We start from the raw sequence: 57,671 nt of genomic DNA, 5'->3' as shown, positions 1-57,671 counted from the left end.
CAGCGACTTGCCGGCAAGCGTGTTGTGCGCAATCTGGCGGAATGTTGCGCCCGCGAAGTCCGGCGTTCGCGAATTGCTTTGGGCAAAGGGTGCATTCGCCCAGCTCCCCACCCAGTGGCCGTTTGCTGGCGTTTCAGCGATAACCGGCAACGGAGCAAGCATCGCCAGCAGACATACGGCTGCAAGATGGATGCCCCTGCGTAGACGCTGCTGATTACCAGCCCGCCATACTTTTGCACACATAGAATTATTTCTCCTTACCAACAAGTTACGGTTTCAAGTCATCCGGCGCAGCCTGCGATAGCACTAGCGACGCATGAAGCGGCAGGTTTGCGGACGAGGTGCCTACCTCCACCACATACTCACCGGCGAGACGATGCCACGCGTTGTCTTCCACGGAAAATATAGAAAGATAGAGCGGGTTAAGAGGGATATCGACGCGTTGGCTCTCTCCCGGAGCAAGGCTAACCCGTCTCCACCCGGCCAGCCTGCGAAAGGGCTCTCCGGATTTCGCGGGCAGCGTTACGTAGACCTGCGCAACTTCATCCCCCTGGCGATCGCCACCGTTGCGGAGATCGAAGCTCACCGACTTTGCCGCAGGATCCACCTGAAGCCCGGAATAGAGGAAGCGCGTGTAAGAGAGTCCGAAGCCAAACGGAAACAGAGGCTGCTTGTTCTTCACTTGAAACCAGCGATACCCAGGGGTTAGACCTTCTCCGTTGTAATCGAGGGTGAAGCCTTCCGGCACAATGGATGCTTTTTTACCATCGACGCCCTGGTTCTTTTTCAGACCGGCCAGACCCGTGACTTGCGGGTACGGGAGGTCAGCTTCCGTAGCAGGAAATGTAACCGGGAGTCTTCCCGATGGATTTGTGCGGCCAAAGAGCACATTAGCGATAGCCTGGCCGCCCCCGATTCCCGGATACCATGCTTCGAGAATTCCTTTTACCTGGAGAGCCCACGGCATTTTGACCGGGCCTCCAGTCTCCAGCACGACAATCGTGTTGGGATTGGCGGCTGCTACGGCGGTGACAAGATCATCCTGCCGATTGGGCAAGCTCAGAGTCTCTGCATCGTGACCTTCGGCCATCCATTGGTCTACAAAGACGAGAGCCACCTGGGCGGCGGCGGCGATCCTGGCCGACTTCGCCAGATCAGCTCCGCTGTCATAGGTGATCGTGGTCTCCGGTTGCGCCAACTCGCGCACGCAGCGCAGCGGCGAGGATGGGAAATAGACAGGCGTATCGGTCCAGAGCGGAGTGCTGTGTGCCGGATCGATCGCATTGCCTCCGGGCGGGTCCACCTGGGCCGAGCCGCCGCCGGATAGAACCCCAACGTCTGCATGCCCACCGATCACAGCAATACTGCGAATGCGTTCGCGGGAGAGCGGAAGAATGCTGCCCTCGTTCCGCAGCAGGACGATGCTCTCTTCTTCGATCTTCTGCGCCTCATCACGACCGCGGAAGGGATCGACAACACGGCGAACGGGTGGGTCATCCACGATGCCGTTCGCGAACATGCTGCGAACGATGCGATGCACCATGTCATCCAGGCGGCTCTGCGGAACTTGCCCCTTAAGCACGGCTTCCTTGAGCGGAGCACCGAAGTACCAGCCGCCTGCCTGCTCCTGGTCGAGTCCGGCCAATGCAGCCTTGACCGTGCTGTGCGTGCCCCCCCAATCCGATAGAACCCACCCCTTGAAGCCAAAATCATGCTTGAGGACATGGTTCAGGTTGGAATCATTCTCGCAGGCATAATCTCCATTGACGCGGTTGTAGGAGCACATGATGCCAGCCGGCTGGCCGATGCCGATCGCAATCTGAAACGCAAGCAGATCCGTCTCGCGAAGAGCGCGTGGATTGAGAACCGCGTTGAGAGACTCGCGACCGGTCTCCTGATCGTTCAGCACGTAGTGCTTGAGATCTCCCATGACATGGTTGGATTGGAGGCCACGGGCCAGCTCGCCGACCATAACGCCGGAGAGAATGGGATCCTCACTTGCGTACTCAAAATTGCGGCCGTTACGCGGCTCGCGAATCAGGTTGACGCCCCCTCCGATCGACATGTTGAATCCCTGGTCGCGCAGCTCGCGGCCAATGACAGAGCCGTACAAATAGGCAGCCGTCGTATCCCAGCTAGCAGCCATGCCAAGGACGGAGGGAAGCAGGGTTGCATATCGACTCTGCAAAGCGCCCATGCGCACACCGACGGCAGAATCCGCGAGATTGATGTCTGGAAGGCGCAGCCGGGGAATGCCGGGGACGTAGCCAGCACCAAGATTGTGGCCCTTCGGGAGAGTTGCCCCGGAGAGAAGATACCCTACGCCGCCCTCTCCATGAACCAACTGAATCTTCTCGTCGAGCGTCATCTCATGAATCACCAGATCCGCTCGAGTGTCGGGGTCAAGCACGGGATTCATCCAGGGAAGCTGCTGCTTCAGCGGAGCAGTTGCAGCCTTCGTTTGAGCCATGCCGTGCAAGCAGCCAGAAGCGAAACCGGCGAGCACAAGCAAAGCGATTGGGGCGATCCTCATGAAGCATCCTTCCTTTGAAACGAAAGATGGAACATTGCAGTGTTGAATCTTGTATACGCAGCCAGCTACACGTACGGAAGCTAGCTGGTTGCCACCAGTTGCAGGTCAGCAATCTTCTTCAGCAATTCTGCTGGAACGGAACCGCGCTGCAGCGAACCGAGGAAACGAAGAATATCCTCTAACGTAGGAAGCGCATCCCAGCCTCTTTGCCGGCCTCCCGCGGCAGACGCTTTGATGGCAGCCGCGGCGGATGCAAATGTTATCGCCTCCCACGGAGAAAAGCCCCGGGCGATGCCAAGCGCGAACGCCCCGTGAAACGTATCTCCGCAGCCATTCGTGTCAAACGCCTGCACAGGAAATGCCGGAACATGCGTAATCGTCGCATCGGATCCGAGGCTGTAATAGCATCCCTCCGCTCCGGAGGTTACAACCGTGGCCAGGCGCCCGGTTCGCGACAAGCCGGCGCAGGCTTCGCGAGGATTCGTCGTACTGCTTGCCCAGCAGGCAAACTCCTCCGGCACGATCAGATAATCCGCAAGATTCGCCATGCGGAGCGCGTCTTCCGTCTGCCCTTCAATATCGCCGAGGATGGGCACATGCAGATTCCTGACCTTTTCTGCAACCTGGATCAATGCGGGATCCGCTACGTGATCGAGAAGAACGATCTCTGCGGATTGTATGAGTGATTCTGGAATATCCTCGCCCGCTATCGGCTTAAACATGGAAGCGTCAAAGAACACATTGCGGCTTCCCACACGATCGACGACGATGAAGCTATGGTAGGGCGCCGAATCTGCGTCGTGAATGATGTGCGCAGTATCAACGCCACGCCTGAGCAGTCCTGACTTGATGTAAGTCGAAAGCTCGTCGTCGCCAAAGCGCGCAATGTATGCGGACCGGCCCTGGAGCGTCCCCACGGCGGCAACCGCGGTGCACGCCGGGCCGCCGCCATGCCGCTCCACCGCGGTGAGCGGCGTTTTTACATTGGGCCGCGGGTAGTCGGAGACATAGAGCATGTCATCCACCGCTGCGACGCCGACCGAAAGTACATCGTAACGCTTTGCCATCCGGGTCCTTTTTACGCGCTGCAGTTCAGACTCATCGACTCAGCTGGCGCTTCCGTAATTCAGAATTGCGGTCGTGAGCTGTAAGTCCAACTCCAGCGGACGATGGGGAGCGATGCCGGCCTTCTTGAGCTCGGAGTGATAAGCCTTCACCGCCTCCGCGGGCAGGATCTCGCCGTCGGCAACATGACGAAGATACTCGACAAACAACAGCTGATCCTCGGCGACATTAATTTTTCTGCCGAAAAGAGCAACTCGGGCGCCATGCTGCTTGGCGCTATGCAGAAGCGCAAACGCGTCATGCGTGGTTCCCGCCGATCCCCCCAGCACACCCACAATCATCGATGGATCGTAGGTGCATATTTCCTCCATCGCCGCAGCGCCATAGTACGGAATCTTCAAAAAGCGTGGCCGCGCCTTTGAAGGTACTCCGGCGAGGAGCCGAACAATATGATCGTTCAGAAATGACGGAATCATCTCATCGGAAAGCCCATGCACTTCAGCGGGGACATTCGGCCCGAAGACTTCGAGGAAGTGATGGAATCCACTCTTCTCCGCATCGATGCGAAACGCCTTATACGCTTCCATCGTCGCCAGATCGCGCTCGGGATCGTTATTAAACGTTACCGAATACAAACCGAGATTCGCGCCGGCATTTCTCTCTTCTGCATTCGGAGAAAGCTTTCCATGCTGAATATGTTCTATGGTTGCTGACGCGAAGGGCCGGGAGGGAGCAGTAGGATACTGCGCCCCACGAATGACGTGAACATCGGTCGTGTCATTGGCTCTCACCGCTGGCGTCACAGCAGAGCGATCGAAGATGCGCTCCTGAATCGTAAGCAGCTCGGAGGTACTGGCAGACATCAGCGTAATGTCAACCAGTCCCTGGGCAACGATTTCGCGAATCTTATCGCGGTACTCCGCCAGAGATCGAGGCCGCCCATCATTTCGCTTCCCCGGAGCAGCGATACCAAAGGCCATGTCTGCATCCTTGGCATCGGCCAGAATAAAGGTATCGCTGTGTGGCTTCGCGCGCAGAAGCGCCAGCTTGGCTTCAAGAGTTTTTTCCATTGGTCTCCTGGGAATTGGTAACGCGCTGAGAAGCTAACTGCTGCGGAACCGGGTATTCGGTACAGAGGAGGCGAAGCGGAGCCTCGTCCTCCACAACTTCAGGATATCGAGGGATAGGCTCGAAGAAGTGATTATCGTTGCTATCCGAATTCAACGTTGACACTTCGCCGATCAAGCCCGGTCCGCCTACCGCGTGGAAGGTGTGATAGAGCCGGGGAGTAATTGTGATCGATTCTCCATGGCGAAGGAAGATCGTTCCGCCAGCCTTGCAATGCCGGCGAAACCCGTCGCAGGTTACGACAACCGGAGTATCGGCAAGACCACCGTCAGCAGTGGAGTTATATAGCTGCACCGCCAGGTCTCCCGTCCCCTTGCCGCCTCGATTAATAATGTCTTCCGTCTTCCTATAGTGGAAATGCAGCGGCGTCACCTGCCGCTCGCGTACATGCATGATCTTTTCCGAATACATGCATTGATTTCCCTTGGACGGAATGCCATTTCTGAGTGCAAAAAGAGTCAATCCAATAGACTCGAAATTTCCTGAATTGAAATCCGTGACATCCCAACCGAGTTCGCGGCTGGCAAATTCACTCACCTCATCCAGTTCTGCCCATGTCTCGCGAGTCCAGCTTGCAAAAGGAGGAAGAGCAAACTGATGTCTCGCAAAAAATTCGATGGCAGAAGCAATTGCAATATTGATTTCAGATCTCTTCACTGACCCCTTCCACTTGGACCGCATATCGACACCCGGAATCATAGGCACCGTGTACAGCGGTCGGCTACAGTGAAAGCGGATGAGGTTGTACGTTTTACCTGACAAAACGTTATTGTCGGAAGTCCGAAGAAAAAGAGTGAATTGATACAGGGTTCTTCCCAATTTGGGGGATGGCGACGCCCCAATTGAGAAGTGATAGACTGTTTTGCTGTATGGAACACGACGACGCACAGTACCCCGAGCGCAAACGCTCCTATACGATCCAATCCATAGTTCGCGCGGTTTCGGTTTTGAACGCCTTCGCGTCTACCTCCGAAGTTCTCGATCTGCGGAACGTCACCGAAAAGGTCCACCTGAACAAAGGCACAACCTTCAGAATCCTCGAGACGCTTGTAGAGACAGGGATACTGGAACGGGCAGGCAAACAGGGATACCGCTCGCGCATCCGTACCACGCGCGTGAAGCGCTTTCGCATTGGTTATGCGTCACAGAGCCATCTTCTGCCCTTCACCGCCGCGGTTACGGATGGCTTGATATCGGCAGCCAGCGCCGCCAACATGGACCTGCTGGTCCTGAACAATAAATTCAGCGCGACGGCAGCCTTGCAGAATGCGGATCGATTCATTGCGGAACGGGTCGACCTGGTAATTGATTCGCAGATCAATGTGAGCGTAGCAGCCCAGATTGCGGCAAAATTTTCGGATGCGGGTATACCCTTCATCGCCATCGATATTCCACATCCCGGCGCGGTCTATTTCGGTGCGGATAATTACAAGGCAGGGCGCATGGCCGGCCGCTACCTTGCGCGGTGGACGACAAAGAATTGGAATGGGCATGCCGAGCAACTGATTCTTCTCGGTGTCGACGCGGCCGGATCCCTGCTGAATACGCGCCTCAGCGGAGTGGTCGACGGTCTTTGCGAACTCCTGCCTATAGCGCAAACGATCCCCAACCAGCATTACGATACGAAGGGCGGAAGGTTTGAAGCTACGCTGAATGTGATGAGGAAACACCTTCGCCGATGCAAGCCTCGCCGTACGCTTATTGGAGCGGTGAATGACACCACCGCATTGGCTGCGTTGCAGGCTTTTCGGGAGGTCGGCCTCGAACAGCAGTGTGCGATCGTCGGTCAGGATGCCAGCTTTCAGGCCAGGGAAACGATGCGAAGCGCATCAACGCGGCTGGTCTGCACCGTCGCCTACTTTCCTGAGACCTACGGGGCGCGCCTGATTGAAGTTGCCAACGACATCCTCAACCATAGGCCCGTAGCTCCAGCCATCTTCACGCAACACCAGTTGGTGACTCCGGAAAATGTAGACAAGGTCTATCCGAATGATGCCTGGATGAAAGATGGTCCAAAGAGTCGCGTGTAGAAATTGTGATTTGCCGCGAACGTACCGCTGTGTTGAAGGGGGGAACCGGCACGGGAATTCCCGAGCCGGCTTGCCTCGGAATCTGGTATTTTCAGTGTGAATTGCGTGGCCATCCAAACTTGCAACCGGATTGCATCCTATCTCCTAAAGAGTTTACGGTAGGTATCCATGCCAGTACTTCGTGTATGCCAGAGTTGTAAGCAGAAGAATCGAATCCCCTCCAGCCATCTTGCAGACACAGGCCGCTGTGGCGCATGCAAGGTTCCCCTACCTCCGCTCGCGGAGCCTCTACAGGTCGACAACGAACTCTTCGATGAGATTGTTAGAGATTCCCGCGTGCCGGTGCTGGTGGATTTCTGGGCCGCGTGGTGCGGACCGTGCCGAATGGCGGCTCCCGAGGTTGCCCGAGTGGCTGCGGATATGGCCGGCCATGCAGTTGTTCTCAAGGTAGATACGGAGCGGTATCCCGAGCTTGCCGGGCGATTCAATGTGCGCGGCATCCCCAATTTCGCTGTCTTTCATGGCGGCCATCTGGTGAAGCAGCAGGCCGGTCTGGTCGACCATAAAGTTATGGAAGAATGGCTGCGATCCGCCCAGATCAATAGCTGAAGCTCACTCCGCCCATATAGCCCCAAAAGCACAAATGCAGGAATGCGCCGCCACAACCTCGTGACGGCGCACTCCTGGTGAAAAGACAGTTCGTTATTTTTCCTGAACGATTAATCGCCTGCCGTTACCAACTCATCCTGTGCAGCTCTGGAACGGCCTGCAACCTCACCATCCCCGCGATTGTCGAACGAGTGCCCGGTAAGCAGTCCCAGAACAAACCAGGCGAATGCGGCGGCTCCGATGGAAAACAGGATATCCCCCGGAACGCGCAGCCAGCGCAAGGTATTCATGGGTCCGGCCTGCATGAACTCCGCAGAACGCGCATACCATGTGCCGTATTGGATCGACGCCCAGACCTGCAGCAGGCCCACTGGCAGCATGCTAAACAGAACCATAAACGCCAACCCAAGATTGATGCACCAGAAGGACATTTTGAGCGCCCCTTGCTTCCACGGTCTCGCCGGACGCATTGCGCGCAGGCAGAACAGCGTAAGCCCAAGGCCAAGCATGCCGTAGACACCAAACAACGCGGTATGTCCGTGCACCGGAGTCGTGTTGAGCCCCTGCATGTAGTACAGAGCTACTGGAGGATTGATGAGGAAGCCAAACACCCCGGCGCCCACCAGGTTCCAGAAAGATACAGCGACAAAGAAGTAGATTGGCCAACGGTAGTTCGCAATCCAGGGAGCCTTCTCGGTGGCTCGTGTAAGCCGGATATTCTCCCATGCCTCGTATCCAACCAGCGTCAGCGGAACCACCTCAAGCGCACTGAAGACAGCGCCCAGCGCGATTACCGCAGCCGATGCCCCGGTGAAGTAGAGATGATGGAAGGTTCCAATAATTCCGCCAGCAAGAAAGATCGTCGTGGAAAAGAGGACCGCCTTGGTCGCGGTACGGATTTCGATAAGCTTCATCCGGGTGAACAGGAATGCAATCACCACAGTTGCAAATACCTCAAAGAAGCCTTCGACCCAGAGGTGAACAACCCACCAGCGCCAATACTCGGCGGTAACCAGGTGCGAACGCTGCCCATACATCAACCCTGCGGCATAGAACAGTGGGATAGCGATGCTGGAGACCAGGAAGAGAATCAGCAGAGAACGATCCTCACTCTGCTTGACCAGTGCGGGCTTCAGCGAGCGGCCCATCAGGAAGAGCCATAGAACCAATCCAACAAAGAGGAGTATCTGCCAGAAGCGCCCGAGGTCCACATACTCATATCCCTGGCTTCCGAACCAGAACCACAGGTTGCCGAGCTTCTGCTGGATGCCAAACCACTCTCCCGCAAGCGATCCGCCAACGACAAGAATGAGCGCAGCAAAAAGTATATTGACGCCTATGCGCTGGCCCTTTGGCTCATAGCCCGTAACCGCGGGTCCCACATACAATCCCGTAGCAAGCCACGAGGTCGCAATCCAGAAGATAGCTATCTGCAGATGCCAGGTGCGGGTGATGGAATAAGGCAGATATCGATCCAGCGGGAATCCATAGAATCCCTGGCCTTCAACGCCATAGTGCGCAGTGATAACACCCATCAGGATCTGCACACCCCACAGAATCACTACGACGAAGAAGTACTTCATCGTTGCCTTCTGCGATGGTGTTGCCTGCATCCCCAGGAATGGGTCTGTTTTCGGAAGCACGAGGTGGCTTACAGCTTTCTCCTGCGAGGAGTACCACCAGACAAGCCCGCCAATACTCGCTAGCAGTAGTACGAAGCTGATCACGCTCCACAGGATCGCGCCGGAGGTAGGTTGATTTCCCACCAGCGGCTCATGTGGCCAATTGTTGGTGTATGTTGTGGCCGAGCCAGGACGCTCGGTACTTGCAGCCCAGGAGGTCCACCAGAAGAAGTTCGCCATCTGGCGCGCTTTCACAGGATCCGTCAAAGCCTTCTGAGGAATCGCGTACTCTTTGCGACCATTGGCGAAGACGTTCGCGTAGTAGCTCGACAACTGCCGATACGCTGCCACGCGCTCCGGACCAATCGTGACGCGGTTCTGAGCCTTGTCATAGGTGTTGGCACGCATTACGCGAATCAGGCGAGCCTTCAGAACAGCCTGCTGATCCAGGTTTAACAATGCAAAGTCTGCGGCTCCCGCCTGATTCGCCCAGATGTTGAGCAGGATCTCAGACTCACGATGCAACCAGTCGGCACTCCAGTCAGGAGCAACATAGGCGCCGTGGCCCCATACCGTGCCAATCTCCTGACCACCGATCGATTGCCAGACTCCCTGACCATCGGTAATGGAACTGCCAGTAAAGAGTAGTTGCCCGTCCGTACTATATACATCGGGGAGTGGTGGAGCTTCGCTGATCATCTGCCGCCCGACTCCTCCAAGAACGGCGAATGATGCAAGGATGACGATGGCCAAAGCCAGCCAATGACGCTTAAAGGACATGATGTTTCCTCGACGATGGATGAGAGGCGCGCCGTTCGGTGCGCGCGGAAAGTGTGGGGCCGAAGTAAGCTGTAAGAGCAAGGTTCACCGCAAACAGCGCGAGGTAGACCCAGCGGCCCGATATGGCTCCCAGATCAGGAGCCCGAAAAATGACGGCGATAGAAGAGGTGTTGATGCAGATCATAAAGGTTGCTCGTTGCCAGTGCTATCTGCAACATAAAACGTAGGCTGGCAGCGATGCAGGGACTTAAGTCACAGGAAGAATCTTTAGCGTCGCATACGCTCCTTTATGGATGGGTTGTGGTAGATACTCTTTTCGCCGTGGAGCACACAACAGATTTGTAGCAGCAGAAGTAGCAGTTTTCTGGTCGATAGGCAGCACAACGGCGAAGGAGGAGGTTCCTGGATTACTCGTCCTTCGCCGGAACAAGGCTCCCGAAGAGGCGAAGGCGCTCCTGCTCCCGCGTCACCGCTTTGCGACGCCCCAGGAGAAGGTCTTCAAGCGTAACCGTGCCACACACGGCATGTGTCATGCGGTCGACCACCGGCAGGCGGGTCACTCCTTCCGTCGCCATTTGTTCCGCAACGCCGCGGCAGGTAGTATCCGCGTATACGTACTGCTCGGGAAGATCATTTGTGTCGGCGCTCTCGGGCGCCTGGATCTCTGTCATCAATTCCCGCACGATAATCAGCTCTAACGGATCGACGCCATATTCGCGCGTCAGGTGATACCCTCGTCGGCTGAGTTTTTCAGTCAGGATGGAGCGCGGCATCACCAGTGCCGTCACCAGGTACGCTGCGATGCAGGCCAGCATCAGCGGCATCAACGCCGGTAAACAATGCGTCAGTTCCAGGCTGAAGAGCATCGCGGTAATTGGCACACCCAGCGAGCCCGCCAGCATCGCTCCCATACCCAGCAGGGCCCAGAATGCCTGCGCCTCAGTGGTGGCATGCGCAAAATGTCCAGCCATAGCGCCAATTGCGCCGCCGATCATGAGCAGCGGAGCCAGCACACCGCCAGAGGTTCCGGACCCGAGCGAGAACGCCCACATGAGGGACTTCGCAAGGAGGATGCCTACTATCAGACCCGTCGATGCGTTCCCTCGCAGCAACTCGGCAATATTGTCGTAGCCCACGCCAAGACCGCGCGGAAAGAATAGCCCACCAATGCCGATGCCAACTGCGCCAATCGCAGGCCACCACATCCAATGCACGCGCATTGCGCCAAACAGATCTTCAAATCCGTACATGATGCGGCTTAGAACAGCGGCTGCGAGCCCGACAATCATGCCAAGCAGGAGCGCTCCAATAGCAACGGAAACCGTGCGAACGCCATGGATCGCCGGCATTTGAAATAAAGGCCCAGCACCCAGCCAGTGGACTCGCAGGATTGCGGCGACGGCGCTCGCAAGTGCGACGGGTACAAGGCTGCGCGGTCGCCATTCAAACAGCAGCAGCTCCACCGCCAGCATGGTCGCGGCAAGAGGAGTCTCAAAAGTAGCCGACATACCCGCCGCCGCGCCCGCCACCAGCAGCGTTGTCCGCTCGGCATCGGTCAGATGGATCCATTGGGCAACCAGTGAGCCGAAGGCTCCGCCCGTCATAATGATTGGGCCTTCCGCACCGAACGGTCCTCCTGAGCCAATAGCGATTGCAGCAGAGATTGGCTTGAGGATCGCGATCTTCGGGTCCACGCGGGCCCGATGCAGAAGGATCGCTTCAATCGCCTCAGGAATTCCATGGCCGCGAATTTTCTCCGAGCCATAGCGGGCCATCAGTCCAACCAAGAGACCACCAATCACTGGAACCACTGCCATCCAATAGCCAAGCGGGCTGCCAGCGGGAGATACCAGCGCCGTACTGAAGCGATGGAAATAGAAGAGATTGGTTGCGAGGCCAATCAATCGCAAGAGCACAACCGCCAGAAGAGTGGCTCCTGCACCAATCACGATAGCGATGGCCGAGATAATCCAAACCCGTCCGTCGACCGTAAAGTCACGTAGTACTGAAGGCTCAGATCTCATGCGCTCGCCTTTTTTGTGTTTTTCAGATTCGGCTTGTCCATCGCCTGAATGCGCTTTAAAGCCTGGATGAGACGGGGACCAAATTCGTTTAGCTCACGCGCGTGGTGTGCAGATAGATCCGCGAGGATGTGCTGCCCGTGCGGAGTTAGACAGAGCAATACGCAGCGATGATCCTGCGGATCCTGACGGCGAACGATCAGACCAGCCTCTTCACAGCGATTGCTCAACTCCACCACACTGTTGTGGCGAAGCCCGAGGCGCTCTGCTGCATAAGCCACGGTTGGCGCCACTCCCTCCGGCGCACCCGCAATTTGCAACAGAAGCTGATGTTGCTGGGGCTGAAGGTTTACCTCAGCCGCTGCCTGTTCGCTGAAGTGCAAAAACCTCCGCAGTTCGTGACGGAACTCAGCAAGCACCTGGAGTTGCTGAGCCGAGCACGCATTCTCTTCATCTATCTTCGTCATCGTTGATATATCGTATCACGATATATATTGAGACGAAAGGTCTGCTCCGGTTGCTTGCTATGTCGCGATACCAGCAACAGGCAGGCTGCTCTAAGCAACCTTTGCTTGCTGAGAACTGTTCTGCGCAAAGGTAGAGCGGCCCGCCAGGAAAGTAAGTGAAAGATTGATCGCAAAGAGAAGCACTGCGGTCAGTTCCAGAACTCCGGAGAGAGGCAGGACCTTCCATCCGAAGGAGGCCAGCCCTTCATACGCCAGCGACTCGGAGGACACGCGGAGCGTGCATCCTGTCTGCACCAGAAGAAGGCTGAGAAACATGAGGCGCTTGCTGAAGATCGCATAGACGCCACCGAAGTGAGGAAGAATGCGCGGCCCGATGGCGAAGACCATCGTGGCGGCGAATCCAACCGTAAGTGCATGGCGGGAGGCACCCCAGAAACCGCCGTGATGGTCAGCGAATGCAGCCACAACACTCAGCCCGCCTGCGATCACCAGCCAGCCATACGCGATGCGGATAAACACCGGAAAACTTGGATGGATTCCCTGCACCTTTGCGTGTCCCCTGGGTCGCTCGGCGAGATGAAGCGCAGCACATACGACAATCGCGCTTGTGGCCAGCAGAATCGTCGCAAGGGGTGTCCAGCCGCTTGCGCCGCATAGCACACCAGCGAGGTCAAGAAACAGAGCCAACTTCAATCCGGAAGCATTGGGTTTCGCAAGCGCCAGAAAAGTGGGCAGCCAGCGTGCGGAGAATCCCCAGACAAATGGAACCAGGAATCCCCACCCCAGAAGCACCAGGTATTTCTGGTCGAGAGCATGAGGAAAGGAACGCAGGGAACCTTGAATCGCAAGCTGAACACATTCGATGAGATTGAAGATAACCGATGCAACCAGCCCTGCGGTCCCGACCATGACGGAAATCATCCACACTTCCATCCTGGATTCGCGCGGTTTGCCGGCCTCCGCATCGGGAAGCTTGTGTTGCAGTGCCGCCTTCAGAAACAGAAGCACCGCGAGAAATTCAAAGGCAGCCGACACCGGCAGCAGAATTCGCCAATGCCAGCCGTAGATGTTCCCCACCCATCGCAGTGCTACCCCTGAGGTCCACAATACAAAAGACGTCAGCGGAATCCTATTTGTGGGCTGTGCCTTGGATGGCTGCGAATAGAAGCCAATGCCGAGGATGAAGCTTCCAATCCAGCCAAAGACCTGCGCATGCCCGTGGCCTTCAATCCACGAGGCTGGCAGCGACGCGAGCCCGTGATGGGAGCTGATCGCCAGCAAGTTCGAGAAGCCCATAAGCGTTCCCGGCAGCGCCATAAAGAAGAGCCCGCTCACGATCCACGCGCGCAGCATCAGGCTCTTGCGCCGTTCGCGAACGATTGCAGCCAGGGCGACGTTTTCCTGCTCGCCTGGTACGCTTCGAGTGGATTGCTCTGTTGCGGTCACGGCTACCTCCGGCCTTGCAGCTCTGTTTCCATAGCGATTGCGCGCGGAAACAGAAAGTCATTTTCCAGGCGGATATGCTCTCGCAGATTGACTTCATATCGGCGCAAGCCTTCGAACAGCGCCTGATGGGTTGTGCACGCTCCGGCGGGTAGTTCGAAGTCTTTCGTCGCTCTTCGCATCTCGGCATACACGGCGCTGGTGAATTCATGCTCCTGCGCCATCACAAAGACAGGGTGAGTCAGCGTTTTGAAGTGGGAGTGCAGAGAGGGGGAGCCAAGTGTCGAGTTCTCTTCCATGTCGGCAATCACTGGGAAGAGGACCTGCTCCTCCTTGCCGATGTGCTTGAGCAAGCCCCTGTGCAGTTGTTCAATCAACTGTTCGATCTGCCTCAACTCGGGAGAATCCTCCGCGCGCCTTTCCACCAGCTTGTGCGCCATCCGAAGGAGTTCCGGAAGCTCTTGCCGAACGCCCTGATGATGTCTGCGTACGATGTGCTGGATGAGGCGCGTCAGGGAGAGCGTGGATGGATCGATAGCGGCAGCGGTGCCGTTTTCCGTAGCTTTCGCCTCGTCCAGTTTCTGCAAGAGCTGGTCGAGCGAGAGGCTTAGTTCGGAGCAGGCCTCAGCGAGCGACTTATCTGCGAGCGTACATAGATCGATCTCGAATCGCGCGAAGAGATTCACGGCGGATGGCTGTTCAGCGGCGATCTCGCGAAGCGTTTGCGTGGCAGTGGCGGACATAACAGTGGCGGACATAAGATGCTCTCCACTTACAACCGTAGCCGGATGCCTGGTTCTCAGCAGTAACTTATGTCACTCAGGATTGCTGGAATTACTGGGAACCATCCAGCAGTGAGTGGAGCCCCTTCAGATCCTTCACAATGATCTGCCTTGCATCTACATCGAGTAGCCCTTCCGCGTGCAAACGGGTAAGGTTGCGCGAAACCAGCTCACGCACAGTTCCGAGTTGATTCGCCAATTCCTGATGGCTGGCAGGAAGAAGGAACTCGATACCGCGAGCGGTCTTTCTGCCTTCGCTCTCGGCCAAGCGCACCAGGGCAGAGACGAGACGCTGGCGAATCGTAGTAAAAGACAGCTCTTCAATAATGCCGACCAGGCGTCGCAATCTGCCACCGACGACGGCAAGCACCTTCAGGGCAACCTCGGGGTGCTCCCGGCAAAATGCCTGAAAATCGCGGCGAGAGATAAAAGCGATCTCGGTATCCTCCAACGCGACCGCGGAGGCGGGAAAAGGGCCGCCATCAAAGACGGGCAGCTCGGCAATGGATTCGCCCGCACCATTCACAGCAAGCACCTGCTCGCGTCCGCTCACGGAGGTCTTGAAGATCCTGACCTTTCCGCGAGCGATGATGTGCAATCCGTTGCAGGGCTCGCCTTCGGAGAAGATCAACTCCCCTGCACTCAGCAACTTCCTCACCGTCCGGGCGGCCAGCGATCCCAGCTCGGCAGGAGACAGACTCGACAATAAAGGTGTCCTTTGCAGGACGGCAGCCAGATCCATGCGTTCAGCGCTCACCCGCAAATTCTATCAGTGTGCGACTTTGGTCACTGCGCGGCAGCGCAGATCGCAGTCTTATGGTGGATATGAACCCGCTGATGCATACCACCAACTTTGATGAGCGCCCATTCATAGCTATATGGGAGGTTACCCAAGCCTGCGATCTGGCTTGCGTCCACTGCCGCGCCTCGGCGCAGCCCGAACGCCATCCCTCCGAGTTGACGACCGAAGAGGGGAAGCAGTTGATCGACCAGATCGCGAGCCTGCAGGTTCCGGTCTTCGTGCTCACGGGCGGCGATCCGATCAAGCGGCCGGATCTCTTCGAGCTCATCCGCCATGCGCGGGAGGTGGGTGTCCGCGTATCCCTGACGCCGAGCGCAACCCCCCTGTTGACCCGGGAGATCATTGTTCGCCTGAAAGAAGCAGGATTGGCAAGGCTTGCCGTCAGCATGGATGGCGCCAGCGCAGAAACGCACGATGCATTTCGGGGAATGTCAGGGTCGTTCGCGCGCACGCTCGATGCCATTCGCTGGGCCAACGAAATCGGCCTGCCGGTACAGATCAACACCACGTTCAGCCGCCGCAATATTGGAGAAATCGACGCGATCGTGAGTCTGATGGAGCACCTGAAGATCACTCTCTGGAGTGTGTTCTTCCTGGTGCCCACCGGACGCGGAAAGCTGAACGACCTGTTGAGCGCCGATGAATTCGAGGAGGTCTTCGCAAGACTCTACAGCCTCTCCAAGACGGCGTCCTTTGATATCAAAACCACAGAAGCGCAGCATTTCAGACGCTATGCCCTGCAACAGCGCGTGCGCGAACGGAAGGCGGGAGTGAGCGACTCCGAGGATCACGCAAAAGCACTGGACACTATTGGGCGCGCTCCTCGCGGCTTGAACGACGGCAAGGGATTCGTATTTATTTCCCACAAGGGAGAGGTCTTCCCCAGCGGATTTCTGCCTATGTCTGCCGGGAGCATCCGCCAGCAGAGTCTGGCGACGATCTACCGCGATTCGCCGCTGTTCAAGAGCCTGCGGGACACCTCCCAGTTGGAGGGGAAATGCGGCGCGTGCGAGTTTAAGGAGATCTGCGGCGGATCCCGGTCGCGGGCCTATGCTCTAACGGGAAACCCGCATTCCGAAGAGCCCTGCTGCTCCTATGTGCCGAAGGGCTATCACCAGCCAGCCGCAAGCCTGAAGAAAGCAACGACGCTCCACGTACTGCAAGGGGCCTGAGAAGGAAACGCGCAGGCCCCCCTGATGCACTCGCAGGTCTCTGCTAACCCAGGTTACCGATTACCGGGACAATAACCGGAAACGGCGGGCCCAGGCGATCAAGCGTTGGGCGCACGGATCACGAGCACGGGACAGTGCGCCAGCTTCACGACCTTCTCTGCAATTGAGCCAAAAATCATCGGACGCCATCCGGTCATGCCGTGGGTTGCAATAACGATCATGTCGATATCCTTGGCGGTTGCGACACGCAGAATCTCTCCAGCGGTATCTCCGCTGACGGCGACGACGGATTCCGCCGTGACTCCGCTGGCAAGAATGGGCGCAAGCATGGCACGGAGCCTCCCTTCCGCATCCCGCTGCAACTCGCGCATATACTCGGTTTCCTTAAAGAAGTCCGCGCCGCTCACCGGCGGCAGCATGGGTATCACGTGAACCAGGACGAGTTCTGCATGGAAATGCCTGGCAAGATCCGTAGCCGTGGCAAGAGCAGTCGTCGAAGGAGCGCTGAAGTCAATCGGAGAGAGAATCTTCCGCGGGATCGCAGAAACTGGTTTTGAATTCGACATTTACAGCCTCCACTTGCTGGATAAACCAAAATCGGAACCATTCTAGACCTCCCAGTTTTCTCCCCCAGATTTCTCCCCTGGTTTTCTCTTCCAGTTTCCTCCCGCCTTGTTTGTCATCCTGAGCGAAGCGAAGGACCTGCTTCCCACCGCCGCGGAAACTCACTGCCCCCTTGTTTGTCATCCTGAGCGAAGCGTTCTCTTCCGGTTTCCGCCCGCCAGGTTGTCATCCTGAGCGAAGCGAAGGACCTGCTTTATCACCCTTCCCGCAGCGAACCCCAGTTTCTCCCCCGGTTTCCACCTGTCTTCCATTCGCTTCCGGCGCAGGACTTACAATTAACGGAACAACTCCTCAATAGCTGCGCAACTAGCGAAAGCATCTCTCTACCGCCTCGTGACGGCGTCATCGTCCTTGCCAGTCACGCCGATGAATAGAAAGTGCTTTTGGCTTAGCTTGCGGGTCAGAAGACGATGAAAAGGCCCCGCGCCTTCTCATTAAAAAGTCATATATGAGGAATATGCTGTCTAATGGGCAGTTAAAAAACTAATAGTCTGGCAGAAGCAAAAGGCTTTCTATGAATAGCTTTTCAATTGGGGTAGATCTTGGTGGCACAAACCTGCGGATCGCAGCGTATACAAGGGCTCAGGAGAGGCTCGAAAGCGTCGCGATCCCGACCCGGCTTGAGGCGGGAAAGTATGCCGTTGTACAGGACATGTGCAACGCAATCCACGAAATCGCACGCAAGCTGCGGGGCAGATTGGAACTGGTGGGCGTCGGCGTAGGCAGCCCCGGTCCGCTGCAGCTACCCTCCGGCAAACTCTACCACCTGCCGAATTTTCCTGGATGGGACGGTTTTGAACTCAAGATCGAGATTGAAAAGGTGCTGGGCATGCCTGTCATCATTGAGAATGACGCCAATGCCGCGGCCCTGGCCGAGCTTTTTCACGGCTCCGGCAAGCAGCGCGGAGTCAACTCCCTCTGCATGCTAACCCTGGGAACCGGCGTCGGCAACGGAATCATCCTCAATCGGCGAGTGTGGCATGGAATGGCCGGGATGGCCGGAGAAGCAGGCCATGGCCCGCTGGAGTATGACGGCCCTTTATGCGGCTGCGGTGGACGAGGGTGCCTGGAGCAGTATGCCTCCGCTACCGCCGTCTCCCGAATGGCAAAGGAAGCAGCCGAAGCCGGACAGTCGGAAGAAATTGCCCGCATCCTTGCTACTACTGGATCTATCTCGGCACACAACGTCGCGCAACTGGCAGACGCTGGAGATGAGGGTGCTCGTCAGGTATACGTCAAGGTGGGCAAATTCCTCGGTATCAGCCTCTCCCATCTGGTGAATACATTGAATCTTCCCCTGTATGTCATCGGTGGTGGGCTGGCAAGCTCCTGGCATCTGTTTGCGCCAACCATGTTTTCCGTCCTTCTGCGCGATAGCTATATCTACCGGCTCACAGCCCCCCGCAACGAAGAGGACGTCGATCCACAACGTACCCAGATCGTTCCCGCTCTGCTCGGCCCAGAGTCGGGATTGCTGGGCGCCGCGATGCTTCCCTATGCGGAGATGGAGATGGCCGTCGCGGTGTCCTCCTAGCATTCACCTGAGAACACGAAAGCCCTGCAGGACGGATCGCCGCGCAGGGCTCTCTTCTTTCGGCCTTATGCCTCCCGTTGATAGAGCAGACCATCAAGCACTGTCTTGCTGTCCGGCCGCACGAAGGACGATCAAGGCTTCTTCTGCAGAGCAGATGTAGGAACTCTCTCGACTTCAGAATCGATATCCTGAAATGGAAACGGCCCCCGCGTAGGGACAAGCATATCCTCCTCCATCTGTGCCGCTATCCCGCTGCCGCTTTTGCGCAGAAGTGTATCCCACGAGTTGTTGACTTTTTTGCAATTCTCGGACGTCGGTAGCACGGGCGAGTTGATTAAGACCACGGACGGTGGAGAGAAATGGATTTTCAGCGTTTCGTCCGTGCAGCCGTCGAGCGAGCGGGTGGTTGCCAGAATCCCTGTATTGTCCCAGCTGGCGGGCTTGAAATCTGCAATCCAGACCTGTTCACCGCGGACGAGCGGGCTAGTGCTCTCAATTTCGAGGCATTCGTATTCGCGAATCGAACACAGGATAGTTACAACCTCTGCATGGCCCTGATAGTTGGAATCAGCAGCGGGCACGAACCTTCCCTGAATCCAGAAGAGGGTCTTAGGGTTGATGTCGGAGCTTACCCAAGCAAGAGGTCCGGAACTATTCCTGTGTTTCCCATTGAGAGCCTCGGTCGGCGGTTGGGCACCTCCGGGCCGTGCTCCATCTGGACTCCCATTTTGTGCCCAGCCAGAGACAGCGGCGAAGAGAGCCACTATAAGAGCAAGCGTTTTCATCGGTCTTTCTCCTTGTTGGTGAATGAAGAGAAATCTGATAGCCCAAAGTTGCACATTCACGCACCCAGATCGTTCCCGCTCTGCTCGGCCCGGAGTCGGGATTGCTGGGCGCCGCGATGCTTCCCTATGCGGAGATGGAGATGGCCGTCGCGGTGTCCTCCTAGCATTCATCTGAAAGCACGAGAGCCCTGCAGGACGGATCGCCGTGCAGGGCTCTCTTCTTTCCTTACTGCAGGCGCGTGAGTTTGAACGCCGCTGCCTGGTAGTCTCCACGAAGATCCAGGTCAGCGCCGTGCGACATCCAGTAGGCCCCGGTCGCTGTAACCGGGCCGGGACCTAGGAGCTTCCCGTACAGCAGATCGATCCGATAATTTGCCTGCGAATCGAGCCCCCGCAGATACAGCGTCGGAAAGGTGTTGCCGAACTGGCTTGAGTGGAGCAGCGCGAAGACGACCGCCTGGTTTCCATCCTGAGCAACGGACTCGGTCGCAGATGCCTCGCTGCTATTCAGCGGCGAGATCAGGCGATAGAGCGAGCCATGCTGCACCGTCTCGCGCACATCCTTGTACGCTGCGATCATCGACTTGGCCGCCGCAAAATCCGCCGGCTGCCAGCGATTGAGATTTGCGCCAATGCCAAGCGATCCCTGCATGGACGACAGAAAGCGATACTCGATCGAAGTCGTCCGCCGGTTCAGCCAGTGCGGCGAATCGGTCACCCAGGCCATCATGAATTCCGGCGCATAGGCCTGTGTAAATCCATGCTGAATCGAGAGGCGGTCGAACGGGTCCGTGTTATCCGACGTCCACACCTCATCGGTGCGCGCGAGGATGCCGAGATCCACGCGGCCGCCGCCGCCAGAGCAGGATTCGATCTCGACGCCGGGATGCTTTGCCCGCAGTTCGTCCAGAATGGAATACAGGTTCTGCACGTATTTCACATAGATCTGCTGCTGCTCTTCCGGCGCGACCGCGGGCCATCCCGGCTCGGACCAGTTGCGGTTGTAGTCCCACTTGAGGAAGGCGATCTGGTTGTCCGTAAGGATCTTGTCGAGGAAGTTGTAGACGTATTCCCGCACATCTGGACGGGCCAGATTCAGCACGAGCTGGTTTCGCCCCTCGGTGCGCGGGCGCCCGTTAAAACCGATCACCCAATCAGGATGTTTGCGATAGAGGTCGCTGTCCGGATTCACCATCTCCGGCTCCACCCATAGCCCAAAGTCCATGCCAAGCGCGTGCACGCGGTCGATCAGCGGCCCGAGTCCATGGGGAAACTTCTGCGGGTTCACGTACCAGTCACCCAGCCCGGCGTGGTCGTCCTTGCGCTGGCCAAACCAGCCGTCGTCCATCACAAAACGTTCGACCCCGAGAGCTGCCGCCTTCTCTGCCAGGGCAACTTGCCCCGGTTCATCCACATTCATCTCCGTCGCTTCCCAGGAGTTGTAGATGATAGGCCGAACCTTGGGATGCGGGCGTTGCGGAGCAATCTGCGCCAGTTCAAAGCGGTGCATCAGGCGCGAAGCTTCTCCCATGCCGGAGTGCGTGTATCCCGCATAGAAGACCGGCGTGGCGAGCTTCTCCGCGGGAGCCAGGCGATATCCGAAATCGAAGGGATTGTAACCGCCGGTGATACGAACTTCCTCAAGCTGGGTCTGCTCCACCGTAATGCGCCACGAGCCGCTCCAGGCCAAAGCGCCAAACCAGACGTCACCTGACTCCTCCTGCGTCTCTCCCCGGCTGACCGCAAACCATGGATTGTTCTGGTGGCCGGTAGAACCGCGACGGCTCTCCAGCACGCGCTGGCCGGGACGGATCTTCTCCCGCTGCAGTGAAAACTCCGCGCCCCACCGTCCCGTTAAGTAGTTCAGGGTGTACTCCGGAGCGCGCGGCAAGGTCCACGCCGCCGATGCTGCCTGCTGCACCGTCAGCGGATCCTTTGTCCGATTCTCAATCGTTGCCGAGCGGCCCAGCACCCCCGTCGCGGGATCGATCTGGTAGCGCAGGTTCACATAGACTTCGCGCGAAATGTCCTTCAACACAATCTCCAGCGCATTGCCGTGAATCGCGTGGCTCACATAATGCAGTACCAGGTCGCGGTTCCCATCGGGGAAGGTGACTTTGAGCGAAGGCTCGGTATATAGCCCCGCTCCCCATCCCGGGAACTCCTGCGGCGTGGTAGTGGTAGCGAGATCAAACGATGCGGCCTCCCTCATCGAATGGGCTGGCGCAAGGGCGTCTTTCTCCCCCAGCCTTTGTCCCCAGTAGACGGGCTGCAATTCGCCTCTCTCGTTGACGCCGAGAGCGTAGGTAACGCCCGCCGCATCGAGCCGGAAGATCCTGCTCTGGCTGTTGTATTGGACCGAGTCGCCGCCCTGCGCCATAGACGGCAACGGCAACACAGGCAGGCTGAAGAAGAGAACGAGGACGATCCGGATGGCACGGCAATAGCTCTTCAGGGACATGGGGACGCTTTCACCTCTCAAGGAACTTCCCATTAAAGCGCAAAACTCACCCCGCTGTAACGGAAATAGCCCAAAGGAGAGGATGCGTGCCCTACATGCCGAGTTAGACATCCTGCCCGCGGCAGATGGGGAAGCCGGACAGAAGCGGCCAGGATCCGCCATCCGTCTCCGTGCTCGAAAATGCTACTCTTGATGGGAAACTATGCCCTCCAAACCATATCCACCATCTCGTCCCGAAGCCGCTGGGGCTGATCCTGAAGTGCTGTCCAGTGGAACACGATTTCTCCGCGCCTGCCTTCGCAAACCGGTAGACCGCACGCCTGTCTGGTTTTTGCGCCAGGCCGGACGATATATGGCGGAATATCAGGCCGTCCGCAAACACCATTCCCTGCTCGAGATTTGCAGACGCCCGGAGCTCGCTGCGGAGGTGACGATTACCGCCGCCGAGAAGCTGGACGTGGACGCCGCCATCATATTTGCCGATCTGCTGCTGCCCCTGGACTGCATGGGGCTGGACTTTGAGTTCCAGGCTGGTGAGGGTCCGGTGATTCACCACCCCATTCGTACCGAGGAAGACGTCGTGCGGCTGCGAACGGATCGCGCATCGGAGCTGGGCTACGTGGCCGAGGCAATCAGCCGGGTTGTGGCGCATTTTAAGGAGACGATCGGCACGATCGGCTTTATCGGCGCGCCATTCACCCTGGCCAGCTACATGATCGAGGGCGGCGGCTCGCGAAACTACATCCACACCAAGACGATGATGTATCGCCAGCCCTCCACCTGGCAGCGGCTTCTGGAGAAGCTTGCCCTGGTCCTGCGCGAGTATGCCGCGCAACAGGTGGCCGCTGGCGCCGATGTCATCCAGATCTTTGATAGCTGGGTAGGAGCGCTCTCCATCGCAGATTATCGGGAGTTCGTTCTGCCGATAGCCACGCGGCTGGTGCGCGAGGTTCAGGCCATGGGAGTCCCGGTGATCTACTTCGGAGTGGACACGGCGAGCCTTCTGCCTGCCATGAGCGAGACCGGCGCCGATGTCCTCGGGCTCGACTGGCGGACTCCGCTCGATGGAGCATGGAGGACGCTGGATTACCGCTGCGCCGTGCAGGGCAACCTCGATCCCATCACTCTCTTCGCCGAGCCGGAATTGCTGCGCAAGCGTGTGTATGAAGTCATGCAGCAGGCAGCCGGACGCCCGGGACACATCTTTAACCTCGGACATGGTATTGTGCCTGGAACCCCGGTAGAAAACGTGCAGCAGGTGGTGAAGTATGTGCGCGAGTTCTCGAAGAGCGGCGGTCATGTCTGATACCGCCATCCTGCTGCTGGCGCACGGAACACCGGAGGCTCTGGACGACATCCCCGAGTACCTGCGCAACGTAACCAGTGGGCGGCCTTTGCCCCAGCAGGTCGTGGAGGAGATCCGTCATCGGTACAGCCTCATCGGTCAAAGCCCGCTTACCGGGATCACCCTGGAACAGGGCCGGCTGCTGAGCGAAGCCGTTGGCATGCCAACCTACGTCGGCATGCGCAACTGGAAGCCCTACATTGTCGATATGGTGAAGCAGATGCGCGCCGACGGCATCCGCTCCGCTGTTGCGATCTGTCTGGCTCCGCACAATTCGCGGACCAGTGTGGGGTTGTATCGTCGGGCTGTGCAGGCAGAGGCCGGGGATATGCGTATCGAGTTTATCGAGGGCTGGGCGGAACACCCGCTGCTTGCCGATGCCTTCGCCGACCGCCTGCGCCCTGTACTGGGCCGGCTCCGCGAAGAAACCGGCTCAGACGTGCCGGTTCTCTTTACCGCGCACAGCGTCCCCTGCAGAACGGTTCAGACGCAGAGCCCGGCTGCTGCCTCCGCCGCCGACGCAAGACCGGAAAGACCAGCACCACCAACGAGCAACTCCGGACCAGACCCCTACGCTATCGAAGCCAAGCGGACTGCCGCACTGGTCGCTGCGCGGATCGCAGACCTGAAGCCGGAAGATTGGTTCTTTGCGTTTCAAAGCCAGGGGATGTCCGGCGGCCCGTGGTTAGGTCCCACGGTAGAAGAGACACTCGCGGCACTCGCGGCTGCGGGGCGCAAATCTATTGTGCTGCAGCCGATTGGCTTTCTCTGCGACCACGTCGAAATCCTCTACGATATCGACATCGCTTTCCGCAAATTGGCCTCTAGCTTAGGTATGCGACTGGAACGCCCACAATCGCTGAATGACTCGCCGCTGCTGATCTCGGCGCTGGAGGATCTGGCCCATCAGGGCTTAGAGCGGCTGCAATCGGAAAGAGCCTAGCGAGCCGGGGAGCAAAGACTGGAGGCGCCTAACAACGACAGGCGCCTCTCGTCTTTGACTACTATTTAACACCTTTTTGGACCCGCTATTTCTTGTTCTCCAGCGGCTTGCGCGCAAAGTAATACAGCGAGAACGCCAGCAGCGCGAACATCCCCACCGATACCCAGTCGTGATACAGAAAGGTCCGGGGAAGGCGCAGGATATCGTGCCGGTTCGTCGCAGCCTCGTAGAGCTTGAGAGCGACGCCCAGCAGTCCCACGATTCCTCCTGCTGCAATCAGACCGCTGGCATACAGCGAGCCGGGGCTGATTTCGCTCTCGGAATCCTCCGTGCCGCCACCTGCCTTCTCCACCGCACGATCCACCATCCAGCGCATCACGCCACCGCAGAAGATAGCGAGCGTGGTGGCAATGGAGAGATACGCGCCAACCGCGAAAGACAGAGACCGAATTCCCAGCAGCTCCACCGCGATCACCAGAAATACGCCAAGCAGCACCAGGCCCCAGGGCAATTTGCGAGTCAGGATGCCGTTAATCACCGTCGCCATAAGCCTGGCCTGGGGCGCGGCGGCCTTCTCGCTGCCGATTCCCTGCACCCATTGCACTTCAATCAAACGAGTCGCCGGATTGTAGAGATATTTGCCGTCGGCGAGTTCAGGCGAGCCCAGAGCATTCAGCAGAAGATAGTTGCTGCCGGAACGTGTGTCCTCGGTCTTGTCCGCATGCACCACGCGAAAGCTCTGGCGTGTAAACGTCCCCTGCATCTGCACGCCGTCATGGACAACGCTGATATCCCAGGGCTGTGCCGTCTCGCGGAATTCCTCAAGTCCCTTATTCATCAGGTTGAGCGTAACGCCGATTGCCACGGTAGAAACGCAGACGCCGATCATCAGCGCAACCTGCTGTTTCCAGGGCGTAGCTCCGATCAGGAAACCTGTCTTCAGATCCTGCGAAGTATCCCCTGCGTTCGCCGCCGCGATGCAGACCACGCCGCCAATAGTGATCGCCAATGCGCCAAAGGCAGGGGTTGTCCAGCCCTTCACAAGAAAGATCGCGGAGGTTGCCATCAGCGTGGCAATCGTCATGCCGGAGATGGGGTTTGCGGAGCTTCCGATCAGTCCCACAATGCGCGAAGACACGGTTACGAAGAGGAATCCAAAGACCACCACCAGCAGCGATGCGGCCAGATTCGCCATCACTCCCACCTGCGCTCCGGGCACGGGCTTGAAGGTGAGGAAGAAGAACATCATGAGCACCAGCAGCGCAGAGCCGCCAACGACAATCCCCATGGAGAGGTCGTCATCCGTCCGCTTTGTGGCGGCCTTCGATCCACTGCCCTTCTTCAGATTCTGCAAGCCGGAGCGCAGCGCGCTCGCAATCGTCGGCAGTGTTTTGAGCAGCGTGATCAGCCCGGCGGCAGCCACCGCGCCAGCCCCCATCGGCCGGATGTAGGAGGCCCATATCTCGCTGGGCGACATCTGCGCCACTGGCTTGGTTGCCGGGTAAAGCGCCTGGGGAAAATGCGAGCCAAAGAAATAGATGAGCGGCATCAGCACCAGCCAGGAGAAAACGCCGCCGGCGAAGATCACCCCCGCCACGCGTGGCCCGATGATGTAACCGACGCCAAGGTACTCCGGCGTGGCATCGGCCCGTATCGCAGCGCCCTTCAGGACATGCTGTTTGCCAAAATCCGGCTGGTAATCCGGAGTGCTGGGCCACGCGGCAAACAGATTGTCATTTTGAAAGAGGGTATACAGGCTGCCGAGTCCCAGGCCGAAGAACACGCGGCTGGCGAACGATCCGCCACGCTCGCCGGCCAGCAGCACATCGGCACAGGCCGTTCCTTCGGGATACTTCAGGTTCGCGTGCTCCTCCACAATCAACTGGCGGCGCAAGGGAATCATGAAGAGCACGCCCAGCCAACCGCCGATCAACGCCAGCAGGAAGATGCGCGAGTACTCCAGGTCAAATCCCAGAAAAACCAGCGCCGGCAAGGTAAAGATCACCCCAGCGGCAATCGACTGACCGGCGTTGCCGGTGGTCTGGACGATATTGTTTTCAAGGATGGAAGCCCGGCCCAGCACCCGCAGAATGCTGATGGAGAGCACGGAGATCGGAATGGAGGCCGCCACCGTAAGTCCCGCCCGCAGACCCACATAGACAGTAACCGCGCCGAAAAGAATCCCGAAAAATGATCCCAGCAGGATGGCGCGCCAGGTAAACTCCGGCCGTGTCTCGGTATGCGGGATATAGGGTTGAACTGCTGGAGCGACTTCTGACACTCGAATGCCTCCGCTCAAAAAACGATATCTGAATCCTTCTGCTGGAACTTCCGCCTTCGTATCCGCGGCGTCTCGAACCACAAAACAAAACTACGGGTGTTCCAACACTAGAATAGCCATACTGGGCGCACTTCTGCTGCGAGATTGACCGGAAAGGAGGATAGAGCCTTCGCTCCCGGTGCTGGCGGATTTCAGGGGAAGGACGAGTGTAACAGCGCGCGCCCCTATGAATACAGGGTGAATCGTCCGGTCTGATCAAGCACTCCGCAATTTGCCTCTGGCATACGGCGTGCCTTCGCCGTATACTCTGGATCAATGGCGGCGAAGGCGCAAGCATGCCTGGCTTCCAGTGCGAGGTGCGTCTTCGGTAGTCAGAGTGACACTTTGACGCTTGACGTTCCAACATCCGACACTTCGCGGTGGCGCGCCGTGGTACGCGTCCTCCGAAGTCCGATGGACGCGTTGAGCTGCGCTCTCTTCCCCGCCTCCTGCTGTGCCTGCGGTAACCCCCTCCTGCGCTTCACCCTCTCTCCTGTCTGCGATTCCTGCTGGAATATGCTGCCCGTCCAAGGCGGAACTCTCTGCCGCATATGCGGAGAGGATCTTGGCATTGCCACCTTCAGCACAGGAAACCCGCGCCCGGAAGAGGATTGCGTCTGCAGGGTCTGCCGGATGGATCCTCCACCCTTTCGCAGGGCCGTGGCGCACGGAGCGTATCAGGGTACGCTTCGCACCCTCATCCACTCCCTCAAGTACGAGAGGATCACCCCCGTCTCCAACGGATTAGGCCATCTCCTGGCAAGTGCGATGGCGCAGCTTGCGGCGGAAACTCCCTCTGAAATGCTGGTCGTCCCGGTCCCGCTGCACCGCTCGAAACGGCGCACCCGTGGTTATAACCAGGCTGAGCTGCTTACCCAGGCAGCACTGAAGGTTCTGCGCCGGACGCATCCTGAATGGAAGCTCCGCCTCGCCAGCGAAGTGCTGGTAAGGAGCCGCAGGACTGCGACCCAATTTGAGCTATCGGCCCGCCAACGCCGCGACAACGTACGCGGCGTTTTTTCTGTGCCTGAGCCTCGCGCCGTCGCGGGCCGCGACATCCTGCTGGTCGACGACATTTACACCACCGGAGCCACCGCGCGCGCCTGCAGCAAAACGCTGCTCAAAGCCGGAGCGGCCTCCGTCTGGGTAGCCACCCTCGCACGCGCACAGCGCGAGGGCGTCGCTTTCTGGGATCCAAAGTTCGGGAAGACTGCCGTCTCCCACACCAACGTGAGGGAGATGGCAAGTTCGCCTGGTAGTTGAGTCAATTCTTGCGGGGGAGAAGATGTCTCTGGGAAAAGCCATGGTCCACGCTCGGCAACAGAAATCAGCCACCAAGTGCCACGTCACCGTTCAGGAAGAGTATCGCGTGCCGCAGACGATGCAGACGCCTGTGCTGGTTCTTAACGCCTCCTATGAGCCCATCAATATCTGCGGCGCACGCCGCGCGCTGGTGCTGGTGCTCAAGGGGGTGGCCAAGACAGAGGAGGAACAGGGAGCGTTCCTGCACGCTGCGCGCGTCCATATGGCTATGCCATCGGTGATCCGGCTGCTGGAATATCGCCGCATCCCGCACCAGACGCGCGCCCTCTCGCGAAAGAACATCCTGCTGCGCGACCGCAATACCTGCCAATACTGCTCCACCGTTCTGCCCGCGAGCGAGTTGACGCTCGACCATGTGCAGCCACGTTCCCGGGGAGGGCTCTCCACCTGGGAGAATCTTGTTGCCTGCTGCCACTCCTGCAACCGTCGCAAGGGCAACCGCCTGCTACACGAGATCACTGACATGCAGTTAGTGCGCGAGCCGCGGCCCTTCTCCCTGCACACTAGCCGCCACATCATGCGCATGATTGGCCACTCGGACCCGAAGTGGCGGAGATACCTCTACTACTAGAAGACCACTGGTGCCCCGTTTGCCATGTGACTCTGCAGTGACTGTGAATACGAGGATAACCGCGAATTCTATTTAGGCCGCGTTGCCGCTGCTCCCGACGCGGGCGCCTGTGCCGGCTTTCCATCCTGCGGCTGGCCATTGTTCGTTATGTCCTCGCCGTTGTAAAGAATCTTGACGGTGGATTTGAACTGCTTGTAGTCGGTGTATTTCACCACCTGGCGGATGTGAACGTCGTTGGACATACATCCCTTGCAGCCCTGGAAGTGCAGAACGCCTTCCGCCTTCGTGTAAGTTGGGAACCAGTACTTGCCGTCGATCTGCTGGCGATACGTAGTGAAGGGCGGCGACAGGTCTTCGTGTCCCCTCCGCAGGTCGTCAGGCACATTCTTGCCGCTGGTGACGACGATCTGCAGATCGGTCTGATCCACCCAGATGCGGCCTTTGAAGTAGCGCTTGTTCTTCTCCATTACCTTCGGCTCGACGTCGAAGACATAGGTATCGAGCTCATCCACCTTCTGCTTGCCGACATAGGTCACGTTGTACTGGGCGATGTCCTGTGTCGTCAGGACAAAAGGCAGACGCTGCTGGATGTCCGCGAAGTCCGCCGGGCTCATGCTCACGCGCTCCAGCGAGTTCTGCGGAGCAAAGAGCACCTTCTCCATACGCTTGCCGGTCGAGTCAAAGGAGACATCGTCCATCTCCTGGTACTCGCCATCGACCTTGCCATCGTCCAGCGTCTGCACTTTTACCGAGCGCCTATAGACGTAGTTATCCAGCGCATGGCGGAACTCGCTCTCTTTCGCGGCAAAGTGCTGGATGATCTCCTCGGGCGGGCTCGGCGGAGCGCTCGTATCCATCGGCCCGAAGCCTGACTCGACCGGCATGGGGGTGTAGCTGTCCTTCTGCGCCGATGCCGTAACCGGACCCGAAAAAGCGCCAAGAAAACCCAGCATGACCACGGCCACAAGTAGCTTTCGATTTGCGCTCAAAGATCTCTCCACCCTATAAGGATTTCTTCCGACGGATCCGGGGACAGTTCACCCTACCAAAAGTTCCACTTCTCTTAAATAGACGCGGGAGGCGGCAGAAGGTCAATCCCATTACAGATACTGCCTCCCAGGCCTCTGCAAACGACCGCGCAAGTCCCTGCAGCCGAATGGAATAGCATCGGGAAGCCGCTCTCGCCTCCCGGGCACCGTACCATTTACACTGACAGTTTCCCAGCATCCGGCTGTTACATCGGCCACTAGAGGAACCCATGCTCGCACGCCGCTCCGCTCTCTCCCTGCTGCTCTTTGCCGCTCTTTTGACCCCGGCTGTCGCACAAAACAAGCGTCCCATGCAGTTTGATGACCTGATGAAGATGCATCGGCTGGGAGGCTTCAGCATCTCTCCGGATGGCAAGTGGGTGATCTATGCCGCTACCGATGCCGACCTGGAGAAGAACTCCAAGACGACGCGGTTGTGGGTGATTCCCACTGCGGGCGGCGATGCACGGCCGCTGACCGCCTCTCTCGACGGAGAAGACGGCGGGCGCTTTTCGCCGGACGGTAAGCAGATTCTGTTTACCAGCGCGCGTGAGGGCAGCCAGCAGATTTATGTCGCCAGCTTCGACGGCACAGCGGGCAGCATCGGCGCACAGCGCAAGATCACCTCCCTGAGCACCGAGGCGGATGGCGCCATGTGGTCGCCCGACGGCAAGCAGATTCTCTTCACCTCCTCCGTCTACCCCGACTGCAAGGACGATGCCTGCAACAAGAGTCGCGACGCGGAGAAAGCCGCCTCCAAGGTCAAGGCCCGGATCTTTACCGAGCTGCTCTACCGCCACTGGAACGCCTATGTCGGGGAGAAGCGCAGCCACCTGTTCCTGATCCCATCCGAGGGCGGAACGCCGCGCGATCTAAACCCCGGAGATACGCATGATATTCCGCCGTTTTCGCTCGGAGGTCCGGATGCCTACGGATTCTCCCCCGATGGCAAGGAGATCGCGTTCACCGAGAATCTCGATCCCGTCCCCGCAATCAGCACCAACGCAGACATCTTCACGCTGCGGCTGGATGATCCGAATGCCAGGCCGGTGAAGATCAGCACCAGTGCCGGCGGCGACTTCAGCCCGGCATATTCGCGCGATGGCAGGTACATCGCCTTCCGCTCCCAGGCACGCGCCGGGTATGAGAGCGACCGCTTTCGCCTGATGGTCTACGACCGCGCCGCGAAGACTTTGAAGGAAGTGCTGCCGAAGCTCGATCGATGGGTGGATGAATTTGCCTGGGCGCCGGACTCGAAGACCCTGTACTTTGTGAGCGGGGATAGAGGCGAAGCTCCTGTATTTTCAGTCAATCTCGATGGCTCCGATCTGAGGTCGCTCACCCAGGCGGGAGAATATGGCGACCTGCACGCCGCCGCAGACGGTCATCTGTTCGCGACCCGGATGACCGTTCAGGCTCCCAGCGAGATCGTTCGCCTCGATCTAGCCTCGGCGAAACCGCTGCAATCCAGCCCGGCTAAGGGCGCTCCAACCGACTTCGCAAAGAGCTACAGCGTTACCGAGCAGCCGATCACCCATCTCAACGACGCACTCCTCGCACAGCTCGACCTACCGGCAATGGAGTCCTTCTGGTTCCCTTCTCTTGGCAAGGTGGAAGTGCAGGGTTTCCTGATTAAGCCTCCCGCCTTTGACGCGGCGAAGAAGTATCCCGTCAAGTTCCTCATCCACGGAGGACCGCAGGGAGCGTGGGGCGATTCGTGGAGCTATCGCTGGAACGCGGAATACTTTGCCGCGAACGGCTATGCCGTCGTGATGATCAACCCGCGCGGCTCAACCGGCTATGGGCAGACCTTTACCGACGGCGTCAATGGCGATTGGGGCGGCAAGCCGTACATCGACCTGATGCGCGGCCTCGACTACGCAGAGCAGCACTACAGCTTCCTCGATAAGTCCCGCGAGTGCGCGCTGGGAGCGAGCTATGGCGGATTCATGGCCAACTGGATTCTCGGCCATACGGATCGCTTCAAGTGCATCGTCTCGCACGACGGTATGTTCAATCCCGAATCGGCGTATGGATCGACCGAAGAGCTATGGTTCAACGAATGGGAGTTCAAGGGCCGTCCCTGGGATTACTATGGCAAGGCAAAGGCGGCGGATCCCTTCCGCAAATGGGCTCCGTCGCTCTATGCGAAGAACTTCAAAACGCCGACGCTCGTCATCCACGGTCAATTGGATTACCGGCTCGATGTGGCGGAGGGCTTCCAGCTCTTTACCACGCTGCAGCGCCTGAAGGTGCCGTCGAAGATGCTCTACTTCCCCGATGAGGGCCACTGGGTTCTGAAGCCGCAGAACTCCAGGCTGTGGAACCAGGTTGTCAGCGATTGGGTCGAGCAGTGGACCGGCACTTCCCAGCCCGGTCCGTCAAAGAGATAGATGATGTCGTTTGGCCGCAACCCGCGCAAGAAAGTCGATCCGCTCGACGCAGCGGCGCTCTACGAGTACGCCGTAGGCGCACTGAGCCGCCGCATGCGCACCGTGGCGCAGCTAAAGCGACTGATGCGCGCCAAGGTCGAGGAGGGCGAGACCGGCGCAGTGAAGGTCGAAGCCGTCGTGCGCAAACTGAAGGAGATGCGCTACCTGAACGACACCGCCTTCGCCAGCGAGTACACGCGCCTGCGGCAGGAAAACGAGAAGTTCGGCAAGCGCCGCGTGCAGCAGGAGTTGATGCTGAAGGGCATCCACCCCGAGCTGGTAGCCACTACGCTCGAATCCGCATACGAAAACGTCAACGAAGAAGAGCTGGCCCGGCGCCACCTGGAGCGCAAAGGCATCCGCAAGCCCAAGGATGAAAAGGAGACCACGCGCGTGATGCGGCGGCTGATCCGTGCCGGATTTTCCCTGGACGTAATCTTCAAAGTGCTGCGCAACTGGCAGGTGGATGAAGAGGCCATCGCTCCGATCGAAGCGCTCGGACTGGACGACGACTCCTCCTCCGAGTAGCCGCCCGCGATAATTCAGCGCCCGTGGAGAGGGCCTGTCCAGTAAACTAAAGGTCTCTATGCAATTCATGTCCGGGTCTGCAATTCGCGAAACTTTCCTTCGCTTTTTTGAGTCGAAGGGCCACCGCCGTGTGCACTCCTCTTCGCTGGTTCCGGCGAACGATCCCACGCTGCTGTTTACCAATGCCGGGATGAACCAGTTCAAAGACGTCTTCCTCGGCTTGGAACGTCGCGACTACTCGCGCGCCACCACCTCGCAGAAATGCGTGCGCGCCGGCGGCAAGCACAACGATCTGGAAAACGTCGGCTTTACGCGGCGTCACCACACCTTCTTTGAGATGCTGGGCAACTTCAGCTTCGGCGACTATTTCAAGGCCGAGGCCATCGCCTTTGCATGGGAGCTGATCACCTCTCCCGAGTGGCTCGCGATTCCGAAAGACAAGCTCTACGTCACCATCTTCGAAGGCGACGCAGCCGTACCGCGCGATGAAGAAGCCGAGCAGCTCTGGATCAAGGCCGGCGTGCCCCAGGATCGCATTCGCGCTTACGGCGCAAAAGATAACTTCTGGCAGATGGGCGAGACTGGTCCCTGCGGCCCGTGTTCGGAGATCTTCTACGACATGGGGCTCGAGGCTGCGGAAACTCCCGGCGTCGATAAACCCTTCGGCGAAGATGACGCGCGCTACGTAGAAATATGGAACCTGGTCTTCATGCAGTTCGACCGCAGCCTCTCGGCGACAGGCGAGGCTACATTGAAACCGCTGCCCAAGCCCTCCATCGACACCGGAGCAGGCCTGGAACGCATGGCCGCCGTGCTGCAGGGAAAAATCTCAAACTTCGAGACAGACTTGTTCACGCCGCTCACGTCGCGCGCAGGGGAGCTGACGAACACGAAGTATAAGGATGGGAACGCGCCAACCGACGCCTCCCTGCGCATCATCGCAGACCACGCTCGCGCCGCAACCTTCCTCATCTCCGACGGCGTGCTGCCTGCAAATGAGGGCCGCGGATACGTGCTGCGCAAGATCCTTCGCCGCGGCATCCGGCATGGCCGCCTGCTTGGGCAGGAGATGCCTTTCATGTTCGAGATGGTCTTTGCCGTGCGCGACGAGATGAAGGACGCGTATCCGGAGCTGATCGACTCGGCTGACCGGGTCGCCAAGGTTGTCGAAGCCGAGGAGCGGCAGTTCGACCGCGTTCTGAAGGTCGGTCTCGGAGTACTGAACAACGAATTGGCAGAAGCAGCCAGGGTCGGCGAAAAGAATCCCGTGCTCTCCGGAGCAAGGGCGTTTCATCTCTACGAAACCTATGGGTTGCCGTTGGATTTCATTGCGGATGTCGCCCGCGACGCGCACATCTCGCTCGACCTGGAGGGCTTCGAGCAGGCCAAGGAAGCCGAGCAGGCCCGCGCTCGCGCCTCCTGGAAGGGTGGCTCGCAGAAGACCGCCAGCCCGGTCTTCCGCGAGCTGCCGAAGACCGGCTTTGAGGGCTATCGCCAGCTCACGGTGCAAGGTGCAGAGGTTCTGGCGATTGTGAAAGACGGCGTCGGCGTGCAGCAGGCCGCTGCCGGCGACCAGGTGGATATCGTGCTCGATCACACCTCCTTCTATGCCGATTCCGGCGGACAGGTGGGCGACACGGGATGGTTCTACTCGGACGACCACAACACCGTGGTTGCCGAGGTTCTGGGCTGCTTCTCTCCGGTGCAGGGTGTACGCGCACACAAGGTCATCGTTCGCCAGCCCATCCACGTGGGCACAAAGGTGGATACCGTCGTCGATAGCGGCCGCCGCTGGGCCATCCGGCGCAACCACACGGGAACACACCTGCTCCATGCCGCCTTGCGCGAGGTTCTGGGAACCCACGTCAAGCAGGCAGGATCGCTCGTGGATAACACGCGCCTGCGCTTTGACTTCTCGCACTTCGCTGCGGTTGCCGATGAAGAACTGCAGGACATCGAAGATATCGTCAACAAGGAAGTGCTGGCGAATGAGCGCGTCCAGACCATTGAGGATGTGCCCATCGATACAGCCGTGAACGAATACCACGCCATGGCGCTCTTCGGGGAAAAGTACGGCGAAAAGGTTCGAGTGATCAAAATCGGCGACTTCTCGACGGAGCTTTGCGGTGGCACGCACACCGCCGCCACAGGCGAGATCGGGCTGATCAAATTAATGAGTGAAGGCAGCGTCTCTTCGGGTGTGCGGCGCATAGAGGCCGTTTCCGGAATGGGGGCTCTCGGGGAGTTTCGCCGCGATTACCAGTTGGCGCAGCTCACCTCGCAGCTTGCTCCCAGCGCCGAGCTTTCCCCCGCCGATGCTTTGCGGCAGAAGCTCGCCGCCAGCGACGAAGAGCTGAAGAAGCTGCGCCGCGAACTGGACGAGGTGCGCATGAAGTCCGCCGGAGCCGCACTCTCCTCCGCGAAGGAACAAGCCGTGGAGGTAAAGGGCGTGAAGGTGCTGACGCATCGCGCCGATGCGCTCGACCGCGGCCAGTTGCGCACGCTGGTCGACAATCTTCGCAACCAGCTTGGCTCCGGTGTCGTCGTGCTCGGCTCCTCGCAGGATGAGGGCAAGGTGGCGCTGATCGTCGGCGTGACCAAGGACTTGACCGGGAAGATACAGGCAGGAAAGATCGTTGGAGAACTCGCCCGCAAGGTTGGCGGCTCCGGCGGTGGACGGCCCGACATGGCCGAGGCTGGCGGCAAGGACGCCAGTCAATTAGACGCGGCCCTGGCGAGTGCTCCCAATGTCGTATCTGCGCTCCTGGGGTAATTGCTGCCCCCAGGGTAGTTACTGGCTGGATAGTTGCTGGCTGGATTCCCGATTTCGTGTTTTGTGGGTGAATTTGCGGTTTTCATCGGTCCCCTTCGTTGCTGCCCTTGTGCGGGCAACTTATAATCAGAGTGTCTCTGGCGTGCAGCCTCTCGCTCGTTTATGCCGCTTGCCATCCGCTTCGGAGGGTGCATGCACCTGTTTGCACTAGCACGCCCCGCTCGAGCCCTACTCCTCGGCGTGGTACTCAGTATGTTTTCGCCCCTGCTTCCCGCCGCCAGGGTGCGGCACATCTCTGCCCATGCAATTCCGCTCTCGCCGTTTGACAAGGCGCAGCGCATGCGCGAAGCGCTCAACGGCCGCCCCCAGCAACAGCGAACCCGGCGTGATTACGAACGCGTACTCGATGCCTATCGCGCTGTTTACCACAGCGATCCCGCGTCTCCCAGGGCCGATGCCAGCATCGCTGCCGTCGGGGATGTGTTAGCCGAGGAAGGCCGCATCTTCGACGATGACAAGACGCTGCACGATGCCATCGGGCAATACGAGTTTCTGCGTCACCAGTACCCTGCCAGCCGCTTTTGCGCCACCGCGCTGCTCACCGAAGCTGCCATCTATCACCGCGATATCGGCGACAAAGACGAGGCGAAGACGAAGTATCAGCAGTTCCTGAAGGCATATCCGCGCAGTCCGCTGGCCGACCAGGCCCGTGCAGGATTGAAGGAGCTCCGCAACCAGCAGATCGCCGAGAAGCACGGTTCGCGTTCCGGAAAGAACAAGCCCGAGCCTGCCGAGGATACGGCGGCAAAGAAGAACGGGCGCGCCGCGAACGCGGAGCAGACGCGGAAAGAGGATCAGGTCCTCAAGGATGCCTCACCTTCATCCTTGCCCAGCCAGCAAACCACGGTGCTCCCGCAAACCACGCCATCGAAGACGAAGCAGACGTCATCCTCAGCAGCATCTGAACCGCAACCGCTCGCGCCCATCCCTAGCTCAGCAGTCACTGACACTTCTCTGGCAACGCCCGCGCACACCCGGCGGGGCAAGACTCCGCTGGTCACCAACATTCGTCATTGGTCCACCAACGTCTATACGCGTGTGGCCATCGACCTGGATGAAGAGGTGCAGTACGAAGCAGCGCGGGTTCCGAATCCTGACCGTATCTTCTTCGACCTGCACGGCGTCAAGCTTTCGCCGGAGCTGATTGGGCGCTCTGTGGAAGTAACCGACGATGGATATCTCAAGAGGATTCGAGCGGCCCAGTTCTCGAACGACGTGACGCGCATCGTGCTCGACGTGAGCGACGTAAGCGAGTACTCCGCCTTCCTCCTGCCCAACCCCTATCGTCTTATCATCGATATTCATGGGCGGAAGCCCGGCTCGCCCGCGACCACGCAGACGGCCACTACGGAGCCCCCGCCCAGCGCCCCTGCGGGTGGAAACGCAGCGCGCCGCCCCCTGGCATCCTCGACCAACACCTCCTCAACTACCACATCTTCGACCACCACATCCTCAACCGCCACGGCCCTCGCACAAGGCTCGCGTGCTGGCTCAACTTCGAGCGCAGCTTCGGGAACAATGACGGGCATAACTTCGGGCGCAACAACTTCGGGTACAACTTCGCAGCCCCACACTCCGGCTTCGGCATCCCAGGCGGCTCCCGCCACGACCAGATCCGCGGCGACCAACATACCCACGTCTCTACGCGGAAGCACCTTGCCGCAAGCCACAGCGCAGCCGCCGACGCCCCGGCAGAGCGCAAGCGCAACCAAATCTGAAGATTCCCCATCGCGCCGAAAGGCCGAAAAGAAATCTTCCTCTCTGGACGAAGTAGCCGCGCTCAGCCAGCAGAAGAATCGCGTACAGGCAACGACGCACCCCACTTCGGCTCCGATCTCGGCATCCGTCGCCGACACTACCCCCGCACCGCAATCGAGCGGGGTCGATACGCCGGCAGCACCACCCACAGGCAAGTCCCGCTCGCGCAAGCACGCATCGACAAGCCGCAGCACCGAGCCATCGCGCAGCGAGCCGGATACCAATACGCTGGCCAGCGTCAGCCATGAGGCCGCGCCAACCGCGAATGGAGAGCGATCGCTCGTACGCGCACTGGGATTGAAAATTGGGCGAATCGTGGTGGACGCCGGTCACGGCGGACATGATTCCGGCACACTCGGGCCTGAGGGCATTGAAGAAAAAGAAGTTGTCCTCGACGTAGCCCTGCGGCTCGGGAAACTGCTGAAACAGCGTCTGGGCGCGGATGTGATCTATACCCGCGATGACGATACCTTCATCCCGCTGGAGACGCGAACCGCCATTGCTAACAAGGCGCAGGCAGACCTGTTCATCTCGGTTCACGCCAACTCCAGCCACGACCCGACAGCGCGAGGGGTGGAAACCTACTACCTCAACTTCACCGCCTCACCCGACGCGCTCGAAGTGGCCGCCAGAGAGAATGCCGTCTCGAACCAGTCCATTCATCAGCTCTCCGACCTGGTGAAGAAGATCACGCTCAAGGACAAGATCGACGAATCCCGCGAGTTCGCGACGGATGTGCAGCAGAATCTTTTCGCCGGACTGGAAGACGGCAATCGCGGACTGAAAGATCGCGGCGTGAAGAAGGCTCCCTTCGTCGTGCTGATTGGGGCAAACATGCCGTCGATCCTTGCAGAGATCTCCTTCCTCACCAATCCCGAGGATGCTCGCGAACTCCGCGACCCCAACTACCGGCAACGCATCGCCGAATCGCTCTACCACGGCGTGTCAAAATATGTCGGCGGACTCTCCGGCGTCCAACTCGCAAAGTCGCGCGCTGGCGGGAATTAAGGCCAATTAACAAGGCCCTAAGACTTGACGCGTCTTCTCATGACACGAATTGATTTATCGGGTGCAAGTCCTGCGAGCGCACCAAAACTTTGCGCGGAATGGTAGTCTCACATTCAGAACTGTATGTCTCTCTCAACGCGCTTTCGTAGTCTTGTCCTTACCGCGCTTCTTCTGTCCCCCGTCTGCCTCCTGGCCAAGCCTAAAGCTTCTCCTGCGCCACCGCAGCCGCTGCTACCCGCCGACTTCGCGGGTTGGCATCTATCGAGCGCGGCGATCAGCGCCGCGCAGCCGCAGGCCGCCGATCCAGCCAATGTCGATGTGCTGAAGGAATACGGCTTTGTCCGCTTCGAGCAAGGAGATTACACGCGGGATGCAAGCAAGCTGCGTGTGCGCGTGATTCGTTTTGAAGACGCAACCGGGGCCTACGGAGCCTACACCTTCTATCGTCGCTCCGGCATGCCGAAGGAAGACATCGGCCAGGGCGGCGCATCGGATAACAACCGTGTTCTCTTCTGGACGGGCAACACCGTCGTAGACGCGGCTTTTGATCGCGTCACCAGCATGTCCGCCGCGGAGCTGCGCGAACTCGCGAAAGATCTGCCCACACCAGCAGGCTCAACGAATGTGCCACCGCCGTTGCCGCGCTATCTCCCTGCCGACGCGCTCGAAGCCCAGACCACGCACTATGCGCTGGGAGACGCCGGTTATACGCGGAGCGGTGGCGTCCTGCCTCCGCGCCTCATCGACTTCACTCGCGGGGCGGAGGCCATCACGGCCCACTACCACTTGAAGAGCGGAGACGGAACACTGACCCTCCTCAACTACCCCACGCCGCAGCTTGCCGCCGGGCAGGAGAAGGCGATCCAGGACTTCCTGGCAGCCGGCAACACTCCCCAGAGCGGATGGCCCGAAGCCCTTGCAGAGAGTAGGACCACTGCGCTCTCCGTACGCCGCAGCGGCCCCATGGTGGCGGTTACCAGCGGAGGCTTTTCCGCGGATGATGCCCACAGGCTCGCCTCGCAGGTGAACTACACTGCCGAAGTCACCTGGGATCATCCCCAGGGCTATATCAGCGAAGCAGCGAAGGCCGGCCGCCTGCTCATCGGCATCGCTACCCTGAGCGGCATCCTCTGCGGAGGCACGCTTCTGCTCGGAATATTTCTTGGGGGAGCCCGTGCGCTCTATCGCCGCCTGCGTGGGAAACCAGCCTCGTCGATGGAAGAGATGGAGTTCATCAGCCTGAACCTGCGGAATTACTAGGCTCTGCTACTTGCACATGGAACGAGGCAACTCCAAGGATAAATATCTCATTAGGCATTACTTAGTGTGAAAATTTAGCGAAGAATAGGCGAATACGATCCTTTCGCTGGATATTTTCCTACCCCTCTAAGTACCCGACAATGCACCACTTATTCCTTCCCGGATTTTGCCTTGACACCCTCTGGAGGCGACCATACTATTTCGCCAGAAAGTTCTGATGGCCTTGCCTCCGTTGGAACTATTCTCCCTAAGAGAAAAAGCCGCCCTGTTGCCGGGCGGCTTTTTCGTTCTTTTAGACGATGATTTCCGCTCTTTTTGCGAAGCTCCTGCGGCAAGTACGAGGCTGAGCCCGCTCTCTTTACGATCCCTCGCTGCAACGATACAATCAACCATGGCAAGGCCGACGTAGCTCAGTTGGTAGAGCAGCCGATTCGTAATCGGCAGGTCAGCGGTTCAAGTCCGCTCGTCGGCTCCAGATTCCCCGTTTTCCAGTCACGACAACAGTTTTTCTTCACTTTTTTGGCGCGTATCGTCTCCGGTACCGCGTTATCCACTGATTTTTACAATGAGCCTATTGCTCTTAGGAGAGCACGTGCGCATAATCGCGTCAGAAGCACGGGTGCAACCGGCTTTTTTATGAGTATCCAATTGTGACCCGATATTGCCGCCAGGATGTACTTCGGATTCTACGCATCCACGCCAGGCAACTCCGAGCGTGGGAGCGGGCGGGATTAGTTGCCTCCAGCGAGCTCTATACTTTTCAGGATCTGGTCCAGCTCAGAAAACTCCGCGATCTGCGTGCCACCCGTCTTTCAGTGGCCAGCATCCGCGCCTCCATCTCCGCCATGCGCAGCGTGTCAGGCATGGTCAATCCGCTGCTGGAGGCAGGAGTGATCCGCGCCGGTTCCCATGTAGCCTTCCGCTACAGTGGCGCAATGATGGACCCGATTGCACGGCAATTCGTCTTTGATTTTGAGTCTGCCAACGAGGACCGGCTGGCCAAAGTTCGCGAATCGTCCTCTGCCCTCGCTGCGCGCGAGGGCCGTTTGCAAGAGCTGTTCTTTGCGGCAATCCGCAACGAAGAGGCATCGCAGCTCAAGGAAGCCTCCGCGCTCTACGAACAAATTCTCGAAATCGATCCGGATCATGCACCGGCCTGCATCAACCTGGGAACCATTCACTACAATCAACGCCACTACAGCCGGGCGGAGTACCTCTACCGCCGCGCGACGGAAGCGGATCCAGGCTACGCTCTCGCCTTCTTTGACCTGGGAAACGTACTGGACGAACTCCAGCGCCTTCCGGACGCGATCCAGGCCTATTGCGGCGCGATTCGTGTAGCTCCAGGCTATGCGGATGCCCACTACAACCTCGCGCTGGCCTACGAGCGCACCGGAGAGCGCCGCAAAGCGCTTCGCCACTGGACAACCTACATCAAGCTGGACCCGATCGGCCCCTGGGCGAATCACGCCCGCTGCCAGGCGCGCAAGATTCTTGAGCGCGAGAGCTTGACGATTGTGCACCGCAACGGACGGGCTCTCTCCCCAAAAACCAGAGCTACGTCCTTTCGCCCCAGCGTTCTGCCCACCGCCTAGCCCTTAGGACTCAAGCCCCTTAGCTCCAATAGCTACGGTCGAGCGTGCGGTATTGGATCGCCTCGGCAATGTGCCCTACATTCAGGGCAGGCTCCCCCTGCAGATCGGCAATCGTCCGTGCCACTTTCAGGATGCGATCATGGGCTCGCGCGCTCAGCCCCTGCTGCTGCATGGCGCGTTCCAGCAGCCGTTCGGCGTCTGGCGCGAGTTCGCAGAAGGTGCGAATCTGACGGGTTCCCATCTGCGCATTGGAGTAGATCTTCTCCCCCGCACTCTTGAAGCGCTGCTTCTGCCGCTCCCGCGCCGCAAGCACGCGATCGCGAATCTCTTTCGAACCTTCTGCCGCAGCTCCGGATCGCAACTCTTTGTATTGCACCGCCGGAACCTCGATGTGGATATCGATGCGGTCCAATAATGGGCCGGAAACCTTGGAGATGTAGCGCTGGATCATCGGCGGCGTACAGCGACATTCGCGGGACTTGTCGTTGAAGTATCCGCAAGGGCAGGGATTCATTGCCGCCGCAAGCATGAAGCGCGCCGGGAAGCTCAGCGACATGGAAGCACGCGCTATGGTGACGGTGCCGTCTTCGAGGGGCTGGCGCATTACCTCGAGCACATTGCGCGGAAACTCCGGGAGTTCGTCGAGAAACAACACTCCATTGTGGGACAGCGAAACCTCGCCGGGCCGGGGGATAGCGCCTCCGCCAATCAGTCCCGCATCCGAAATCGTATGGTGAGGAGAGCGAAACGGACGCTGCGTGACCAGACCGGCTTCCGGATCCAGCACGCCCGCGACCGAGTGAATCTTCGTCGTCTCCAGCGCCTCCTCAAAACTCAGAGCAGCGAGGATCGATGGCAGCCGTTTAGCCAGCATCGTCTTGCCCGATCCCGGAGGGCCAATCATCAGGATGTTGTGGCTGCCCGCAGCCGCAATCTCCAGCGCACGCTTGGCGGTCTGCTGTCCGCGCACATCCTTGAAGTCGAGAGAAAAATGCTGCAGCTCGCCCAGCAGGTTTTCCGTGGCAATGCGAAAGGGAGGAGTGGTGATACCGCCGTTGGCAGCCGCATTCAGCAGTTCCCGCGCCTGCAGCAGAGAGGTGACAGGATAGACATCCACACCTTCGACCACCGCTGCTTCGGCAGCGTTGGCAGCGGGCAGAATCAGGTTCTTGATTCCGCGCTCCCGCGCTGCGATGGCAACCGGAAGCATCCCCGGAACCGAACGCACGCCGCCATCCAGACCAAGCTCTCCTACCAGCAGGAACTGGCTCGTATCCCGCAGTTGCAAGCCGCCATAGGCCCCGAGGATGCCAATAGCCATTGGCAGATCGAAGCCTGCTCCCTCTTTCTTGAGATCCGCCGGGGCCAGATTGATCGTGATGTGCGTCGGTGGAATGTCGAAGCCGGAGTTCTTGATTGCGGCACGCACGCGATCCCGGCTCTCGCGCACAGCGGCGTCCGGAAGGCCAACCGTGTGAAAGCGATCTTCGGTTGTTTTGATACCTGAAAAATCTACCTCGACATCGATGATGCTCGCGTCGATGCCATAAACAGCAGCACTGAGTGACTTAAAAAGCATATTTTTCTTTACAGGGCGTGCGCCGAGTATAGCACTCGTATTATTGCCAAATGTGTAATATGCAGTGTGCCGCGGCATTAGCGAACATCGGTCTTGATGATTTGCTCAGCCCGCAATGGTTCACGGCAAAGCGAGGTGGCTGGAATGGAACATCTTACGAGAAGCGTCTCGATTCGATTTATGCTGCCGCTGCTGCTCCTCTGCCTGATGCCCCATCACAGCATCTGCCAGGAGGTTCAGCCGAAAAGCTCCACCAGCCCGGAGCTGATACCCGGCGACACCAACGACGATATGGATGACCCCTCCGAGCTGTCTTTGGATGCCGCGCGCAAAAGCGTGGATGCTGGTAAGACACTGGCATGGCAGGTAATTGAATACAGCGCGAAGAGCGCGAGGGTCACGTCGCGCGTCGCGGCGATGGCTGCGATGGGAACCATGGGCAACGATCCGCGGGTAGAGAAGTTGGTGCTGACCGCGTGTGAGGATACCGATCGAGAGGTGCGCGCTGCTGCCGTGATAGCCATGGGCAATACGCGAGACCGCACCCTGATCCCGCGGCTGCGGCAGGCACTCGACGATTCCGCGCCCGAGGTTAGCTTCAACGCCGCGGTGGCGCTTTGGATCCAGGGCGACCGCAGTGGAGAGAATGTGCTCTACGGGGTGCTCAAAGGAGAAAAGAAGAGCGGGCCCGGCGCAGTGGAGAAGGCAAAACGCGACATGCAGAATCCTTCGACGCTCGCCCGCCTTGGAGCGGAGCAGGGAGCCTATGCATTGCTCGGCCCGCTCGGCATCGGTCTGGATGTGGCAAAGGCGCTGCGTAAAAGCTCCAACAGCAACCCTGCCCGCGTGCTCGCCGCGAATCTTCTCGTTCAGAGTCCTACGCAGAACACCAAAGAGCAGCTTATCGCTGCGCTGTTGGATCATGACCCTTTCGTCCGCTCTGCGGCAGCACGTTCGCTCAACGCCTTTCACGGCGACGATGTGAATCAGGCGCTGATCACGGCCTTCGGGGATTCCAAGCCCGCCGTGCGCGCGATGGCAGCGGCTTCGTACCTGCTTGTCAACACGCCGTCCAGACGCAGTACCGTCCCGCGCCTCCACCGCCGCTCCCGTTCCTCGACGCCCAAACAGGCACCAGCCCAAAAGCCTTAAAATAGACCTTGGAACGGATCGTCAGGACTCTATGAAGACAAGCTTGTTTGATCTCTATAAGGTGGGCATCGGCCCATCCAGTTCGCACACCATGGGTCCTATGCGGGCTGCGAGGCGCTTTGCTTCCGCGCTGGCACAGGCGGGCGACCTGCCAAAAACCACTCGCGTATTGGTGGATCTATATGGCTCGCTTGCGCTCACCGGGCGCGGCCATGGCACAGACCGCGCCATACTCCTGGGGTTAAGCGGCGAAGAGCCCAGCACGATCGATCCCGCAACCATAGAGCGCAAGCTCCAGCAGATTCGCAGCACGCACACTCTGCCGTTGATGGGCGGAAACGGAATCCAGTTTCAGGAAGCAGAGGATCTTCTATTCCATCGCGATCAGATGTTTCCGCCGGGCGCGGTGACGCAGCATCCGAACGGAGTCCGCTTTACAGCCTTTGATTCGACGCAGGCGGTCCTTTCGAGCTGGACCTATTTCTCGATTGGCGGCGGCTTCATCTTGGAGGATGGCGAGGCCCCCGCCAAAAGTGCAGAGGTTGCGCTGCCCTATCCATTTTCCAGTGCAGCGGAGTTGCTGGAGATGGCGGCGAGTCATCAGCTCTCCATCTGGGAGTTGATGCTGGCGAATGAATGCGCTCTGAAGACCGGCCCGGACGCTGCAGCCCAGGTACGCGAAGGCATCTTCCACCTGTGGCAGGTGATGCAGGCATGCGTGGAGCGGGGCATCGCCGCCGAAGGGATCCTTCCGGGCGGGTTGAATGTGCATCGCCGCGCTCACCGGCTTGCCGAACGGCTGCAAACGAAAGCGGCCGCAGGTCATATCTCCGATCCGCTTGCACCGCTGGACTGGGTAACGGTCTATGCAATGGCAGTGAACGAAGAGAATGCTGCGGGCGGCCGCGTGGTCACCGCTCCTACCAACGGAGCCGCGGGAGTGATCCCCGCTGTGGCGCACTACTATCGCAACTTCATCAGCGAAGCAGATGACGAGGGACTGCTGCGCTACTTCCTGACCTCTGCCGCAATCGGCATCCTCTACAAAGAGAATGCCTCCATCAGCGGGGCCGAAGTGGGCTGCCAGGGAGAGGTGGGGGTTGCCTGTTCCATGGCTGCAGGCGGATTGGCCGCCGCCCTGGGCGCATCGAATGCGCAGGTGGAACATGCCGCCGAAATAGGCATGGAGCATAACCTCGGAATGACCTGCGATCCCATCGGCGGGCTGGTGCAGATTCCCTGCATCGAACGGAACGCCATGGGAGGAGTGAAGGCTGTGCACGCCTGCCGCCTTGCGCTGAATGAAACCGAGGGCCACAAGGTATCGCTCGATCAGGTCATCCGCACCATGTATCTGACGGGACTCGACATGCAATCGCGCTACAAGGAAACGTCTCTGGCCGGCCTCGCTCTCAACGTAATCGAGTGCTGAAGACGCTACGCCATCAGTTGCTCGCATTGTCATCCTGAGCGCAAAAGCATTGTCATCCTGCGCAAAGGGCATTGTCCTGCGCAGAAGCATTGTCATCCTGAGCGCAGGAAGGATCTGCTTCTCACCCTCCAATTGCAACCAAGAGCAGCCGCCCTTCGATAGCGCCCTTCCCATCCTTGCAGCCGGGTCACGCTATCGCGTCAACGCTCGACGGCCAGGGCGACAGAGTTTCCGCCGCCGAGACACAAAGCCACCACTCCGCGATGCGCGTCGCGACGGATCATCTCATGCAGTAGCGTGACCAGGCAGCGAGCTCCGCTGGCACCGATAGGATGTCCCAGTGCGACCGCCCCCCCATTGACGTTCAACTTTTCCGGCGGGATACCCAGCTCGCGAGTCAGCGCAATCGCCTGCACCGCGAATGCTTCGTTCAATTCGAAGAGATCCACGCTCTCGATCGGCCATCCGGCGCGCTCCAGCAGCTTCTTCACGCCTGTAATGGGAGCCAGCATGACCCACTTCGGATCCACGCCGCTGGTCGCCTGCGCGCGGATGGCAGCCATCGGCCGCAACCACAGCTCCTTTGCCTTGCGCGCCGATGTGACGACGAAGGCGGCCGCTCCATCGTTCACCCCTGGAGCATTGCCGGCGGTCACCGTTCCATCCTTTTTGAATGCAGGCTTCAGCGCGCGCAGAGACTCGAGGCTCGCATTCTCGCGGATCGATTCATCGTGTGCGAAGAGGGTGGGCTCCTCTCCCTTCTTTTTCGGGGGGATCTCGATCGGCAGAATCTCCTCGGAGAAGCGGCCTTCGCGAGTGGCTGCCGCAGCCTTGCAATGGGAGTTCACCGCGTACGCATCCTGCTCTTCGCGGGTGATGCCATACTTCTCTGCCACGTTCTCGCCGGTGATCCCCATGTGGTAGTCGTAGAAGGCATCCCACAAGCCATCGTGAATCATGGAATCCACTACGGTGGAGTTGCCCATGCGAAAACCGCTGCGGCCCTGCGGCAGGAGGTACGGCGCGTTCGTCATCGATTCCATTCCGCCGGCAACGACCGTCTCGGCGTTCCCGGTCTGGATGGATTGCGCTGCGAGTGCGATCGCTTTTAGCCCGGAACCGCAAACCTTGTTAATCGTCATGGCGCTCACCTCGGGCGGCAGACCGCCGCGGATCGCCGCTTGCCGCGCGGGGTTCTGGCCAAGGCCAGCAGAGACAACGTTCCCGAGAATGCACTCATCGATCGACGCAGCATCCACCGTGGCGCGCCGGACCGTCTCACGGACTGCGAGCGCTCCCAGTTGCACAGCGGAAAAGTCAGAGAGGGAGCCCTGAAATTTTCCGATCGGTGTTCGAACAGCGGAGACAATCACAATTTCTTCCATGGTGTAGGCCCTCTCTTAACCCGACGGCTCTTAGCCGATAGCTCTCAACCCTTTGACTGGTGCGGGCGGCAGACGTTTCTACCCGGAGAGCAGCACAATCAGTTTGGATGCGAAGTGCGAAGCACCAAACCAGCCGACTGAAGATAGCAAGCGCTGTCGCAACACGCAACGCCAGAGGAAGACCCCGTGGAGCAACGATATTCAAGGTGCACTTCTCTCGTCGTATTTCTGCATCCGGAAAAATCGGATCGAACCTCATTGCTTTTTTCGATTCGCAATTGAGGAAGTGTGCTGCGAATTGCAATTTTTTTCTTGACACATTTTTTCAAGAACCATATACCTTCCGTAACTGCAACACTCGTGTTGCAGATTCGATGCACATCGAAAAGGGAGAATAGAAACCATGGCAACAGCAAAAAAGGCAGCCAAGAAAGCACCCGCTAAGAAGGCAGCAAAGAAGACGGCGAAGAAGAAGTAATCCTTAGGCAAGAGGATTCAGCCACACATGGGGGACGCGGCAAGCGTCCCCCAAACTGTTTCTGCGGGAGAATACACGCTCCTATCGCCGGTAGAGAAAAGAGAATTACTCTACTCTTGATGAGGTACGAATTTCTGAAAGAAGACGTATGACACGACGCCGATGGATTGCCGATCACTGGGATGACGCCACTGCGACACTAAGCGGCGAACAAGCCATGCATCTGGTTCGAGTTCTGCGCGCTCAGGCCGGAATGGAATACGATGTCGTTGCCGGCGGCCAAGTCTGGCATGGCGTGATCGCAAGCATCTCGCCGGAGGAGGTTCGCTTCAATCTTGTCGCTGAGGTCAAGGCGGACCCCGCTCTTCCCATCACCCTGTTGATCTCCATCTTTAAGTTCGATCGCATGGAGTGGGCGATTGAAAAGGCAACCGAACTCGGGGTGCAATCGCTTGTCCCCGTGATCGCGAGACGCAGCGAAAAGCACCTGGCACTGGCCGCAGAGAAGCGCGTGGAACGCTGGCGCCGGATTGCACACGAAGCAGCGCAGCAATCCCGCCGCTCCGATGTTCCGCTCATCGAAGATCCGGCTCCGCTTAAAGTCGCGGCGCGCACGCAGGAGGACTCCGTAAGGCTTGTCCTGGCAGAACAGGAACGAGGCACGACACTGCGGCAAATGATGAGTGAAGTTCTGATCGCTGCCGGGGACGAGGTGCCATCCATTCGCGTGGCAATCGGCCCCGAAGGCGGATGGGCTTCCGACGAAGCGGCTCTCCTGGATGCCGAGGGATGGCGCTCCGTGAGCCTGGGACCGCGAATTCTTCGAGCCGAGACGGCGGCAATTGCCGCCCTGTCCGTGATCGCGGCGATGCTCGAGTAAAAGCCTGAAATACAAAGAGCGAGATGCGGTTCACCGGGCAACGGGCAGGTAGTCGATCCTGCAAACGGCCATGGACAGGAATCGCTTCCCTGCCCGCTCTCTCCAACCACTTCCCTATCCGTTCTTTGCCCTTAGCTGAACAGTTCCTTCATCTTTTCAAACAGGCCGCGAGAGGTTGGCGTATTTTCCACCTTGAGCGTATCGGCAAGCTGCCGCACCAGTTCGCGCTGCACCTTGTTCAGCTTCTTCGGCGTCTGCACCATCACCTGCACGATGAGATCGCCGCGGCCATGTTCGTTCAGGTACGGAATTCCCTTGGAACGAATGCGGAACTCCTTGCCGCTCTGCGTGCCTTCGGGAATCTTCAGCTTCGATTCGCCTTCCAGCGTAGGAATATCCAACTCGGCGCCAAGCGCAGCCTGGGGAAACGAAATCGGCAGAATGCAGTGCAGGTCGTTGCCATCCCGTTCGAAAAAGGCGTGCGGCTTTACCGTGAGGAAGATGTAGAGGTCGCCATTGGGCCCGCCAAATCGACCGGCGTCGCCCTCGGCCTGGTAGCGGATCCGCGTCCCATCTTCCACCCCCGCCGGAATCTTGACTTGGATCATGTGCTCTCGATGCACGCGGGTGTCCCCCTTGCAGGTGGAGCAGGGATCGGAAATTACCGTGCCGACACCGCCGCAGGCCGAGCAAGTCCGCGCAATCGAAAAGAATCCTTGCTGATAGCGAACCTGGCCCCGCCCCTGGCACTGGCGGCAGGTTACCGGACCGCGGCCGCTGGCTGTGCCTGTGCCATGGCAATCCGCGCAGGCCTCCAGACGCCGAATCTGAATCTCCGCATCTTTGCCAAAGGCCGCCTCGACGAATTCGATCGTCATGTCATAGCGCAGATCCTGGCCGCGCTGGACACGCGAGGGCCTGCGTCCCTGGCCCCCCATATTGAACATCTCGCCGAAGATGTCCCCGAAGATGTCGCCGATATCCTGTGCGCCGGCAAAGGGATTTCCACCTCCGCCTCCGCCGTTAAACGCAGCATGCCCATATCGATCGTAAGCCGCGCGTTTTTCTGAGTCGGAGAGGACCTGGTAGGCCTCGCTGGCTTCCTTGAACTTCTCTTCAGATTCTGGATTATCCGGATTCCGATCCGGATGATGCTGCATGGCTAGTTTGCGATACGCCGTTTTGATCTCTTGATCCGTGGCATCGCGGGACACGCCCAGCAGTTCATAAAAGTCGGTTTTGGTCACGTTGTCTGTTCTGCTCATGCTTCTTTCTGCTTCGGATTATGGGCTACACGAACCATCGCCGGGCGCAGCAGGCGATCACGGATGCGGTAACCGCGCCGAATTTCATCGACGATCTGCTGATCCGGCACATCTTCGCTTTCTACGGTGCCAAGCGCCTCATGGACATGCGGATCAAACTGTTCCCCTACTGTTTCCACGGGAACAACGTTGAGAGATTTCAGAGCTTCTTCCATCTGCTTGACGATCAGCTCCACTCCGCCGCGAAGCTGCTCTGCCGAGCCGTTGGCATTGAGAGCCAGCTGAAAATTATCGAGGACCGGAAGAAACTGCGCGACCGCATTCCCGATAGCGTAGTCGCGAAATTCCGTGCGCTCCTTCGCCTCCCGCTTGCGGGCGTTGTCGAACTCCGCCTGCAGGCGTGCAAGCCGGTCGAAGAGCTGATCGCGCTCGGCCTTGATCCGCTCATACTCCTCTTGTGGAACAGCGGCTCCCGAGAGCGGCATCTCTGTAACGGTTGCCGGCCCTTCGCCGGCCTCCATTCCACTGACCACATCCTCCGCGGGATCTGAGGCGGGATCCGTGTTCAGCAGTGCTTCAATTTTTCCATCGGACGGCTTTTGTGTTGTTGACATACGTACCTTCGAAAATATTTCTTTCATGGATTCATAGGGCTGACGCAGCCATGGTGGCGTCTCTTTCCCCGGACGTTCCCGCCTCACTGCTGGGGCGCCTGCAGGATGCGTTCAGAAAGCTGCGCGATATACGAAACCGCATTGATCGTCTCTTGATACTGGATGCGCGTAGGACCGATTACGGCGACTGTACCGAAGCTCTCCGCGCCCAGATGCACCGGAGCGCCAAAAAGCACGATGTTACTCATCTCCGGGATGGAATCTTCAAGCCCCACGACCACCCGCACTGCCTGCTGGCGTGAGTCAACATAAGCATTCAGCAACTCGATCAGACGCTGCTTCGTCTCCAGGGCCCCCAGCAACTGACGCAACCGTTCGCGATCCATCTCGCTCGCGACCAGGTTGCCGACACCCTCCACAAAGATACTCTGGTCCGCAAACTCCGCGGCAAAGGCTCCTTTGCGGCATAGCTCTTCCACCGAGGACATGAGCCGGTCATACTCATTCCGCTCGGCTTCCACGCGATGCGTCAGATCCACGCGAATGCGCTCGATGGACCAGCCGTGAAAATTCTCATTCAGAAAGCGCGCGGCAACCTCAAGCTCGGCATGGGCCAGGTCGCGATCCAACACCAGAACCCGGTCGAGCACCGCTCCCGCCATCGTCACCAGGACCGCAAGCACGCGTCTCGCGCTCAGCCGGGTGAAGTGAATATGCTCCAGCGAATGAGCCTCTGTGCCGGATGCGAGCGCTACACCCACACCGCTCGACAGCAAGGCCAGCACGTGGGAGGTACGCTCAAGAAACTGCTGGCTGCCGTGAACCCCCGCAAAGCTGTCTGCGATCTGCTCGCGCTGCTCCGGCGTCAGGCTGCCGGGCGCAAGCCGCGATAAACCACTGAGTTGCTCTACATAAAAGCGGAATGCCTGTGCCGTAGGGATGCGCCCCGCGGATGTGTGCGGCTGCTCCAGCAGACCCGCTTCGCCCAGACTCGCCATGACATTGCGGATCGTCGCGGAACTCATACCATCTTTGCTGCCAAAGTGGCGGGCAACGGTTTGCGAGGCCACCGGCTCTCCGGTCGCGATGTACGTCTCGACGATTGCCGTGAGTACAAGTCGTTCCCTGGGACTGATTCGAACCTCAGCAGACATATTCCACCGCCCCTGAACCCATCAGTCGCAGTCCAACAGGGCGCGAATGGGCAAGGTCTTCCTGTTTAATTCTAGGAAGCGCCATGAGGGGTGTCAACCCGGCGGCATTCAGTGGGCTGTTGTCAGCGACCCATGAGGCCGCGGAGTCTGCATACGCAGCAGGCCCCGCGCATGTGCGGCGGGCAGTACTACCCGCCGGCACGACTGCAGACCGCTGCGCGCGGACAATCAGCCTTTCTAGCTGATCTCAAAGATGTTCTCGGCCTTGCTCGATTGCGCCTTGGCACGCTCGACGAGCTTTTCCGCGACGGCAAAGAACTCTTTGCCCTGGGCCGATTCCGGACCGCCAAGAGCCACGGGCATTCCCGTGTCGCCCCCCTCGCGTATCTCCGGCACCAGCTCGATCGATCCGAGGAACGGAACGTTGAACTGCTTCGCCATGCGATCCGCCCCGCCGCGGGCAAAGATATCAATAACCTCGTGGCAGTGCGGGCAGGTGAAGTGGCTCATGTTTTCCACGATGCCGAGGATATCGACGTTGACCTGGTGGAACATCTCCACCGCCTTGCGCGCATCCTGCAGCGACACATCCGAAGGAGTGGATACGACGACGGCGCCGGTCAAGGGAACGGTCTGCACCAGCGAGATAACGACGTCTCCCGTTCCTGGCGGCAGATCGATCAGAAGGAAGTCCAACTCGCCCCAGTCCACCTGGTGCAGAAACTGGCGGATGATCTGGTGAAGCATGGGTCCGCGCATCACCAGCGGCTTGTCTCCCGGCGAGATGAAGCCGATCGACATGACCTTCACGCCATGAGCCGTATTGGGTTCGATCTGATTGTTTTCTTTGATGCGTGGCTGGGCGCCGGTGCCCAGCATGAGTGGCACGTTCGGGCCGTAGATATCGGCGTCAATCAATCCCACGCGGAAGCCGAGCTTTGCCAGTGCCACGGCAATGTTGACAGACAGCGTGGTCTTTCCCACTCCGCCCTTGCCCGATCCGATTGCGATGATGTTGGCCACTCCGGGGAGCGGCTGCGGTGCTGGAGGTGTTGCCATGTGTCCCATTGTGATATCCGTTTCCTTTTTGCGAATTCCGTTACGCCTTCGAAGTCTCAGGCCGATATAGAGATTGGATCGTGACTTTGCTGGATCGTTCCTTGTGATCGCTCCTTGTGATCGTTCCAGGGATTGATCGTTACCAGGATCGTTACAATTTCCCCGGGCGCACCGCCCCTTGCATTTCCTTTTCCGGAGGCAGGCTCGCGCGCTTGCGCTCCCGTTCGGACTGGCGATGCTCCCTGCGCCGGCCGGCGTCTTCAAACCGCCGTTCCTCCTCCTGCGTCTCCGGCTGAAGCCGTGGTATGGGAACGCGGCGCCCCTGCGAATCAATGGCGACGAATGTGAGATAGGCGCTCGCCACGTGGCGATGAACTCCAGCCAGGGTATTCTCCACCCAGACCTTGACCCCCACTTCCATCGAGGTGTTGAAGGCCCGATTCATGGACGACTTCAAAATCAGCAGGTCCCCGACATGCACCGGGGCGATGAAGTCGATGTGCTCCATGGCAGCGGTCACGACATGGGTGCGCGAGTGCCGGTAGGCGGCCATGGCTCCGACCAGATCGATGAAGTGCATGAGCCTTCCGCCGAGCAGATTGCCGAGGGTATTGGTATCATTCGGCAAAATCAGTTCGGTCATCTCAGACTGCGAGTCCGCCACCGTGCGGATGGGGAGGGGATGATCGGCAAAATCCATGAACAACTCTCTTTCCTGAAGACGGCAAACTTACACCCTCGGCGGGATCGGCCAGCAGCAATTAGAATCGGCTCTGGCCATTCGGCTCTCTCGGGGCTCTTTCCAGTTTCGGCAATTGTGGGGATTTAGGCAAATCCCAGAGCCCCGCCGGAGTGCGCGATCAAGGCAGAAAAAGGAGCGCATGACCAAAATCGACATGTTGCAGCAGATTCTCACCATGAACCCCATGGACAGCTTTGCCCGCTATGGGCTGGCGATGGAGTACGCCAACAGCGGCGACGTGACGGCTGCATTGGCAGAGTTTGACCGCCTCGCAACGGATCACCCCGACTACACGCCGGGATACTTCATGTGTGCCCAGACGCTGGCCAAGGCCGGACGCATCGACGAAGCTAAGGAGCGCCTGAAGGCTGGTATCGCAAGCGCGGTTCGAACCCGCAACACGCATGCCGAGGGCGAAATGCAGGATATGCTCGACGATCTGGAGAATTAAGCCGACGTCCCGGCTGAAAATCTCTCCGCGGAGGCAATCTCAGGCGATCAAAAGAGAAACCGCCGCGGATGTTTCGCACACCGCCGGGACGTGCATAATGGACGGAGCCATGAGAATCCCTTTGTTCCCGCTGGATGTGGTGCTCTTTCCAGGGGCTCCTCTCCCGCTTCATATTTTCGAAAACCGCTACCGGGAGATGGTCGCAGAATGCCTCGACGGAAACGGGATCTTCGGAGTGGTGCGGGCACAGCGGGGTGGCCTTGCGGTTATTGGATGTACGGCGCACATTCTTCGTATCCTCGAACGCTATTCCGATGGCCGGATGGACATTCTATGCGAAGGAATCGACCGCTTTGAGATCGAGACGCTGGATAACTCCCGCACTTTTCTGCAGGCGGAAGTTGATCTGCTGCCTGACTTTGGCGAGACTGCCAGCAGGCTAAACCGCGAGGAGTGCCTCGGCCTCCACTACGAGGCGCTGGAACTGGCGGGAGTGGAGGCCATATACGCGGCTCTCAATCCTGCAGATTCCATCTCATTTCAACTGGCGTGGAGCCTGCCCGCAGACCTGGACTTTAAGCAGGAACTCCTTTGTTTGCGGTCGGACGCGGACCGCACGCTGCGGCTTCTGGAGTTCTACAAGACATTTCTCCCCAAGCTCCGCCGCGGAGCGCAGGCATCTCTGGCTTCCAGCCGGAACGGCCACGTGATGTAATTGCCGCTACAGCGACAGGCCCCAGGCAAACTACCCCAAGCAAACTCTTGAGGCGATTCCGAGTCAAACAAGGGAGCGAACTGCAGGAGAGAATCTATGTCTTCACCGAGCCACCTTCCCCTGACTCTGGGTGAACTTCGCAAGAGCGATCTGTTCTCCGAAGCACGGTTGAAAAACCGCAGCGTGAAAGAAGAGATGCGCGAAAACCTGATCGCGCGCCTCAAGGCCAGAGATCCTCTCTTCCCCGGCATCGTCGGCTATGAGGATACGGTGGTTCCGCAGATCGTCAACGCAGTGTTGTCGCGGCAGAACTTCATCCTTCTGGGACTCCGCGGCCAGGCCAAGAGCCGGATTCTACGGGCGCTGACTGCGATCCTCGACGAAAAGCTGCCCTTCGTGGCAGGCTGCGAAATCCGCGACAATCCATACCATCCCTTGTGCCGTCGTTGCCGCGAGCTAATCGAGGAGCGCGGGGACGACGTCTCCATTGCATATCTCTCGCGAGACGACCGCTACGTGGAAAAGCTCGCGACGCCCGACGTCACGGTTGCAGACCTCGTCGGCGACCTGGACCCCATCAAGGCGGCACGCGGCGGCCAGGACCTGTCGAACGAGCTCACCATGCACTATGGATTGCTGCCACGCGCCAATCGGGGCATCTTCGCCATCAACGAACTCCCCGACCTTGCCGGAAAAATACAGGTTGCGCTCTTCAACATCATGCAGGAAGGCGATGTGCAGATTAAGGGCTACCCTGTCCGGCTGGCGCTGGATCTCGCACTCGTCTTCAGCGCAAACCCGGAGGACTACACCGCACGCGGCAAGATTGTCACTCCGCTGAAAGATCGCATCGGCTCGGAGATTCGCACGCATTATCCGGAGACGATCGAAGAAGGCATCGCCATTACCAGCCAGGAGGCGTGGACCGATCGCGGCACGGGCCGCGTCGAAATCCCCGCATATATCCGCGAGATCGTGGAGCAGATCGCCTTCAGCGCACGCCAGGATAAGAAGGTAGATAACCGCAGCGGCGTAAGCCAGCGGCTGCCCATCTCCACGATGGAGCTGGTCGTTTCCAACGCCGAGCGGCGCGCGCTCCTGCACGGAGAAACGCTCGTCGTTCCGCGGGTTGGTGATCTGTACGCCGCACTCCCGGGCATCACCGGCAAGGTCGAGTTGGAATATGAAGGAGAACTGCGCGGCGCCGACACGGTGGTCCGCGAGTTGATCCGCGTCGCGATCGCACGGTTCTACGACAAGTATTTCGCCACCACCAATACACAGCAGATCGAGCAGTGGTTCAACCTGGGCGGCACCGTCAAGATCGATGACGGACAATCCGCTGCCGATACCCTGGCCGAGTTGTGCCAGATTCAAGGGCTCCTCGAAAAACTCTCCGCTGTTTCGGTGAAGCCCTCGGGCACGCCGGAGCTGATTGTCTCCGCGGCGGAGTTTTTGCTCGAAGGCATGTATGCCCACAGAAAGTTGAGCCGCAGCGAGGAACGCGGCTTCTCCGCGCAGGAGAAGCCGCGGCGGCCGGAGCGCACAGACACGGAGTCCTTCGCCGAGGAGTGGCAGCAGAAGCAGGTACGGCGGGGACTCAACTAGAGGCCTCAAGAATGCCGGGGCAGCATTCTCGAATCGCAGCCCGGCGCGTGCTTCGCTGACAGACCTGCTCTTCCAGGAGCTATGCCATGAAACGGATTCGATACACCAAGTACAACGGCAGCCCGGCATCCGAAATGAGCATGGAAGACCTGCTGCAGGCTCTCGCGAACTACCTGCTCGATTCCGGCTACCGCGATCCCTACTCCCGCTTTGCCGAACTCGACGGCGAGCACACATTGGAGAGTCTGCGGGAGGCGCTCCGCCAGGCGCTCGAATCCGGAGAAATGCTCGACCAATCCCTGCAGCAGCAGCTCGACAAGATGGTGGAGAGCGGCCAGCTCGACGATCTCATCGAACAACTCATCGACCGGATGGAGCAGGAAAACTATATCTCGGTCGAGAGCCCTCTGAATCCGGCTCGCCCATCAGCGGGGCAAGGGCAGGTCGGCGAGGTCGAAGGGCAGGTACGGTTTGAGGTTACCGACAAGAGCCTCGACTTTCTCGGCTTCAAGACGCTCCGCGATCTCCTGGGCTCGCTCGGCAAGTCCAGTTATGGCCGGCACGACACGCAGCACTGGGCTACCGGAATTGAAACCAGCGGAGCTTCCCAGCTCTATCAATTCGGAGACACGCTGAATCTGGACACGACTGCCACGCTCAGCTCGGCGATTGCACGCGAAGGCCTCCGCATGCCGCTGAACATCGAGTACAGCGATCTGCATGTACACCAGTCGGAGTATCAGAGCTCCTGCGCCACAGTGGTTCTGCTGGATTGCTCCCACTCGATGATTCTCTACGGGGAGGACCGCTTCACACCTGCAAAGCGGGTGGCTATGGCACTCTCGCATCTCATCCGCACGCAATATCCCGGAGACTCTCTTTCCCTTGTGCTCTTCCATGACTCGGCGGAGGAGATGCCCGTCTCGCAGATTGCCCGCGTCAAGGTCGGCCCCTACTACACCAACACGCGCGAGGGCCTGCGATTGGCGCAGCGTATCCTCGAACGGCAACGCAAGGATATGAAGCAGATCGTGATGATTACCGATGGGAAGCCCTCGGCCCTCACGCTGCCGGATGGACGCATCTACAAGAACGCCTTTGGGCTCGATCCGCTGGTGGTGAGCGAGACGCTGGAAGAGGTCGCCCGCTGCAAGCGCTCCAGCATCATGATCAACACCTTCATGCTGGCCTCAGACCTTGGCCTGGTGCAGTTTGTGCAGAAGGTTACGTCGATGTGCCGCGGCAAAGCCTACTTCACCACGCCCGATACGCTCGGCGAGTATCTGCTGATGGACTATATGCAAAGGAAGATGCGCACCGTGCATTAGCCCCGTGCAGCCAAATGTGCGGTGCTCCCTGCGATCTGGCTGAGGGCCATCCAGCGCCGCCGTTCCTGAGTGGAACAGCGGCGGTAGAAACAGGGCGCGGAACGCTACCAATGGAACGGCGTGCGAGCCCTGTCGCGACCTTGCGCGGGAGCGGTGCTCTAAGCCTGCGGGCGCGCCAACTGCTGACGAAGGTTGCCGGCCAGCTCCACCATCAGCTTTAATTTTTCCGTCAATACCGGAGATGCCGAAGGCTCCGCCAGCGCCAACTGGGATTGCAGCAGCAGGCCGGTAACCGTCGACTTCAGTTCGTTCTCAATCGTCGAAGCCGCGGCGCGCATCGCCAGAGACTGCTCCTGTTCGCGTCGGCTAAGGGCCAGACGGACCTCTCGCGCCAGCCGGGAGGCACCCGAGATGGCAAAGTTCACCTGCAGAGGCACGGCGAGTGCTGCATGCTTCCAGATCAGTTCCATACCCGCGGGGTCGGACTCAGCCAGCGAGTCGTCCACCACCACCACGGAGTATTCTCTGCGGCGAAGCGCGGTCAGCGCAGCCTTGCGCGTGTCCGCAACTTCCACAGAAAGGCCGAGTTGACGGCCCATGGCCATGGCGCAATTTTCGGATCCTGCAAGGGCGGTAATCATCAATATGGGCAGATTCACAAAGAACTCCTGTCTGTACTTTCTAGCTGTATTTTGTTTTGGGGCCGCTAGTGTGAATTTGTTTTTGGGCCGCTGTTGTTTTGCTGCGAGCGTCCGTCAGAGTACCGGCGGATCCTTCTCAATCAGCGGGGTCCGTTGCCATTGCTTCGGTAATGCCATACTCCTTCAGCTTGCGGTAGAGCGTCGTCTTTCCGATGCCGAGAAGCTTGGCTGCCATCAGTTTGTCGCCCTTCAGTTGCCGAATGGTGGAAAGGATTGCCTGCTTCTCCAACTCCGCGAGGGGAGTGACTTCAGGCATCGCGGCGGCGGACTCCTGCGCTGCCCCGCTCCCCGCATCATTGGTGCGGTGCACCTGCAGGCGGAACTCC

Annotated in this window: 47 protein-coding genes and 1 tRNA gene (2 of these 48 running past the window's edge); 22 read left to right on the top strand and 26 right to left on the bottom strand. The window is 59.1% G+C overall.

The features are described 5' to 3' along the window. From VM554_01025 to VM554_01005, 5 genes are all read right to left on the bottom strand, one after another. On the bottom strand, positions 1-243 hold the beginning of the coding sequence (locus tag VM554_01025; protein HVJ06943.1) for an SGNH/GDSL hydrolase family protein. It extends 1,014 nt beyond the left edge of the window; the window shows 243 of its 1,257 coding nt (coding positions 1-243); it begins with the start codon at positions 241-243; its stop codon lies beyond the left edge, outside the window. A 25-nt stretch (positions 244-268) separates the two neighbouring features. Further along, positions 269-2,533 (bottom strand): glycoside hydrolase family 3 C-terminal domain-containing protein, encoded by a 2,265-nt coding sequence (locus VM554_01020; GenBank protein HVJ06942.1) that lies wholly within the window; start codon positions 2,531-2,533, stop codon positions 269-271. A gap of 80 nt (positions 2,534-2,613) precedes the next feature. Then, complete coding sequence (locus VM554_01015; protein HVJ06941.1) at positions 2,614-3,600, bottom strand: PfkB family carbohydrate kinase; 987 nt, start codon at positions 3,598-3,600, stop codon at positions 2,614-2,616. 39 nt (positions 3,601-3,639) lie between these two features. After that, a complete protein-coding gene (locus tag VM554_01010) occupies positions 3,640-4,668 on the bottom strand; it encodes a hypothetical protein (GenBank protein ID HVJ06940.1) in 1,029 nt (342 codons plus the stop codon). After that, positions 4,652-5,383: a D-lyxose/D-mannose family sugar isomerase gene (locus tag VM554_01005; protein ID HVJ06939.1), complete on the bottom strand. Its 732-nt coding sequence runs from the start codon at positions 5,381-5,383 to the stop codon at positions 4,652-4,654. The genes VM554_01010 and VM554_01005 overlap by 17 nt, the downstream gene beginning before the upstream one ends. A gap of 212 nt (positions 5,384-5,595) precedes the next feature. Between VM554_01005 and VM554_01000 the strand changes: the two genes are divergently transcribed. Both VM554_01000 and VM554_00995 read left to right on the top strand, forming a co-directional pair. Beyond that, positions 5,596-6,756, top strand: a complete 1,161-nt coding sequence (locus VM554_01000) for a substrate-binding domain-containing protein (protein HVJ06938.1) — start codon at positions 5,596-5,598, stop codon at positions 6,754-6,756. A gap of 168 nt (positions 6,757-6,924) precedes the next feature. Beyond that, positions 6,925-7,365, top strand: a complete 441-nt coding sequence (locus VM554_00995) for a thioredoxin domain-containing protein (protein ID HVJ06937.1) — start codon at positions 6,925-6,927, stop codon at positions 7,363-7,365. Positions 7,366-7,475: 110 nt separating this feature from the next. Here VM554_00995 and VM554_00990 read toward each other — a convergent pair whose 3' ends face one another. The 7 genes from VM554_00990 to VM554_00960 all read right to left on the bottom strand — a co-directional run bounded on the left by VM554_00990 (position 7,476) and on the right by VM554_00960 (position 15,237). Beyond that, positions 7,476-9,767: a nitric-oxide reductase large subunit gene (locus VM554_00990; GenBank protein HVJ06936.1), complete on the bottom strand. Its 2,292-nt coding sequence runs from the start codon at positions 9,765-9,767 to the stop codon at positions 7,476-7,478. Next, on the bottom strand, positions 9,757-9,951 hold the full coding sequence (locus VM554_00985; protein HVJ06935.1) for a hypothetical protein: 195 nt from the start codon (positions 9,949-9,951) through the stop codon (positions 9,757-9,759). The genes VM554_00990 and VM554_00985 overlap by 11 nt, the downstream gene beginning before the upstream one ends. A gap of 223 nt (positions 9,952-10,174) precedes the next feature. After that, the gene (locus tag VM554_00980) at positions 10,175-11,791 is read right to left on the bottom strand and encodes a chloride channel protein (GenBank protein HVJ06934.1); all 1,617 of its coding nucleotides are present in this window, start codon (positions 11,789-11,791) and stop codon (positions 10,175-10,177) included. Beyond that, positions 11,788-12,255, bottom strand: a complete 468-nt coding sequence (locus VM554_00975; GenBank protein ID HVJ06933.1) for a MarR family transcriptional regulator — start codon at positions 12,253-12,255, stop codon at positions 11,788-11,790. Before VM554_00975 ends, VM554_00980 begins: the two co-directional genes overlap by 4 nt. 90 nt (positions 12,256-12,345) lie before the next feature. After that, on the bottom strand, positions 12,346-13,701 hold the full coding sequence (locus tag VM554_00970) for an NnrS family protein (GenBank protein ID HVJ06932.1): 1,356 nt from the start codon (positions 13,699-13,701) through the stop codon (positions 12,346-12,348). Positions 13,702-13,703: 2 nt separating this feature from the next. Further along, on the bottom strand, positions 13,704-14,456 hold the full coding sequence (locus VM554_00965; GenBank protein HVJ06931.1) for a DUF542 domain-containing protein: 753 nt from the start codon (positions 14,454-14,456) through the stop codon (positions 13,704-13,706). Positions 14,457-14,532: 76 nt separating this feature from the next. Next, positions 14,533-15,237 carry a Crp/Fnr family transcriptional regulator gene (locus VM554_00960; GenBank protein ID HVJ06930.1) on the bottom strand — a complete coding sequence of 235 codons (705 nt, stop codon included), beginning with the start codon at positions 15,235-15,237 and terminating at the stop codon, positions 14,533-14,535. A 59-nt stretch (positions 15,238-15,296) separates the two neighbouring features. Here VM554_00960 and VM554_00955 point away from each other — a divergent pair, with 59 nt between their 5' ends. Then, the gene (locus tag VM554_00955; GenBank protein ID HVJ06929.1) at positions 15,297-16,454 is read left to right on the top strand and encodes a TIGR04053 family radical SAM/SPASM domain-containing protein; all 1,158 of its coding nucleotides are present in this window, start codon (positions 15,297-15,299) and stop codon (positions 16,452-16,454) included. Positions 16,455-16,552: 98 nt separating this feature from the next. On the opposite strand, the gene VM554_00950 is transcribed toward VM554_00955, so the two are convergent. Continuing rightward, complete coding sequence (locus tag VM554_00950) at positions 16,553-17,020, bottom strand: universal stress protein (GenBank protein ID HVJ06928.1); 468 nt, start codon at positions 17,018-17,020, stop codon at positions 16,553-16,555. A gap of 572 nt (positions 17,021-17,592) precedes the next feature. Here VM554_00950 and VM554_00945 point away from each other — a divergent pair. Then, positions 17,593-18,612 carry an ROK family protein gene (locus VM554_00945; protein HVJ06927.1) on the top strand — a complete coding sequence of 340 codons (1,020 nt, stop codon included), beginning with the start codon at positions 17,593-17,595 and terminating at the stop codon, positions 18,610-18,612. Positions 18,613-18,743: 131 nt separating this feature from the next. Here the strand turns inward: VM554_00945 and VM554_00940 are convergent, their stop codons facing one another. Together VM554_00940 and VM554_00935 are read right to left on the bottom strand one after the other, a co-directional pair. Beyond that, positions 18,744-19,397, bottom strand: a complete 654-nt coding sequence (locus VM554_00940; GenBank protein ID HVJ06926.1) for a hypothetical protein — start codon at positions 19,395-19,397, stop codon at positions 18,744-18,746. A 226-nt stretch (positions 19,398-19,623) separates the two neighbouring features. After that, the gene (locus VM554_00935; protein HVJ06925.1) at positions 19,624-21,858 is read right to left on the bottom strand and encodes an alpha-galactosidase; all 2,235 of its coding nucleotides are present in this window, start codon (positions 21,856-21,858) and stop codon (positions 19,624-19,626) included. Between the two features lie 202 nt (positions 21,859-22,060). Here VM554_00935 and hemE point away from each other — a divergent pair, with 202 nt between their 5' ends. Next, the gene (hemE, locus tag VM554_00930; GenBank protein HVJ06924.1) at positions 22,061-23,164 is read left to right on the top strand and encodes a uroporphyrinogen decarboxylase; all 1,104 of its coding nucleotides are present in this window, start codon (positions 22,061-22,063) and stop codon (positions 23,162-23,164) included. After that, positions 23,157-24,146, top strand: coding sequence for a ferrochelatase (locus VM554_00925; GenBank protein ID HVJ06923.1), 990 nt, complete (start codon positions 23,157-23,159; stop codon positions 24,144-24,146). The genes hemE and VM554_00925 overlap by 8 nt, the downstream gene beginning before the upstream one ends. Before the next feature lie 85 nt (positions 24,147-24,231). On the opposite strand, the gene VM554_00920 is transcribed toward VM554_00925, so the two are convergent. Beyond that, positions 24,232-26,427: an oligopeptide transporter, OPT family gene (locus VM554_00920; GenBank protein ID HVJ06922.1), complete on the bottom strand. Its 2,196-nt coding sequence runs from the start codon at positions 26,425-26,427 to the stop codon at positions 24,232-24,234. A gap of 672 nt (positions 26,428-27,099) precedes the next feature. Here VM554_00920 and VM554_00915 point away from each other — a divergent pair. Together VM554_00915 and VM554_00910 are read left to right on the top strand one after the other, a co-directional pair. Next, entirely contained in the window at positions 27,100-27,729 is a 630-nt protein-coding gene (locus VM554_00915) for a ComF family protein (GenBank protein HVJ06921.1), read from the top strand. A 22-nt stretch (positions 27,730-27,751) separates the two neighbouring features. Next, on the top strand, positions 27,752-28,360 hold the full coding sequence (locus VM554_00910) for an HNH endonuclease (GenBank protein ID HVJ06920.1): 609 nt from the start codon (positions 27,752-27,754) through the stop codon (positions 28,358-28,360). A gap of 68 nt (positions 28,361-28,428) precedes the next feature. Here VM554_00910 and VM554_00905 read toward each other — a convergent pair whose 3' ends face one another. Next, positions 28,429-29,349 carry a hypothetical protein gene (locus tag VM554_00905; protein ID HVJ06919.1) on the bottom strand — a complete coding sequence of 307 codons (921 nt, stop codon included), beginning with the start codon at positions 29,347-29,349 and terminating at the stop codon, positions 28,429-28,431. 269 nt (positions 29,350-29,618) lie between these two features. On the opposite strand from VM554_00905, the gene VM554_00900 reads away from it, so the two are divergent. The 7 genes from VM554_00900 to VM554_00870 all read left to right on the top strand — a co-directional run bounded on the left by VM554_00900 (position 29,619) and on the right by VM554_00870 (position 40,802). Next, the gene (locus tag VM554_00900) at positions 29,619-31,781 is read left to right on the top strand and encodes a S9 family peptidase (protein ID HVJ06918.1); all 2,163 of its coding nucleotides are present in this window, start codon (positions 29,619-29,621) and stop codon (positions 31,779-31,781) included. Continuing rightward, positions 31,782-32,348 (top strand): regulatory protein RecX, encoded by a 567-nt coding sequence (locus VM554_00895; GenBank protein HVJ06917.1) that lies wholly within the window; start codon positions 31,782-31,784, stop codon positions 32,346-32,348. 67 nt (positions 32,349-32,415) lie between these two features. Continuing rightward, the gene (gene alaS, locus VM554_00890; GenBank protein ID HVJ06916.1) at positions 32,416-35,121 is read left to right on the top strand and encodes an alanine--tRNA ligase; all 2,706 of its coding nucleotides are present in this window, start codon (positions 32,416-32,418) and stop codon (positions 35,119-35,121) included. 252 nt (positions 35,122-35,373) lie between these two features. Continuing rightward, complete coding sequence (locus VM554_00885) at positions 35,374-37,947, top strand: N-acetylmuramoyl-L-alanine amidase (protein ID HVJ06915.1); 2,574 nt, start codon at positions 35,374-35,376, stop codon at positions 37,945-37,947. A gap of 123 nt (positions 37,948-38,070) precedes the next feature. Next, positions 38,071-39,207, top strand: coding sequence for a DUF6599 family protein (locus tag VM554_00880; protein ID HVJ06914.1), 1,137 nt, complete (start codon positions 38,071-38,073; stop codon positions 39,205-39,207). A 399-nt stretch (positions 39,208-39,606) separates the two neighbouring features. Further along, a tRNA-Thr gene (locus VM554_00875) sits at positions 39,607-39,682 on the top strand. 175 nt (positions 39,683-39,857) lie between these two features. Next, complete coding sequence (locus VM554_00870; GenBank protein ID HVJ06913.1) at positions 39,858-40,802, top strand: tetratricopeptide repeat protein; 945 nt, start codon at positions 39,858-39,860, stop codon at positions 40,800-40,802. 19 nt (positions 40,803-40,821) lie between these two features. On the opposite strand, the gene VM554_00865 is transcribed toward VM554_00870, so the two are convergent. After that, positions 40,822-42,381: a YifB family Mg chelatase-like AAA ATPase gene (locus VM554_00865; protein HVJ06912.1), complete on the bottom strand. Its 1,560-nt coding sequence runs from the start codon at positions 42,379-42,381 to the stop codon at positions 40,822-40,824. 144 nt (positions 42,382-42,525) lie between these two features. Here VM554_00865 and VM554_00860 point away from each other — a divergent pair, with 144 nt between their 5' ends. Together VM554_00860 and VM554_00855 are read left to right on the top strand one after the other, a co-directional pair. After that, complete coding sequence (locus tag VM554_00860) at positions 42,526-43,533, top strand: HEAT repeat domain-containing protein (GenBank protein HVJ06911.1); 1,008 nt, start codon at positions 42,526-42,528, stop codon at positions 43,531-43,533. Positions 43,534-43,564: 31 nt separating this feature from the next. Continuing rightward, complete coding sequence (locus VM554_00855; GenBank protein HVJ06910.1) at positions 43,565-44,965, top strand: L-serine ammonia-lyase; 1,401 nt, start codon at positions 43,565-43,567, stop codon at positions 44,963-44,965. Positions 44,966-45,165: 200 nt separating this feature from the next. Here VM554_00855 and VM554_00850 read toward each other — a convergent pair whose 3' ends face one another. Continuing rightward, positions 45,166-46,350: an acetyl-CoA C-acetyltransferase gene (locus tag VM554_00850; protein ID HVJ06909.1), complete on the bottom strand. Its 1,185-nt coding sequence runs from the start codon at positions 46,348-46,350 to the stop codon at positions 45,166-45,168. A 626-nt stretch (positions 46,351-46,976) separates the two neighbouring features. Between VM554_00850 and VM554_00845 the strand changes: the two genes are divergently transcribed. Next, positions 46,977-47,708, top strand: a complete 732-nt coding sequence (locus tag VM554_00845) for a 16S rRNA (uracil(1498)-N(3))-methyltransferase (protein ID HVJ06908.1) — start codon at positions 46,977-46,979, stop codon at positions 47,706-47,708. 131 nt (positions 47,709-47,839) lie between these two features. Here the strand turns inward: VM554_00845 and dnaJ are convergent, their stop codons facing one another. The 5 genes from dnaJ to VM554_00820 form a co-directional block, all read right to left on the bottom strand. Continuing rightward, positions 47,840-48,973, bottom strand: coding sequence for a molecular chaperone DnaJ (gene dnaJ, locus VM554_00840; protein ID HVJ06907.1), 1,134 nt, complete (start codon positions 48,971-48,973; stop codon positions 47,840-47,842). Next, a complete protein-coding gene (locus VM554_00835) occupies positions 48,970-49,587 on the bottom strand; it encodes a nucleotide exchange factor GrpE (protein ID HVJ06906.1) in 618 nt (205 codons plus the stop codon). Before VM554_00835 ends, dnaJ begins: the two co-directional genes overlap by 4 nt. An 83-nt stretch (positions 49,588-49,670) precedes the next feature. Further along, positions 49,671-50,741 (bottom strand): heat-inducible transcriptional repressor HrcA, encoded by a 1,071-nt coding sequence (gene hrcA / locus VM554_00830; GenBank protein HVJ06905.1) that lies wholly within the window; start codon positions 50,739-50,741, stop codon positions 49,671-49,673. 237 nt (positions 50,742-50,978) lie between these two features. Then, positions 50,979-51,800 (bottom strand): Mrp/NBP35 family ATP-binding protein, encoded by an 822-nt coding sequence (locus VM554_00825; GenBank protein HVJ06904.1) that lies wholly within the window; start codon positions 51,798-51,800, stop codon positions 50,979-50,981. A 151-nt stretch (positions 51,801-51,951) separates the two neighbouring features. Continuing rightward, positions 51,952-52,500 (bottom strand): acyl-CoA thioesterase, encoded by a 549-nt coding sequence (locus tag VM554_00820; GenBank protein HVJ06903.1) that lies wholly within the window; start codon positions 52,498-52,500, stop codon positions 51,952-51,954. 181 nt (positions 52,501-52,681) lie between these two features. On the opposite strand from VM554_00820, the gene VM554_00815 reads away from it, so the two are divergent. The 4 genes from VM554_00815 (at position 52,682) to VM554_00800 (ending at position 56,644) form a co-directional block, all read left to right on the top strand. Then, complete coding sequence (locus tag VM554_00815) at positions 52,682-52,993, top strand: tetratricopeptide repeat protein (protein HVJ06902.1); 312 nt, start codon at positions 52,682-52,684, stop codon at positions 52,991-52,993. Positions 52,994-53,102: 109 nt separating this feature from the next. Continuing rightward, positions 53,103-53,708 (top strand): LON peptidase substrate-binding domain-containing protein, encoded by a 606-nt coding sequence (locus VM554_00810; protein HVJ06901.1) that lies wholly within the window; start codon positions 53,103-53,105, stop codon positions 53,706-53,708. A 96-nt stretch (positions 53,709-53,804) separates the two neighbouring features. After that, positions 53,805-55,316: a hypothetical protein gene (locus VM554_00805; protein ID HVJ06900.1), complete on the top strand. Its 1,512-nt coding sequence runs from the start codon at positions 53,805-53,807 to the stop codon at positions 55,314-55,316. An 86-nt stretch (positions 55,317-55,402) separates the two neighbouring features. Further along, positions 55,403-56,644: a VWA domain-containing protein gene (locus tag VM554_00800; protein HVJ06899.1), complete on the top strand. Its 1,242-nt coding sequence runs from the start codon at positions 55,403-55,405 to the stop codon at positions 56,642-56,644. 158 nt (positions 56,645-56,802) lie between these two features. On the opposite strand, the gene VM554_00795 is transcribed toward VM554_00800, so the two are convergent. Together VM554_00795 and VM554_00790 are read right to left on the bottom strand one after the other, a co-directional pair. Further along, complete coding sequence (locus VM554_00795) at positions 56,803-57,303, bottom strand: hypothetical protein (GenBank protein HVJ06898.1); 501 nt, start codon at positions 57,301-57,303, stop codon at positions 56,803-56,805. Positions 57,304-57,421: 118 nt separating this feature from the next. Next, positions 57,422-57,671, bottom strand: the final stretch of a protein-coding gene (locus VM554_00790) for a sigma-54 dependent transcriptional regulator (protein ID HVJ06897.1). Its footprint extends 1,157 nt past the window's final position; only the last 250 of its 1,407 coding nucleotides appear in the window; its start codon lies beyond the right edge, outside the window; its stop codon occupies positions 57,422-57,424.

It is taken from the genome of Acidisarcina sp., from assembly GCA_035539175.1.
Classification (GTDB): Bacteria; Acidobacteriota; Terriglobia; order Terriglobales; family Acidobacteriaceae; genus JANXZS01.
This window is presented reverse-complemented; position numbering and strand designations above follow the sequence as displayed.

Coding starts and splice junctions, on each gene's coding strand:
- VM554_00950 (HVJ06928.1), bottom strand. CDS start 17,020: ATGTCGAATTCAAAACCAGTTTCTGCGATCCCGCGGAAGATTCTCTCT.
- VM554_00825 (HVJ06904.1), bottom strand. CDS start 51,800: ATGGCAACACCTCCAGCACCGCAGCCGCTCCCCGGAGTGGCCAACATC.
- VM554_00865 (HVJ06912.1), bottom strand. CDS start 42,381: ATGCTTTTTAAGTCACTCAGTGCTGCTGTTTATGGCATCGACGCGAGC.
- hrcA (HVJ06905.1), bottom strand. CDS start 50,741: ATGTCTGCTGAGGTTCGAATCAGTCCCAGGGAACGACTTGTACTCACG.
- VM554_00860 (HVJ06911.1), top strand. CDS start 42,526: ATGGAACATCTTACGAGAAGCGTCTCGATTCGATTTATGCTGCCGCTG.
- VM554_00800 (HVJ06899.1), top strand. CDS start 55,403: ATGAAACGGATTCGATACACCAAGTACAACGGCAGCCCGGCATCCGAA.
- VM554_01015 (HVJ06941.1), bottom strand. CDS start 3,600: ATGGCAAAGCGTTACGATGTACTTTCGGTCGGCGTCGCAGCGGTGGAT.
- VM554_00945 (HVJ06927.1), top strand. CDS start 17,593: ATGAATAGCTTTTCAATTGGGGTAGATCTTGGTGGCACAAACCTGCGG.
- VM554_00815 (HVJ06902.1), top strand. CDS start 52,682: ATGACCAAAATCGACATGTTGCAGCAGATTCTCACCATGAACCCCATG.
- VM554_00940 (HVJ06926.1), bottom strand. CDS start 19,397: ATGAAAACGCTTGCTCTTATAGTGGCTCTCTTCGCCGCTGTCTCTGGC.
- VM554_00835 (HVJ06906.1), bottom strand. CDS start 49,587: ATGTCAACAACACAAAAGCCGTCCGATGGAAAAATTGAAGCACTGCTG.
- VM554_01020 (HVJ06942.1), bottom strand. CDS start 2,533: ATGAGGATCGCCCCAATCGCTTTGCTTGTGCTCGCCGGTTTCGCTTCT.
- VM554_00990 (HVJ06936.1), bottom strand. CDS start 9,767: ATGTCCTTTAAGCGTCATTGGCTGGCTTTGGCCATCGTCATCCTTGCA.
- VM554_00995 (HVJ06937.1), top strand. CDS start 6,925: ATGCCAGTACTTCGTGTATGCCAGAGTTGTAAGCAGAAGAATCGAATC.
- VM554_00895 (HVJ06917.1), top strand. CDS start 31,782: ATGATGTCGTTTGGCCGCAACCCGCGCAAGAAAGTCGATCCGCTCGAC.
- VM554_00900 (HVJ06918.1), top strand. CDS start 29,619: ATGCTCGCACGCCGCTCCGCTCTCTCCCTGCTGCTCTTTGCCGCTCTT.
- VM554_00805 (HVJ06900.1), top strand. CDS start 53,805: ATGTCTTCACCGAGCCACCTTCCCCTGACTCTGGGTGAACTTCGCAAG.
- VM554_00820 (HVJ06903.1), bottom strand. CDS start 52,500: ATGGATTTTGCCGATCATCCCCTCCCCATCCGCACGGTGGCGGACTCG.
- VM554_00975 (HVJ06933.1), bottom strand. CDS start 12,255: ATGACGAAGATAGATGAAGAGAATGCGTGCTCGGCTCAGCAACTCCAG.
- VM554_00855 (HVJ06910.1), top strand. CDS start 43,565: ATGAAGACAAGCTTGTTTGATCTCTATAAGGTGGGCATCGGCCCATCC.
- VM554_01010 (HVJ06940.1), bottom strand. CDS start 4,668: ATGGAAAAAACTCTTGAAGCCAAGCTGGCGCTTCTGCGCGCGAAGCCA.
- VM554_00980 (HVJ06934.1), bottom strand. CDS start 11,791: ATGAGATCTGAGCCTTCAGTACTACGTGACTTTACGGTCGACGGACGG.
- VM554_00985 (HVJ06935.1), bottom strand. CDS start 9,951: ATGATCTGCATCAACACCTCTTCTATCGCCGTCATTTTTCGGGCTCCT.
- VM554_00845 (HVJ06908.1), top strand. CDS start 46,977: ATGACACGACGCCGATGGATTGCCGATCACTGGGATGACGCCACTGCG.
- VM554_00910 (HVJ06920.1), top strand. CDS start 27,752: ATGTCTCTGGGAAAAGCCATGGTCCACGCTCGGCAACAGAAATCAGCC.
- VM554_00880 (HVJ06914.1), top strand. CDS start 38,071: ATGTCTCTCTCAACGCGCTTTCGTAGTCTTGTCCTTACCGCGCTTCTT.
- VM554_01000 (HVJ06938.1), top strand. CDS start 5,596: ATGGAACACGACGACGCACAGTACCCCGAGCGCAAACGCTCCTATACG.
- VM554_00965 (HVJ06931.1), bottom strand. CDS start 14,456: ATGTCCGCCACTGTTATGTCCGCCACTGCCACGCAAACGCTTCGCGAG.
- VM554_00850 (HVJ06909.1), bottom strand. CDS start 46,350: ATGGAAGAAATTGTGATTGTCTCCGCTGTTCGAACACCGATCGGAAAA.
- dnaJ (HVJ06907.1), bottom strand. CDS start 48,973: ATGAGCAGAACAGACAACGTGACCAAAACCGACTTTTATGAACTGCTG.
- VM554_00885 (HVJ06915.1), top strand. CDS start 35,374: ATGTTTTCGCCCCTGCTTCCCGCCGCCAGGGTGCGGCACATCTCTGCC.
- VM554_00935 (HVJ06925.1), bottom strand. CDS start 21,858: ATGTCCCTGAAGAGCTATTGCCGTGCCATCCGGATCGTCCTCGTTCTC.
- VM554_00955 (HVJ06929.1), top strand. CDS start 15,297: ATGGTGGATATGAACCCGCTGATGCATACCACCAACTTTGATGAGCGC.
- alaS (HVJ06916.1), top strand. CDS start 32,416: ATGTCCGGGTCTGCAATTCGCGAAACTTTCCTTCGCTTTTTTGAGTCG.
- VM554_00925 (HVJ06923.1), top strand. CDS start 23,157: ATGTCTGATACCGCCATCCTGCTGCTGGCGCACGGAACACCGGAGGCT.
- VM554_00915 (HVJ06921.1), top strand. CDS start 27,100: ATGGATCCTCCACCCTTTCGCAGGGCCGTGGCGCACGGAGCGTATCAG.
- hemE (HVJ06924.1), top strand. CDS start 22,061: ATGCCCTCCAAACCATATCCACCATCTCGTCCCGAAGCCGCTGGGGCT.
- VM554_00810 (HVJ06901.1), top strand. CDS start 53,103: ATGAGAATCCCTTTGTTCCCGCTGGATGTGGTGCTCTTTCCAGGGGCT.